General features: G+C 54.3%; 47 protein-coding genes and 1 rRNA gene. 18 read left to right on the top strand and 30 right to left on the bottom strand.

The genetic code is table 11. The annotated features are described in order from the left end of the window. Positions 1-50 precede the first annotated feature (50 nt). Positions 51-641, bottom strand: coding sequence for a hypothetical protein (locus P1X16_RS00240; RefSeq protein WP_277225227.1), 591 nt, complete (start codon positions 639-641; stop codon positions 51-53). A 656-nt stretch (positions 642-1,297) separates the two neighbouring features. Between P1X16_RS00240 and P1X16_RS00235 the strand changes: the two genes are divergently transcribed. After that, on the top strand, positions 1,298-2,581 hold the full coding sequence (locus P1X16_RS00235; protein WP_277225225.1) for a nucleoside permease: 1,284 nt from the start codon (positions 1,298-1,300) through the stop codon (positions 2,579-2,581). A 181-nt stretch (positions 2,582-2,762) separates the two neighbouring features. Then, positions 2,763-3,890, top strand: coding sequence for an AAA family ATPase (locus P1X16_RS00230; RefSeq protein WP_277225222.1), 1,128 nt, complete (start codon positions 2,763-2,765; stop codon positions 3,888-3,890). A gap of 176 nt (positions 3,891-4,066) precedes the next feature. On the opposite strand, the gene P1X16_RS00225 is transcribed toward P1X16_RS00230, so the two are convergent. Then, positions 4,067-4,486, bottom strand: a complete 420-nt coding sequence (locus tag P1X16_RS00225) for a nucleoside-diphosphate kinase (RefSeq protein WP_277225220.1) — start codon at positions 4,484-4,486, stop codon at positions 4,067-4,069. Positions 4,487-5,101: 615 nt separating this feature from the next. Here P1X16_RS00225 and P1X16_RS00220 point away from each other — a divergent pair. The 4 genes from P1X16_RS00220 to P1X16_RS00205 all read left to right on the top strand — a co-directional run bounded on the left by P1X16_RS00220 (position 5,102) and on the right by P1X16_RS00205 (position 8,919). Beyond that, positions 5,102-6,145: a DHH family phosphoesterase gene (locus tag P1X16_RS00220; protein ID WP_277225219.1), complete on the top strand. Its 1,044-nt coding sequence runs from the start codon at positions 5,102-5,104 to the stop codon at positions 6,143-6,145. Positions 6,146-6,183: 38 nt separating this feature from the next. After that, positions 6,184-7,143 (top strand): FKBP-type peptidyl-prolyl cis-trans isomerase, encoded by a 960-nt coding sequence (locus P1X16_RS00215; protein WP_277225217.1) that lies wholly within the window; start codon positions 6,184-6,186, stop codon positions 7,141-7,143. Positions 7,144-7,200: 57 nt separating this feature from the next. After that, entirely contained in the window at positions 7,201-7,803 is a 603-nt protein-coding gene (locus P1X16_RS00210) for an FKBP-type peptidyl-prolyl cis-trans isomerase (RefSeq protein WP_277225214.1), read from the top strand. 129 nt (positions 7,804-7,932) lie between these two features. Further along, positions 7,933-8,919 carry an FKBP-type peptidyl-prolyl cis-trans isomerase gene (locus tag P1X16_RS00205; RefSeq protein ID WP_277225211.1) on the top strand — a complete coding sequence of 329 codons (987 nt, stop codon included), beginning with the start codon at positions 7,933-7,935 and terminating at the stop codon, positions 8,917-8,919. Between the two features lie 84 nt (positions 8,920-9,003). Here the strand turns inward: P1X16_RS00205 and recO are convergent, their stop codons facing one another. The 4 genes from recO to P1X16_RS00185 form a co-directional block, all read right to left on the bottom strand. After that, positions 9,004-9,720, bottom strand: a complete 717-nt coding sequence (recO, locus tag P1X16_RS00200; protein WP_277225210.1) for a DNA repair protein RecO — start codon at positions 9,718-9,720, stop codon at positions 9,004-9,006. A 76-nt stretch (positions 9,721-9,796) separates the two neighbouring features. Next, positions 9,797-12,136 (bottom strand): two-component regulator propeller domain-containing protein, encoded by a 2,340-nt coding sequence (locus P1X16_RS00195; RefSeq protein ID WP_277225209.1) that lies wholly within the window; start codon positions 12,134-12,136, stop codon positions 9,797-9,799. Positions 12,137-12,207: 71 nt separating this feature from the next. Beyond that, positions 12,208-12,831, bottom strand: coding sequence for a thymidine kinase (locus P1X16_RS00190; RefSeq protein WP_277225207.1), 624 nt, complete (start codon positions 12,829-12,831; stop codon positions 12,208-12,210). Between the two features lie 174 nt (positions 12,832-13,005). Further along, positions 13,006-13,329 (bottom strand): 2Fe-2S iron-sulfur cluster-binding protein, encoded by a 324-nt coding sequence (locus tag P1X16_RS00185; protein ID WP_277225205.1) that lies wholly within the window; start codon positions 13,327-13,329, stop codon positions 13,006-13,008. A gap of 35 nt (positions 13,330-13,364) precedes the next feature. On the opposite strand from P1X16_RS00185, the gene P1X16_RS00180 reads away from it, so the two are divergent. Further along, positions 13,365-14,546, top strand: coding sequence for a hypothetical protein (locus tag P1X16_RS00180; RefSeq protein WP_277225200.1), 1,182 nt, complete (start codon positions 13,365-13,367; stop codon positions 14,544-14,546). Between the two features lie 137 nt (positions 14,547-14,683). Further along, positions 14,684-15,727 carry a hypothetical protein gene (locus P1X16_RS00175; protein WP_277225198.1) on the top strand — a complete coding sequence of 348 codons (1,044 nt, stop codon included), beginning with the start codon at positions 14,684-14,686 and terminating at the stop codon, positions 15,725-15,727. A gap of 7 nt (positions 15,728-15,734) precedes the next feature. On the opposite strand, the gene P1X16_RS00170 is transcribed toward P1X16_RS00175, so the two are convergent. The 7 genes from P1X16_RS00170 to purH form a co-directional block, all read right to left on the bottom strand. Then, entirely contained in the window at positions 15,735-17,324 is a 1,590-nt protein-coding gene (locus tag P1X16_RS00170) for a hypothetical protein (protein WP_277225196.1), read from the bottom strand. Positions 17,325-17,373: 49 nt separating this feature from the next. Continuing rightward, on the bottom strand, positions 17,374-18,669 hold the full coding sequence (gene rodA, locus P1X16_RS00165) for a rod shape-determining protein RodA (protein ID WP_277225194.1): 1,296 nt from the start codon (positions 18,667-18,669) through the stop codon (positions 17,374-17,376). Positions 18,670-18,766: 97 nt separating this feature from the next. Further along, positions 18,767-20,608 (bottom strand): penicillin-binding protein 2, encoded by a 1,842-nt coding sequence (mrdA, locus tag P1X16_RS00160; protein WP_277225192.1) that lies wholly within the window; start codon positions 20,606-20,608, stop codon positions 18,767-18,769. A 373-nt stretch (positions 20,609-20,981) separates the two neighbouring features. Then, the gene (locus P1X16_RS00155; RefSeq protein ID WP_277225190.1) at positions 20,982-21,512 is read right to left on the bottom strand and encodes a hypothetical protein; all 531 of its coding nucleotides are present in this window, start codon (positions 21,510-21,512) and stop codon (positions 20,982-20,984) included. Then, on the bottom strand, positions 21,509-22,438 hold the full coding sequence (gene mreC, locus P1X16_RS00150; RefSeq protein ID WP_277225189.1) for a rod shape-determining protein MreC: 930 nt from the start codon (positions 22,436-22,438) through the stop codon (positions 21,509-21,511). The genes P1X16_RS00155 and mreC overlap by 4 nt, the downstream gene beginning before the upstream one ends. Positions 22,439-22,527: 89 nt before the next feature. Further along, complete coding sequence (locus P1X16_RS00145) at positions 22,528-23,553, bottom strand: rod shape-determining protein (protein ID WP_277225187.1); 1,026 nt, start codon at positions 23,551-23,553, stop codon at positions 22,528-22,530. A gap of 396 nt (positions 23,554-23,949) precedes the next feature. Then, a complete protein-coding gene (gene purH / locus P1X16_RS00140; protein WP_277229419.1) occupies positions 23,950-25,479 on the bottom strand; it encodes a bifunctional phosphoribosylaminoimidazolecarboxamide formyltransferase/IMP cyclohydrolase in 1,530 nt (509 codons plus the stop codon). 203 nt (positions 25,480-25,682) lie between these two features. Here purH and P1X16_RS00135 point away from each other — a divergent pair, with 203 nt between their 5' ends. The 4 genes from P1X16_RS00135 (at position 25,683) to P1X16_RS00120 (ending at position 29,429) form a co-directional block, all read left to right on the top strand. Continuing rightward, positions 25,683-26,870, top strand: coding sequence for an acyl-CoA dehydrogenase (locus P1X16_RS00135; RefSeq protein ID WP_277225183.1), 1,188 nt, complete (start codon positions 25,683-25,685; stop codon positions 26,868-26,870). Further along, the gene (locus P1X16_RS00130; RefSeq protein ID WP_277225181.1) at positions 26,863-27,606 is read left to right on the top strand and encodes a PIG-L deacetylase family protein; all 744 of its coding nucleotides are present in this window, start codon (positions 26,863-26,865) and stop codon (positions 27,604-27,606) included. Before P1X16_RS00135 ends, P1X16_RS00130 begins: the two co-directional genes overlap by 8 nt. Before the next feature lie 44 nt (positions 27,607-27,650). Then, complete coding sequence (gene mgrA, locus P1X16_RS00125; protein ID WP_277225178.1) at positions 27,651-28,643, top strand: L-glyceraldehyde 3-phosphate reductase; 993 nt, start codon at positions 27,651-27,653, stop codon at positions 28,641-28,643. Positions 28,644-28,829: 186 nt separating this feature from the next. Next, positions 28,830-29,429, top strand: coding sequence for a class I SAM-dependent methyltransferase (locus P1X16_RS00120; protein WP_277225175.1), 600 nt, complete (start codon positions 28,830-28,832; stop codon positions 29,427-29,429). On the opposite strand, the gene P1X16_RS00115 is transcribed toward P1X16_RS00120, so the two are convergent. From P1X16_RS00115 to P1X16_RS00080, 8 genes are all read right to left on the bottom strand, one after another. Next, the gene (locus tag P1X16_RS00115; protein ID WP_277225172.1) at positions 29,367-30,668 is read right to left on the bottom strand and encodes a glycosyltransferase family 2 protein; all 1,302 of its coding nucleotides are present in this window, start codon (positions 30,666-30,668) and stop codon (positions 29,367-29,369) included. The two genes, P1X16_RS00120 and P1X16_RS00115, sit on opposite strands and share 63 nt — an antisense overlap. A gap of 389 nt (positions 30,669-31,057) precedes the next feature. After that, complete coding sequence (locus P1X16_RS00110) at positions 31,058-32,293, bottom strand: BamA/TamA family outer membrane protein (protein ID WP_277225170.1); 1,236 nt, start codon at positions 32,291-32,293, stop codon at positions 31,058-31,060. 131 nt (positions 32,294-32,424) lie between these two features. Then, positions 32,425-33,369, bottom strand: coding sequence for a geranylgeranylglycerol-phosphate geranylgeranyltransferase (locus P1X16_RS00105; RefSeq protein WP_277225168.1), 945 nt, complete (start codon positions 33,367-33,369; stop codon positions 32,425-32,427). A 176-nt stretch (positions 33,370-33,545) separates the two neighbouring features. After that, on the bottom strand, positions 33,546-33,740 hold the full coding sequence (locus P1X16_RS00100; RefSeq protein WP_022824432.1) for a cold shock domain-containing protein: 195 nt from the start codon (positions 33,738-33,740) through the stop codon (positions 33,546-33,548). 117 nt (positions 33,741-33,857) lie between these two features. After that, a complete protein-coding gene (locus P1X16_RS00095; protein ID WP_277225162.1) occupies positions 33,858-34,346 on the bottom strand; it encodes an HAD-IIIA family hydrolase in 489 nt (162 codons plus the stop codon). Positions 34,347-34,506: 160 nt separating this feature from the next. Further along, entirely contained in the window at positions 34,507-34,746 is a 240-nt protein-coding gene (gene iscX / locus P1X16_RS00090; RefSeq protein ID WP_277225159.1) for a Fe-S cluster assembly protein IscX, read from the bottom strand. Between the two features lie 98 nt (positions 34,747-34,844). Continuing rightward, the gene (locus tag P1X16_RS00085) at positions 34,845-35,177 is read right to left on the bottom strand and encodes a 2Fe-2S iron-sulfur cluster-binding protein (protein WP_206983257.1); all 333 of its coding nucleotides are present in this window, start codon (positions 35,175-35,177) and stop codon (positions 34,845-34,847) included. Between the two features lie 60 nt (positions 35,178-35,237). After that, positions 35,238-36,074: a Rossmann-like and DUF2520 domain-containing protein gene (locus P1X16_RS00080; RefSeq protein ID WP_277225157.1), complete on the bottom strand. Its 837-nt coding sequence runs from the start codon at positions 36,072-36,074 to the stop codon at positions 35,238-35,240. Between the two features lie 834 nt (positions 36,075-36,908). Here P1X16_RS00080 and P1X16_RS00075 point away from each other — a divergent pair. Continuing rightward, complete coding sequence (locus P1X16_RS00075; RefSeq protein ID WP_277225154.1) at positions 36,909-38,324, top strand: T9SS type A sorting domain-containing protein; 1,416 nt, start codon at positions 36,909-36,911, stop codon at positions 38,322-38,324. A 70-nt stretch (positions 38,325-38,394) separates the two neighbouring features. Here P1X16_RS00075 and ccsA (P1X16_RS00070) read toward each other — a convergent pair whose 3' ends face one another. The 8 genes from ccsA (P1X16_RS00070) to P1X16_RS00035 all read right to left on the bottom strand — a co-directional run bounded on the left by ccsA (P1X16_RS00070) (position 38,395) and on the right by P1X16_RS00035 (position 49,088). Next, on the bottom strand, positions 38,395-40,995 hold the full coding sequence (gene ccsA, locus P1X16_RS00070; protein WP_277225150.1) for a cytochrome c biogenesis protein CcsA: 2,601 nt from the start codon (positions 40,993-40,995) through the stop codon (positions 38,395-38,397). 64 nt (positions 40,996-41,059) lie between these two features. Beyond that, positions 41,060-42,058, bottom strand: a complete 999-nt coding sequence (locus tag P1X16_RS00065) for a hypothetical protein (protein WP_277225149.1) — start codon at positions 42,056-42,058, stop codon at positions 41,060-41,062. Positions 42,059-42,069: 11 nt separating this feature from the next. Continuing rightward, entirely contained in the window at positions 42,070-42,498 is a 429-nt protein-coding gene (locus tag P1X16_RS00060) for a cytochrome c maturation protein CcmE (RefSeq protein WP_277225146.1), read from the bottom strand. Between the two features lie 143 nt (positions 42,499-42,641). Continuing rightward, on the bottom strand, positions 42,642-42,908 hold the full coding sequence (locus P1X16_RS00055; protein WP_277225143.1) for a CcmD family protein: 267 nt from the start codon (positions 42,906-42,908) through the stop codon (positions 42,642-42,644). Then, on the bottom strand, positions 42,889-43,557 hold the full coding sequence (gene ccsA / locus P1X16_RS00050; RefSeq protein WP_277225140.1) for a cytochrome c biogenesis protein CcsA: 669 nt from the start codon (positions 43,555-43,557) through the stop codon (positions 42,889-42,891). The genes P1X16_RS00055 and ccsA (P1X16_RS00050) overlap by 20 nt, the downstream gene beginning before the upstream one ends. A 156-nt stretch (positions 43,558-43,713) precedes the next feature. Continuing rightward, complete coding sequence (locus P1X16_RS00045; protein WP_277229417.1) at positions 43,714-44,355, bottom strand: heme exporter protein CcmB; 642 nt, start codon at positions 44,353-44,355, stop codon at positions 43,714-43,716. A 253-nt stretch (positions 44,356-44,608) separates the two neighbouring features. Then, positions 44,609-47,932, bottom strand: coding sequence for a hypothetical protein (locus P1X16_RS00040; protein WP_277225137.1), 3,324 nt, complete (start codon positions 47,930-47,932; stop codon positions 44,609-44,611). 58 nt (positions 47,933-47,990) lie between these two features. Then, positions 47,991-49,088, bottom strand: coding sequence for an FAD-binding oxidoreductase (locus tag P1X16_RS00035; protein WP_277225133.1), 1,098 nt, complete (start codon positions 49,086-49,088; stop codon positions 47,991-47,993). A 252-nt stretch (positions 49,089-49,340) separates the two neighbouring features. On the opposite strand from P1X16_RS00035, the gene P1X16_RS00030 reads away from it, so the two are divergent. From P1X16_RS00030 to P1X16_RS00010, 5 genes are all read left to right on the top strand, one after another. Further along, complete coding sequence (locus P1X16_RS00030; RefSeq protein WP_277225130.1) at positions 49,341-49,976, top strand: MBL fold metallo-hydrolase; 636 nt, start codon at positions 49,341-49,343, stop codon at positions 49,974-49,976. A 110-nt stretch (positions 49,977-50,086) separates the two neighbouring features. Beyond that, positions 50,087-50,776: a CDP-alcohol phosphatidyltransferase family protein gene (locus tag P1X16_RS00025; RefSeq protein ID WP_277225127.1), complete on the top strand. Its 690-nt coding sequence runs from the start codon at positions 50,087-50,089 to the stop codon at positions 50,774-50,776. A gap of 95 nt (positions 50,777-50,871) precedes the next feature. Beyond that, entirely contained in the window at positions 50,872-54,837 is a 3,966-nt protein-coding gene (gene porU / locus P1X16_RS00020) for a type IX secretion system sortase PorU (protein ID WP_277225123.1), read from the top strand. A 44-nt stretch (positions 54,838-54,881) separates the two neighbouring features. Next, complete coding sequence (porV, locus tag P1X16_RS00015; protein ID WP_277225119.1) at positions 54,882-56,093, top strand: type IX secretion system outer membrane channel protein PorV; 1,212 nt, start codon at positions 54,882-54,884, stop codon at positions 56,091-56,093. Positions 56,094-56,102: 9 nt separating this feature from the next. Further along, positions 56,103-57,389 carry a pitrilysin family protein gene (locus P1X16_RS00010; protein WP_277225116.1) on the top strand — a complete coding sequence of 429 codons (1,287 nt, stop codon included), beginning with the start codon at positions 56,103-56,105 and terminating at the stop codon, positions 57,387-57,389. Between the two features lie 160 nt (positions 57,390-57,549). On the opposite strand, the gene rrf is transcribed toward P1X16_RS00010, so the two are convergent. Further along, positions 57,550-57,661 (bottom strand): 5S ribosomal RNA (gene rrf, locus P1X16_RS00005). Positions 57,662-57,671 lie beyond the last annotated feature (10 nt).

The raw sequence follows: 57,671 nt of genomic DNA, 5'->3' as shown, positions 1-57,671 counted from the left end.
CTTGGTGGTAGGACGTTCAAACCGGCAGCTACTGAGGCCAGCCGCAGAAGCTACGCGTGGCTGTGCTTGCTAAGCAGGTAGCCCGGCACAAGGTAACTCACCACCATAGCAGCCGCGATAAACAGCAACTGGATGTCGGCAGGCAAAGCGGCCGTCATGGCCCCAAGCACGCCGCATGCCACCCCACCCCATTGCAGCGGCCGGAAGCGCAATACCCGTCCGGCAAAGTAGGTGCTCACACCATAGGCCACTAGCAGCAGCGGATGCACTATCTCCCACCCCACAAAGCAAGCGCCAACCATAGCCACAAGCAGAAGAAGCAGGAAGCTCTTTTGCAGCAAGCGCATCGTGTTGTCGGTGGCTGTGGTGCCCGTTAGTCCCTGCTTCTTTTGCCGCCGTGCCCGAATGCTTTGCACCATGCTCATCATCGGCATCAGCACCATCCAGGGCAGCCAGGGAGCCGCAAACCCAACGTGCTCCAACGCATAGTTGCTTAAGGCCGCCGTCAAGACCACCGCCCCCCGCAAGAGGTAGGTGGAAGCATAGCCCTGTAAGCTAGCCGCCGTTGGGCCACCAGTGAAGACAGTATTACCCAAGTTGCTGGTGGTCGACTGGAGGGGGAGGCTGGCAACGTTTTTCATGGCGGTAGCGGTTATGTGCGTTGGTATAGAACAAACGTAAACCACTTTATGGTATAAACCAAATTATCACGCAAACTTATTTACAAGTTCAAATCACTGCTATTCCTGAAGCTAAATCACACTTCCCTAGAGTATAGCCGCTAGTAGCCACTACTTATCGGCTGCAGCAAGGCGTTGACACCATACCTCACGAAGCGCCTGCAAGCTCAACTCGAGTGCCGCCGCCATGGCCCCGTACTCTGAAATTCATACCCCGGCGCGCGGCTGGAATGTTTTCTTATTGTAGTTGGTTAACTGCCTGGCCTATATGTAGGTGCCTGGTGAAGCGAGAAGAGGTAGTATGGCACGATATAAATTCGATTTATGGTATATAGTGCGACTCTCTAGCTAATGACTAGCTATTTCCAACTGCCTACCATAGCGCTTATTCTGCCCTTTCCGATTTTAGTTATCTTTGAAGGCCCGGTCCGCGCTAAGTGGCCGGGTTGTTCTTTTTCAGCCCTCGTGTGTTGCTCGTCCGGCTCGCGCCGCCAGCCAACTTTGTGCCGCTAACGGGGTCGAATTGGGTGGTATTATCCTGAGGCGGGCGCGAGCTTCTACTTGGAAAGAGCAGTGTTTTCTCTAAAAAGAGTTTTCCATACTTCATTTCATTCTGCATGAATATCAAGCTGCGTCTCACCATCCTGAGCTTTCTGCAGTTCTTTATCTGGGGCTCATGGCTGATAACCATTGGGGCGTATTGGTTTCAGACCAAGCAGTGGTCGGGGGCTCAGTTCGGGGCTATTTTCTCCACCATGGGCATTGCGTCCATCTTCATGCCCTCGCTCATGGGCATCGTGGCCGATAAGTGGGTGAATGCCGAAAAGCTCTACGGCGCCCTGCACATCTTGGGCGGCATTGTTCTCTTCACTGTGCCCCTGGTCACCGATCCTGGCACCATGTTCTGGGTGATGCTGCTGAACATGATTTTCTACATGCCCACGCTGGCCTTGTCCATTGCCGTGTCGTACTCGGTGCTGAAGCGCGAAGGCCTCGACATAGTGAAGGATTACCCGCCCATTCGGGTGTGGGGCACCATTGGCTTCATTGTGGCTATGTGGACGGTTAGTTTGCTGGGCTTCGAGAAAACAGCCAGCCAGTTCTACGTAGCGTCCGGTGCGGCCATTCTGCTGGGTTTGTACTCGTTTACCCTACCCAAGTGCCCGCCTACGGCCAAAGACTTGCCGAGCCGCTCCCTGGTTGATGTGCTGGGCCTGAAGTCGTTTGCCCTGCTGCGCGACACGAAGATGCTCACCTTCTTCCTGTTCGCCATGCTCTTGGGAGCCGCACTACAGCTCACCAATGCCTACGGCGACACCTTTCTGCACGACTTCGATAAGGTGCCTGCCTACCAAGACACCCTGACGGTGAAGTACCCGGCCATTATCATGTCCATCTCACAGATTTCCGAGACGCTGTTCATTTTGGCTATTCCTTTCTTCTTGCGCCGTTTCGGCATCAAGCAGGTGATGTTCTTCAGCATGATTGCCTGGGTTCTGCGCTTCGGGCTGTTTGCTTACGGCGACCCTGGCAGTGGCCTCTGGATGATCATTCTCTCCTGCATCGTGTATGGCATGGCCTTCGACTTCTTCAACATTTCCGGCTCCCTGTTCGTGGAAACGCAGACGGCCCCCTCTATCCGCGCCAGCGCTCAGGGCCTGTTTATGATGATGACCAACGGCTTTGGTGCAGTACTGGGTAGCTCATTGAGCGGCATTATCATTCAAGAATATTTCACGAATGCCGACAATAGTAAGGACTGGCACAACATCTGGATTACGTTTGCTTTGTATGCGCTGGTTATAGCAGTTTTGTTTGTGGTGCTTTTCAAACACAAGCACCAGCCACAAGCCATAGAAAGCGTGCACCACGAGCCCGTTCTTTCAACCGAAGGCTCCTAAGGGGTAGCACCTGTTAAGGTTGAAGCCGGCTGTTTCCCGCCTATGTAGTGCAGTACACAGAGGACATTGAAACCAAGGCGTTTTGAATTGGAAAAGCCCGAACCGTACAGTTCGGGCTTTTTTCTGGTCCTCGGATAACGTACTTTCCCGCCTCAAGCTCCTTTGGTTTACTTGCTTCTTTATGCCCAAAGCCCCCACAGCTGCTCAACCCCTTATTGCTCCGCCTGCCACGCCTGATCTGTTGCCCATGTTTGAAAGGGCGCATTATTTTCAAGCTAGCATGTACTTCTACCAGTGCTACGGCAAGCTCCCGCAGCGTCTGAATTTTCAGCTATCCAGCAAGGAGGACCGGCAAAAGTTATTAGCCCAGCTAGCCGAGCACTACGACCTCGAAGCGGCCACCGTGGCCCAAATGAAAACCTACGAGAAATCAGACGCGCCCGCCGAGCTTGAAATGCAGGCGCTGCTGTTGGCGCCCGAGTTGCTGCTGGTTCTCGATGTCCGGGGCGGCTACGGCGACCGGGGCACTTTCATTTACCATTCAACAGCCGCCGATAAAGCTGCTTTGCAACAGCTCGTGACGCTGCTCGAAGCCCTCTTGGAAGTTGGGGAGCAAGAGCGCCAGCGCATTCATGTGCTGCGCCTAGCGTACAACGATTTAGAGTTTACGCCGCTCACCATCAAGATTCCGGAGCTAGACCTGAGCACGCACTACAACGACGACTTGCTTCCGGTGCACGACATCATCGTGGAGCGTCTGCGCCAACCGCAGGACAAAGGCATCGTGATTCTGCACGGCCCGCCCGGCACTGGCAAAACCAGCTACATCCGCCACTTGTGCGGCCTACTCGACAAGCCCAAGCTGTTTATACCGCCCAACCTCGCCGCGCGCATCGCCGACCCCGAGTTTATCAACCTGCTTCACGACAACACCAACTCTATCCTCATCATCGAGGATGCCGAAGAACTCCTGCTGAAGCGCGAGGGCGGCCGGGGCGGCAGTGCCGTCAGCAATCTGCTCAACCTCTCCGACGGCCTGCTCGCCGACTGCTTCCACATTCAGGTGGTGTGCACTTTCAACACCGAGCTAGCGCGCATTGATAGCGCCTTGCTTCGCAAAGGCCGCTTGATTGCTGCCTATCATTTCCAGCCGCTGGTGCAGGAAAAAGCGCAGGCGTTGGCCACGGCACTTGGCCAGGCAGAGCCTGTAGATGGCCCCTTGGCTCTGACCGATGTCTACAACCGTGATGCTCCTGCTTTCGATGCCGCACCCGTTGTCGGCCGCATCGGGTTTGGCCAAGTCCGATAGCTCCTCAGTATAAAAAAGGTCTATAAAAAGTCCGTTTCCAGTATAAATAAAATCCCGCTCTGCAAGCTGCAAAGCGGGATTTTATATGATAATCGGGTTGAAAGCTCGTTCTAAAGCTTACGCCAAGCTAACTAATGACAAGCGTTTTGCAAGGCACTTAAGAATCGATTTTTAAGTTAGAATTGCTCGTCGGGGCCGAAGAAGAAACTGCCTTCAATCTGCGCGTTTTCGTCGGAGTCGGAACCGTGTACAGCGTTGGCTTCGATGCTCTTGGCGTACTTTTTCCGGATGGTGCCTTCGGCAGCTTGCGCGGGGTTGGTAGCACCAATGAGGGTGCGGAAATCAGTAACGGCGTTGTCTTTCTCGAGAATAGCCGCCACAATCGGGCCCGACGACATGTACTTCACTAGGTCGCCGTAGAAGGGCCGCTCCTTGTGCACTTCATAGAACTGACCTGCGCGCTCGGGGGTCAGTTTCACTTTTTTGAGCGCTACAATACGGAAACCACCTTCTTCGATCATGCTCAGAATACCACCGATGTGGTTGTCCTGCGTCGCGTCGGGCTTAATCATGGTGAACGTGCGGTTCGTGGCCATCTTATCTATGGGTTGGGTTGAAAAGAAATTCCGCTTGGAAAGCGCAAAAAGGTTGAGGGCGCAAAAGTAGACGGTTTGGGCGGGAAGTTGCTAGCCACACCATAAGTTGACCGCAAAACGCTCCTGCTGTCAGTTAGAATTGTTGCTCTACCTGTTTAGGTCACAACACAAGCTGTCTGGCTGTGTGGGTCAGCAGGTTAGTGCTTCCTTTAGTGTCGGCGGCAAAAAATTGCCTTGCAACCCGCTTGTCATTCCGACTCAGGAGGAATCTGAGATATCCCATTCAACAAGTTAAGCCAGGTTCCTCCTGCGCCGGAATGACAACGCCTGGATGACTGATTCTAGGTGAGGCAACTACAGCAGCCTGTCTAGCAGAACTTCGTGCACTTTTTTAGGTGAAAACTGTGTTCCTTTATCAGCGAAATAGCTGTCAAACAAAATTCAAGCAAAGTACTTTCTTGAAATAGCGAGGGTAGTATAGTGGTTCAGTTCAGGCATTTAGCGCCACCATTGCACCAAACCCAAAGCTGTTTTGTTGGAACCCGGAATATTTCCGACTTTTGCCGCCTTGCTCCCGGCATAAATTCCCGAATTTCAGCCACCTATCAGTAGGCAATGTCCACAATCTCTGAGCTGCAGGAGCTGCTATCGCAACCCCGGCAGGTTTTTATCACCACTCACCACAAGCCCGATGCCGACGCCCTCGGCTCGTCGTTAGGGCTGGCGGGCTACCTTCGCAAGAAGGGCCACACCGTAACCGTCGTCACGCCTTCCGACTACCCTGATTTTCTGGCGTGGATGCCCGGCAACAGCGACGTAATCGTGTACGACTCCCGTCGCAACGACGCGCAAGTGCGGGAAATAATTGGAACGGCCGAGGTGCTGTTCTGCCTCGATTTCTCGTGTTTGGGCCGCATCAACGAGATGGGTGAGTACATCCGGCATGCTCCCGGCACCAAGGTGCTCATCGACCACCACCAGGAACCCGAGCAGTTTGCCGACCTCGACTTCTCGAACTCGAAAGCCGCCGCTACGGCCGAACTAGTGTTCGAGGTGATCCGCGACATGGGCGACCAAAGCCTGATCGATGCGGGCATTGGCGAGTGCCTCTACGCCGGTATCATGACCGATACGGGCTCGTTCCGGCACCCAAGCACTTCCCGCAACGTGCACCTCATCATTGCGGAACTGCTCAATGCCGACATCAACCTCTCCGATGTGCACCGCCGCATCTACGACTCGCACTCTGAAATGCGGCTGCGCTTCTTGGGCTTCGTGCTGAAGGACAAGTTGCGGGTGCTGCGCGAGTACAACACGGCCTACATTGCCATTACGCAGGAAGAGTTGAAAGAGTACGACTCGAAAACCGGCGACACCGAAGGCCTCGTAAATTTTGCGCTTAGCATCGAAGGTATTGTTTTCGCGGCCGTGCTCATCGACCGGGGGCAAGCCATCAAGATTTCTTTCCGCTCCGTTGGCGACTTCTCGGTGAGCAGTTTCTCGCGTGACCATTTCAACGGGGGCGGCCACCACAACGCGGCGGGCGGCATTAGTTACGACACGCTCGACAACACCGTGCAACGTTTTGTCGATTTATTGCCTCAGTACCAGAGCCAACTGGTGACGGCCCCCCTGGCAGTTGCGCCGCCTACGGCGTAACTTGCCTGAAATTTCCTTTTCACCACCTTTCCCGCTTCATGCATTTGCATCGCAACATTCTAAGCTTGGCCGTAGCGGCCGGCGTCCTGAGCCTAGCCTCCTGCAACAAAGGCGGCGACTTCGCAAAAACTAAGTCTGGCATCGAGTACAAAGTCTTCAAGAGCGAAGGCAAATCCTACTCTCCACGTGAGGTGAGTGCCGAAGGCGACGCTACGTACAAGAGCCGGGTCGGCAAGATTCTGGCGCTGGACGTGGAATATCGCACCGCTAAAGATTCTATCCTCTTCAACTCTCGCAAGCAGCAAATGGGCATTCCGATGCGCATCGAGCTGCAGGAAGTGAAGGTTAAAGGCGGCCTCGAAGAAGCTATTGCCCTGCTGCAACCCGGCGACTCGGCCGTGTTCCGCTTCAATGTGGATACCATCTTCGCCAAGTCGTTTAAGCAGCCGGTACCGCCGTTCATGAAGAAATCGGGCAACACCATGACCATGCTGGTGAAGGCCCAGAAAGTACAGAGCCGCGACGAGGCGATGGCCGACCAGCAACAGGCCATGGTGAAGCAGCAGCAAATGATGATGGCCCATGCTGCCGAGCAGAGCAAGAAAGACGATGCTATTCTGCAGGACTATGTGAAGAAAAACAACCTGAACGTGCAGAAAGACACGTCGGGGGTATACTACATGGTTACCTCGCCTGGCACCGGCCCGAAGCCTAAAGCCGGCCAGACGGTATCAGTGAAATATAAGGGCATGCTGCTCGACGGTAAGGTTTTTGACTCGTCTGACAAAGCCCCCCAGAACGGTAAGCCAATTGACTTTGCTATTGGCGTAGGCCAAGTTATTCCGGGTTGGGACCGGGCTATTCCGTTGCTCAGCAAGGGTAGCAAAGCCACCATATTGATTCCTTCACCGCTAGCTTACGGACAGCGCGGTGCCGGTACCGACATCCCCGCCGATGCACCCTTACGCTTCGATGTGGAGTTGGTGGATGTAAAGTAAAGCCAAAGCCGCACCGGATAGCCGGTGCGGCATTTTACCTTTTTGCCGCTTATTCTTATGAAAAACCGTTTCAAACGCTCCCTACTCTTCCGCGTGGCCGCGCTGCTGCTAGTATTATCTGCTCCCCTGTTTTCAGGCTGTAGCGATGATAACAACTCACAGGAGGATGCCGAAAAACGCCAAGCAGAGTACAAGGTCATAGATGACGGGCTGATTCGTGCATATCTGACTCGCCACGGCATCACAGAAGGTACGGGCATCGATCAATTTCAGCGTTTGAATGGTGCTACCAACGATGGAATCTACCTAGTAAAACTGTCGGAGGGCTCGGGCACGACCAACATCATAAGTGGCAACCGGGTAGAGGTTAAATACGTGGGCCGCTATTTGCGCGAAACCAACGAAAATACGGTGTTTGACAACTCGACAGAAAAAGGTATTCCTTGTGGCTGTTTTCCTGTAACGGTCGGTGCTGGAAGTGTTATTAAAGGCTGGGACGAGGGATTATTGCAGATGAAAAAAGGCGACCGTAAGCTGCTGCTGATACCTTCATACTTAGCCTACGGCCCTGCTGGAAAATACAATCAAACAACCAGAACGTACGACATCCCTGTTGACGAGCCGTTGCTCTTCAACATGGAGGTACTGGATGTACGGTAGAACTGCAACTAACTATAATGGTGTTATCGGCGGTGGAACAGGCCCAAATGGGTTTGGCCACCGCCGATTCGCTTTTCGGGATGTTGTTTAACGGTCTAATTGCTAATCAGACTTCTCTTTTAAAAAGCTATGCTTGAATTACATCGTTCTTTTTTGCTTGTACTAGTTCTGGTTGCTGCGCTCGGGTTTAGTGGGCAACCAGTGCAGGCACAAGCACGGGTACAGGCGCAGGTGCAGAGCTTTGGCCGCACCACGTCTGGCATCGAATACAAAATCTACCACAGAACCAACGGCCGCTACCAACTGCGTACCGACGTAAATCCGGCCGGTGACCCAACGTATTCAACGCGCGTCGGCAAAATCTTGGCTGCTCATCTTCAGTACCGGACCGCCAAAGATTCGCTGCTCTTCAGCACGCGGAAGGAGCTAATGGGTATGCCCGCCCAACTACCCTTAAGCGAGGTGAAAGTACGTGGGGGCATCGAAGACGCCGTTGCGCTGCTGCAACCCGGCGACTCGGCCGTGTTTCGGTTCAATGTCGATAGTGTGTTTGCCAAGTCGTTCCGCCAGCCAGCACCACCTTTCATGAAGAAGGCGGGCAATACCATGACCGTGCTGGCGAAAGCACAGAAGCTAATGACGCAAGAAGAAGCATCGGCCGACCAACAGAAGATGATGGAGTTAGCCAAAAAGAAAGCTGAAGCGGATGCAGCCCGCCTCTTGCAAAAAGACGACCTTCAGATTCAAGCGTACTTAAAGAAAAACAACCTGACAGGGCTAAAAACGACGGGCGGCACTTACTACGTCGTGACAAAAGCGGGCACCGGCCCTAAGCCGCAGACGGGCCAAACCGTATCGGTGCTGTATAAAGGCACCCTGTTGGACGGTAAGGTATTCGACTCCTCGGAGAAGCAGGGTGGTAAGCCTATTTCTTTTGCCTTAGGTGTAGGCCAAGTAATTCCTGGCTGGGACCAAGGCCTGGCAGCTCTTACTCAGGGCACAAAAGCCATCCTGCTGATTCCCTCTCCCCTAGCCTATGGCTCCCGCGGTGCCGGCCCCGACATCCCAGCCAACGCCATTCTCCGCTTTGACGTGGAACTGGTAGAAGTGAAGTAGACAGAAAGGAACAACGAAGAGGCCCTTCTACTAGTGCGATTTGCGTTAGTAGAAGGGCCTCTTCGTTGTTGATCTTGCTATGTTTTATTCTGCTAGCACTTCCGATAGAATTGCCAGTGAGCGAACTTCGCCCAGGCGCTCAACGTGGAGCTGGTAGTAGCGAATAATGACGGCTAACAGTTCGCGCCGAACCCGCCCGTTGGGAATGGTGGAATGGGCGGGATCTTGCAGCAGTTCATCTAAGTACTGTTCGAACTCTTGTAGCCGCAACACCATAGGGCCTCCGCCCTGCGACGTTGGCACCGTGGCGGCAAAGGCTACTTGCGTGATAATTTCTTCTCCTTTCTCGACGCCGAAACCCAGATAAGTGGCTAGGTTAAGCAAAAAGTAAAGCGCGAAATTTTCGTTGCCGCTGGATTGCTGATCGAAGGCCAGTAAACTGTCGTGGAGGAAATTGAATAACGGCTCATTTTCCTCTTCCTCTAGCACCGTATGGTTCAAGATTTCGGACAGTACCAGCGCCACGCTGCTTTTCTGCACGTCGTAGGGGATGCTACGGTACGACTCCGAGCACCGAAACTCGGATAGTCGTGTAAGGCCCCCGGTTCGGGAAGTATACGCTACCAATTCCAGCAGGGTAAGCGGCTGAAACAGCGCAATGCGCCCTGGTGGCTTGGCTTTGCGCACCCCGTTCACAACGTAGCTTTGCAGGCCCAAGCGCTCGGTGTACACCCGCGCAATGATACTGGTCTCGCGGTACTTGATGTAGCTCAGTACTATACCGCGGGTTTTGATTAACATGAGTAAAAACTGTTGCTGAATAACTAGTAGAACAGATTCGTCAACGCTTTTGTGCAATAACTACAAGCTGACTACTCTACTTTTCCACTACGGCAATTTTGCTGATGCAGCCGTTTTTGCCGTCGGCATCCGATGAAAGCACCAGATACACCCCCGACTGTACCTTGCGGCCATTATAGTCGGCTAAGTTCCAGATTACACCCCCACCCGTGGCCGTAGTTTGGTACACGAGTTTGCCCGTTACGTCGGTGATTTTGACGATACCGTTGTTGGCCAAGCCCGTTACGCCTACCTGCCCCGTGAAGTTGGTACGGACGGGGTTGGGTGATACTTTGGCGCAATCTTTCGGCACCCCTTCCGTCACGGTAGCCGAGCCACGATACGACACCACACCGGCATCGGTAGCCACAAATACTTCCCCGGTACGGTCGTTTACGGCTATATCCACGATGCTATTGGATGGCAGCGGGCTGTTGTCGGTGGTGAAATGCAGCAGGCCTTCGTCGCCGTTTTCGCTGAACAGCCACAGCCCCCGCTCGGTGCCAAACCATTTGCGGTTCGCGCCATCTACGGCCAGCGCCTTGACCACATCATTTTCGAGAGCATTAAAGCCAGTTCCTTCTCCGCGCCGCACAATGGGAGCTGAGAAAGCTGTGATACCCCCGGCTACAAATGCCGAGCTAGGATCATCTAAATAGGCAACTCCTTTGCCGGTAGCGACCCATATTGCGCCTTTGCGGTCCTTCGCTATAGCCCACACGTCGTCATCGGGCAATCCACCATTGCTTTTAGTGAAGTATACTGGTGCACCTTTTGAATTGTCATCATATGCATAAAGCCCTGCACCAGTACTTCGGAACTGTGAAACCCAAACGCCCCCAAAATCATCAAGTACAAGCCGATTAAGATTATTGAGCTCAGAAAATGGGATGGTACGCCACGTGTCAGTGCTCGGGGTAAGCACATGCAAACTTGGGCCTGGCCGCAAAGTATGACGTGTGGCCACCCATATGTCACCGTTGGCGGCGGTGGCGACGTCTGTTACACGAGTGAATAAAGGGTTATCTGCGTACTCGCTGACTAGTGGCACCCCTGGAGTGCCCTGCCTATATTGCTTGAAATCACCGGGTCCATTCCAGCGTAGGAGTCCCCCACCGTAGCTAGCAATATACAAGGTCCCGTCGGCGGCTTTAGTACCACGAACTAAGTCCTTGATGTCGGGGAACTGAGTGGCACTAGGTAAATTTTCTCTGGTGTAATTCGTCCATTTTCCATCCTTATACTCGTAGAACCCCTTCGTAAACTCTCGTTGTGAAGAATTTTCGGTGAAGCCTCCAGTAAAAATATTCACCGTGTTGGTGCGGGCGTCGGCTAGCAAGCCAAACGAGGTAGCTTCCTGCGGCGCGTTGTTGACGAAAGCCTCGAAGTTCTGCCGGTCGGTAGTTCTGACCAAGCCCCGTTGATAGTCAGCAATGTAGAAAGCACCATCCCGCGAGCGAAGGGCCGCTTGGGGAAAGGTGACCGACCCGGCACCTGCCAGAACACTCACCGTATTCGCTGAACTAAGGATGGATACTTTCTGATCAGCTGTGATCAGCAAACCAGCCCTGGAAGGAGTAAGATTCTGATACTGTCCGGCATAGTAGCTATAAACCGGCTCCCACCCTCTACCCACTACATACCGCAGAGGGTTACTAAAACTACGGCCTGCGTATGCTTGGCCATTGAAGGTAGCCAACGCCCGAATCGTATTATCCGGAGCCGGCAGATCTAGGCTCCAACTGCGAAAGTTGGCCTGATCGGCGGTGAGGCTGGCCCGTAAAATTCCTTTATCGGTAGCTACAAACAGAAAGCCGTTTGCTACGGTGGTGGCGTAAGCCTTTATAGCAGCCCCAAGCGGACCAATGTTGGTGAACGTGTCGCGCACTTCCAGCTTGGTCATGTCCACTACAACCAAACCAAAATCGCAGGATAAATAGGCATAACGGCCATTAAACGAAATATGGTTAATGGTTTTGGTGCCCGCTATCTGTTTGCGCTTAATGTCGTTGATGTTGCGAATGCGGGTACCGTCGGCACTCAGCAGGTCGAGGCCAGCATCCCGATAAGCTACCAGCACTTGCTGGCTCACTGAATCGTAGGCTACAGTAGTGACCCCTACACCGTTGAGCCCATCGCGGCGCGAGAGTAGGGTCGTGGTATTGGTTTCCTTATCGAAGTAGAATAAGACGTCATCGGTAGCCACATAAATACGCTGGCCAGCATCGGCCATTGCCCGTGCGCGGTTGTTGGGCAGGTGCAGCTGCCAATCGCCGAAGCCAGCTGTGCTCTGGGCCTGCAATGTAGCCGGGGCAACCAAAAGCAAACCAACCAATAAAAGCGTGATATGGCGCAACGTGCGTAGCAGAGGAATCATAAACGAAAGATAAAGACCTACTTGGTTATAGAACCGTCACGAAACGATAGTTCAACGCCTGAGCTTGGTGTTTAGTGTTTGCGCTGCGCCGCAGCTTCAATCCCCGATTTTTCCTGCATGCCGGCTAAAAAGCAGGGCCGACAACGAGCTTCGTACGCATCGGTTTCGCCGAGCAATATTTTGTCTTCGGAAGCCGCTACCCGAAACGAGTAAGAAGCTATTTCACCGCAGCACACGCAGATAGCGTGCACTTTGGTTACGAATTCAGCGACGGCCATCAGGGCGGGTATGGGGCCGAAGGGGCGGCCCTGGAAATCCATATCGAGGCCCGCCACGATGACGCGGGTGCCGCGGTTGGCCAGTTGCACGCATACTTCCACCAAACTCTCGTCGAAGAATTGGGCTTCATCAATGCCGACGACGTCGGAGCCGCTAGCCAATAGCAACATTTCCTGCGCCAGCGGTACCGGCGTCGAGCGGATGCTGTTGGCATTGTGCGACACTACGTCTTCGACGTGGTAGCGGGTATCGAGGGTGGGCTTGAAGATTTCCACCCGCTGCCGGGCTATTTTGGCGCGGTTGAGCCGACGAATTAGTTCTTCGGTTTTACCCGAGAACATCGAGCCGCACACCACTTCAATCCAGCCCCGGCGGGGTACGTCGCGGCCATGGCCGCCGCGGGGTTCAATAAACAACTTCGTTGGGCGTAACTAAGTGAAGGAGTAACTGAGTAAGGCGTTTAGTGGCTTTCGAGCCGCTACGCCTTCAGCTTGACAGCCCAAATTACAACTTTACTACCGGAAGACACTACCACTTTTCGGCGGTTTTCCGCCTCCGGAAAGCTAGTAGTCAGGTAGTCAGCCACTCCGTTACTCCACTAGATACTGCATGTGCGGCAGCTTGGTGGCTTCTGGGACGCGCCCGGTTACGGCACCCTCGGGAAGGCGGGTTTGGCAAGTTAGGCGCTCGTTTTCCTGCAAGCGGTTGGCGGACCGGTAGCGCAATTCTGCTGCGGTAGGAGGCGTTAGGGCCTCGGCACCGCTTACCAAAATGATGCGGCAAGTAGTGCAGCGCCCCTTCGCCCCGCAGGCGTGCATCCAGTCGTAGCCAGCGGCTTGTAGGGCCGCCAGCAGCGTACTGTTGGGGGGTACAGGCACGGTGGCAGGCAGGTTTTGCACGGTGAGCGTAGGCATTTTCCTTAACTTTCAGACCTGAATCTGGCTTTCCAATGAACGACAAATATAGTACGACCTCACGCGAAGAATACGGCCGCAAGCTGGCTGCCCACCTCTGCGACCAACATTTTGGCGCCCGCCCCACTGCCACTCTCGACGGACCAGCAGTGCTCCGTTTCACGCCTATCCGGCAAGTAAACCTGTTTGTGGTGCAGCAACTGCTCACGCAGTGGAAGCTAGAAGTAGCGCGTTTACGCAGCCCTTATTTCGATTTCGAGGCGGACGAGGTGCGCACGGCGCTTACCCAGTTCATGAACGTCCTCTCGCGCCGCATCAAGCTTAGCCGCCCTACTTTCGAACCGCTGCTCTCGCAGGCCGTTGCCGACACGCTGGCGGCCGCTCAAGACCCAGCTGAGACGCTCGACCATAAGCTACTCGACCGTCAGCCGACTACGACCACTGCCCAGTTGCGCGACGCCCTCCGCTACCTCGACTTCAACAAGCCGCTTTATCAAGACTTCATAGATGGCCTGCCCACAGAGGGCGCGCTAGAACGGCAAGACCTGCTGAAGCGGTTCCGCCTGTATCAGGAAGCCAACAAGCAACTTCAACAGCCAGTGGCTGCGCTGGTAGCAGAGTTTAATGCCTTGCTGCCGTTGCGCGAAGATGAGCTGCAAGGTGCTGCCGCGCCGGCTGCTACCACAGTTGCTGCTCCAGAACCGGTGGTAGCACCTCGGGCTGAAACTCCAGCACCCGAGCCTGTTCGTACGGCGGTGGCACCTGTGCCGGAGCCTGAAAAGCCAATACTGAAGCCTGCCGTACTGGCCGAAGTCAAACCTGCTGCGGCCGCCGTGGAAGGGGCACCGGTGCAGGGTGAAGCCCAGCCGACGGCAGTGCCGCTCTATGAAAAGTTGAAGGCTAATCAGCCGGCTGGGCAAACGCTGAGCGAAACGCTCCGCCCTGAGCGCCCCGCCGCTACCCTAGCAGAGCAGGCGCCAAAAGTGGAAACCTTGCGCGAAGCAATTTCCATCAACCAGCGCTTCAGCTTTATCAACGAGCTGTTTGGGGGCGAAAACATGGAGTACCATGCTGCTATTCAGCACCTCGACACCTTACCTGATGCCGACACAGCGAAGCGCTACGTGAGCCAACAGCTAGCCAGTAAGTACGACTGGACCCGCAAAGACGAGCACGTAAACAAGCTCCTCAAGCTAATAGACCGAAAGTTTGCTTAAACCAAAGCACAACACGTAAGCCAACGAAGAACGTCATGCGGCAACAAGCTCAGCATGACGTTCTTTGTTTGTGGGTATGTTCCTAGTGCATCTCTCATTAGGTGTGAAACACTGATTTCATTTTAAAGCTCATCCTAGTGTTAAAGACGATAAGGAAGGCGCGGTGGCGGGAACTGGTGCTGGTGTATCTGCTGGCGCTAGGGGTACTGGCAGGGCCAGCTTACACGATGTACGTGCACTATGATTTCTCGCATTCCTTGGATACCCGCAGCTACCTGCGGATAGCTAGGGGCGAGTTTGCCGACGTAAACGTGACGCGACGCTACCGGGTGCTGGTGCCTGCTGCCGCGGCCGCTATAGCCTGGCCCCTCGAGCAAGTGTATGCCCGCATTTGGCCCCAGCGCGCTGCTACCGAGTGGCCGCTACGGCTCGCCTTTTACTTACTCAACACGCTGCTCATGGCAGGCACAGGCCTAGTTTTGTACGAAACTTGTCGGCTGTACGGCGCCTCAGTAGCAGCGGCAGCGCTGGCAGTGGTAGCCGTGCTGTGCAGTCGGTGGGCCGTGTACACGAGCGGACTGCCGCTGGTTGACAGTCTGTATATCCTGGTGTTTGCGCTGGCGTTTTATGCAGCCCGCAGTAGCTCGGGGGCGGTATTGGTGTGGGTGCTATTGCTGGGGTTGCTGGCCAAGGAGTCGTTTGTGTTTCTGGTGCCGTGGTTGCTGGTATTTGGCCGCCGAGCGCTGCGGTGGCCTGTACAGCTAGCGTGGCTGCTTTTAGGCGCTGCAGTGGCCTTTGGAGTTCGGTACTGGATTGATACCCGCATTGGTGCTCCGCCCGCAGCCAGTGTGCACAACGCGCTTGATCATATTGAAAACTTAGGTTACTCGCTTCGCCGGTTGTTTTCGGTGAAAGGAATTGGCGAAATATTCAGTGTGTTCGGTTTCTTTTGGCTGGCGCTCCTACTCGGCTGGCGGCGCGGACAGGTTCCTGGCTGGGTTACGCAATTCGGTTGGTCAGGCGCAGCTTTTGTGGCGGTGGTGGTAGTGCACATGCTTCTTTCCAGCGACTTGGGCCGCATGGGTTTCTTAGCTGCACCCGTGTTTGCGGTGGCTTTTGCACTGGTGCTCACGCAGCAGTTAGATATCAAGCAACTAGATGCTCCTGCCTCGAAAAAGTAGCGGCCTACTACTCGATTTCTGTTAGATACACAGGTCCGAAAGACGTAGCGAAAGAATCGATGCGGGCGAGGCGGTAGCCCGTTAGTAACTGTCGTTGGACTTCGTCGCCACCTTGGGTGAGGCGGGCGCGGTCGAGGAGATTGGGGCCGCCGAGGGCATCGGTGTAAACGTGTTGCCCAGCTGCCCGGCGCGCTGCCAGCCATGCCCGGAAGCGCGCTGGCGACTGGCCCGGCCGCTGCACTAAGAGCGCGGGCGCGGGTAGCACATTGGCAGGGCCGGTAGCCTGCCCAGTATGATAATGAAGCTGATTCAGAATAAGGTTGGGATCGGCTAGCAGCCACCAAGCCCCTGGCTCCTGCTGGATGCGGGCTAGCAACGGAGCTGTATTGGTGAGGCGCAGCGCATAAGCGGGCAACAACCCAAACGTGAGGTTCCAGAGCAGCAAGGAAGTGCCAGCCCAGGGCAAAGCGGCGTCTATATCTGGCATGTTCACCAGCAAAAGCGCCAGCAACGCCGGTAACATTACCATAAATTCGGCGTTGCCTTCTGCCCAGACTGCACACCCCACTTGTAGAGCCAAGGCCAGCAAATGTGTACGCCAAAACAGTCGCTGGGGCACTACAGCCGAAGCAGGAAAAACCTGCGGGAAACTTCCTAAAAACCCAGAGGCACCTGCGCGTCGAGTTTTCCATAGTCTCCGAAAGGCCAGCAGCATCAGCACCGCACTCAGTAGCGCCAAACCTCCTGGAGCGGGCCAGCGCTTCAGCAAGGCCAGCGTGGAACCGTGCACCTGCCCAAACGTGCGAATCAGATTGATAGTCGTCAGTAGCAACGTACGGCCCGAAGGCCGGGCACCCGCGTGGCCAGTGTACAAGTCGTGGAATACAAAGTGCCAGAAAGCAAGCGGGGTAAATGGCAGCTTCCAGCTCGGCATTGCCGCCATGTAAGCCAACGGTACTACCAGTGCCGGCAACACATACAGTACCACTTTGCGCCAACGACCAACAGGCCCTGCGGTTAGCGTACCGAGCAGCAAAGCCAGCCACCAAAATGCATGAATCTGGTGAAGCAACGCAGCAGCGGCGGCCCACCCGCCAGCCGTAATCCACTGCCGACTTTTATTTTCCAGCGCAGCTCGCCACCAACTCCGGCTAGCCAACAAAGAAAGCAGCAGGGGCAGAATGTAGGTCTCGTTTTCAGTGGCGAAACGCAGCATGCCGAAGCTGCTGCCTACCACCAGTAGCCAACCCGCAACGGGAGCAGTAGCGCCGCCTACCCGGCGCAGTAAGTCGCGCAGCACCAGCAGGCAACCGCCAAACGCCAAAGCGTTGAGAACCTTGAGGGCCGCCAACACATCTACCTGCGCTGGCAGCATACGCAGCCACAGCCAACCCACCGCGTTGTAGAGCAAGTGGTGCGGCTGAAACAACTCGTGCCCGTGCCGGACGCAAGCAGCATAGTACCAGGCGTCGAGCGTGGAGTTGTGGGTTGGCAACAGCAAACACAGGCCCGTCAACAACCCGATAACCAACCATTCTGCCCGCTTAGAACCTACAAAGCCTAGCGGCGTGGCAACAACAGAAGAAGCAAGTGGCAAGGGCAGCAGCGCAAAGTAGAGAAAAACGCAGCTCGCGGGCTACGGGCATCTACCGCTCTAAATCCTGCTTACGGTAGGCATCGATGCCCAGCAAAATAAACAGAAGCGTGGTGAAAGACCACAACGACGAGCCCCCGTAGCTAAAGAAAGGCAGCGGAATACCAACTACCGGCGCCAGCCCAATGGTCATACCAACGTTTATGGCAAAGTGAAAAAAGAAGATACTGGCCACACAATACCCATAGGTGCGGCCAAACACCGATTTCTGCCGCTCCGCCACGTACAGAATGCGCCACAGCAGAACCATAAACAGGATGATGACGGCAGTAGAACCCAACCAGCCCCACTCCTCCCCTACGGTACAGAAAATAAAGTCGGTGCTCTGTTCGGGCACAAAGTCGAATTTGGTTTGCGTGCCTTGCAAGAAGCCTTTGCCTAGTAAGCCACCGGAGCCAATGGCAATCTTGGACTGAGTGACGTTCCAGCCTACGCCCAACGGGTCGGCGGAGGGGTTGATAAGCACCTCGATGCGCTTGCGCTGGTGCGCCTGAAGCACATTATTGAAAAAGAAGTCAACCCCAAACACCATCCCGATAACCACCGCCCACACGCTCAAGGAAAGCGGCAAATGGTGGCGCAGTGCTTTGCGGTTGAGCCCTAGTACCAACCCCAATATTAGGGTAAACACGCCCACCAGCCACAGCTTAGGCACCAGCAACGCTAGTATCAGAATTATGCCTGCCGCGGCCAGAATCAGCAGAATCAGCGGCGACATACCTTCCCGGAAATAGGCCAGCAGAAAAGCCCCAAACACCAGTGCCTGCCCAGTTTCATTGGAAGCCAGAATCAGCAGCGGGGGCAATAGCGTAAGTCCGGCCAGCACGAGCTGGTCGCGGAAGTTTTGCTGGCGCAGATTGATGCTGGCCATAAACCTCGACACCACCAAGGCCGTCGTGAACTTAGCAAATTCGGCGGGCTGCAGGCGCACGGGCCCCAGCTCCAGCCAGGAGCGCGACCCCGCAATGGGTCGGGCCACCACCATCGTGACCAGCAGCAGCACAATCATGCCCCCATACAGCACGAAAGCAAACGTATCGTAGGCCTTATAGTCGATAACCACCAGCACGACAATAAGCGCCAGCGCGGTACCAATCCACAGGATTTGCTTGAACCAGTTGAAAGCCATCAGCTCCGAGAAGCTGAGGTTGCGCAGGGGGTCGGCGGGCGCATCGGGCGAGTAGCTGGCCGCGTACACGCTGAGCCAGCCCAGGCCAACCATCAGCAGGTAGATGAGCACAGTCACCCAATCGAGGCTGCGCGAGTATCTAGCTGGAGAGGTGGGCATTTTGGATAGGTATTGAGGATGACCGGGCAGCAGACGCTGCAGTGAAGTTCATCTGTTAAATTATTTAGAGGTACTGACTAGCCAGCCGGATAAGCTGCTAGCGGTGACGCCTGATAAACCGGCTGGCGGGGCTTTGCAGCCAAACTTCCCAGCGGTGCCGCCACGGCGCTACTTTCCCGCGCAGATATTTCTCCATCATCAAAGATGCCATAGGAGCAGCGGAAGAACCCCCGAAACCAGCATTTTCAATGAAAACGGCAATGGCAATTTTGGGGTCTTCGGCCGGCGCGAAAGCTGCGAAGGTGGCGTGGTCTTCGCCGTGGTAGTTCTGTACGGTACCCGTTTTGCCAGCCACTGAAATACCTACATCCAGCAAGGAAGCATTTTCGCCAGTACCACCACGGCCATCCACTACGGCCTGCATACCCGGAATTATGGCTTCAAAATGCTGCGCATCAACTCCCACCGTGTGGCGCACAGTGTACTGCGGCAACGGACCACCAGTACCAACACCCCGCACGAAATGCGGCGTGTAGTACCATCCCCGATTGGCGACAATGGCCATAATATTGGCCATTTGCAAACCCGTAACGCTCAACTCGCCCTGCCCAATGCTGAGCGAATACACTGTTTTGTAGTTCCAGCGGCGGGTCTTAAGGCGTTTGTCATAGTACTCCGGAGAGGGCACCAGCCCCCCAATCTCGCTCCGGATATCAACGCCTAGCTTATCACCCAGCCCAAAGGCCATTACTTTGTTTCGCCAATCGGCTAGCCCCAAGCGGGAATCTTCGAAGCGGTTGGCAGAGCGGCCACGCAGTACGGCAGCCCGCATCACCTGGTAGAAATACGGGTTGCAGCTCTGCTTGATGGCAATGCCTACGTTGCTTGGGTACTCGTGGCGGTGAGTGCACCGCACCAGCTTCCAGTTGCAGTCGAAAGCCGTTTGCGGCGTTACTACACCCATTTGCAACGCTACCAGCTCGTTTACCACTTTGAATACCGAGCCAGGCGAGTACTTCGCCATCAAAGGGCGGTTGAAGAGAGGCTTGGTGGTATCGTTCTGCAATTCCATGTAGCGGTTGCCCATGCCCTTGCCCGTCAGAATAGAGGGTTCGTAGGCGGGCGCCGATACCATGGCCAGGATTTCACCGGTCTTCGGTTCGATGGCCACGATGTAGCCGCGTTTGTTTTTCATCAGCATCTCGCCGTATTTCTGCAGCTCGATGTCAATGCTGGTATGCAAGTCCTGCCCGGCCACCGACAGGGTGTCGAACTCACCGTTTCGAAAAGCGCCCTTCTCGATGCCGCGTACGTTCACCATTTTGTACTGCACCCCGCGGCGGCCCATCAACTGCTGCTCGTAAAACGATTCCAGGCCGTTAACACCCACAAAATCGCCGGGCAGGTATTTTGCAAACCGCTCACTTTGCAGCAGCCCAGGCGTGATAGAGCCTACGTAGCCTAGCGCGTGGGCCATGTTCTCGGTGCGGTATGAGCGCGCCATGCGGGCCTTTATGCTGAAGCCAGGAAAATCGATTAGGTTGTCTTGGATGGTTGCCAGTTCGCGCGTGCTCAGGTTCTGAACCAGTGGCGACGCTTTCACGCGGCTGTAGCTACGCGCCGCTTTCAACCCTTCGCGCACTTCCTCGAGCGGCAGTTGCAATAGCTCACAAAAGCGCAACGTGTCTAGCTGTTTCACCTCACGCGGCACCACCATCAGGTCGTAGACCGGGGTGTTCTGCACCAGCAACTGGTTGTTGCGGTCGTAGATCAGGCCACGGTACGGCACCTGCACGATGCGCTGAAGCGTGTTGCGGTCGGCGGCCAGCTTGTAGCTACCGTCGAGCACTTGAATGTAAAATAGACGGGCGCCAAAGGTGATAGCCACCACCAGGAAAATAGCCATCACCACATACCGCCGTCCTTCTAGGTATTGCAAAGCCGTATATTCTGATTAGAAAGCATTTGCGGCCACCCGGCCGGATTCACAAAGATACACCAGAGAGTGACTGCCTCCGTGAGTGAGGCAGAAAAGAACTCTTATGTCATGCGCAACGGAATCGAAGTATTTCGCGTGCTGACGTTGTGATACTACTGTCATGCTGAGCGCAGTGTAACGAAGCCGAAGCATCTCGCTCGAATCGTTGAACTGCTAAGAGGAGTTTACCACACTAGCGAGATGCTTCGGCTTCGTTACACTGCGCTCAGCATGACCGTTCCTTTGGCAACAGCCGCACACAGGAGGCGTTGGGGCCGTTCCGCATTGCGTACTTTTCCTTCCTTTGCTCTTCTACGCTGTTCGAAACTTGGTGCTATCGGCCGCGACGACGCGTGGGAAAGAAAATTAGCTGCACGATGAGCAGCGTGAGTCCCGTAAAAAGGGTGCTTACCACCACTTTCACGAGCGTAAGGCCAAAGGCCCGGAAACTACCGAGTTCTAGCAGGAAAAAGGCTAAGTGATGCAACCCCACTAGCAGCACCATATACACCACAAACCACTGCCCGCCCATCTGGTGCACATTCACTGAGTCGGAGGCCTCGTAGCCGTCGCGGGGCGTGAGCAGGCGCAATACCCAGGGGCGGAGGTAACACAGGAGCACGGCCGCAGCCGCGTGCACGCCGCCTGTGTCGTAGAAGATGTCCATCAGCAAACCCATGCCAAAGCCGAGCACCAGTTGCAAGACGATGGAAGTGCCGATGGGCAGAAACAGCAGAAACCCCAAATAGAAAAAGCACCAGCCCAGCTCGAAAAGCGTCGGTAGCCGACTCACTAGTAGCATGTGTACGCCCGCGAAGAAGACGAAGCGCAGCAGTTGCAACACGATGGATCCTACTCCCTTCATGGCCGCTCCTCCCCTACCTCTGGCTTGATGCCTGCGCGTGCTTCCAACGTATCCCGCTCGGCTTTCAGCCGGGGATTGACCACGTACACGTACTCCAGATTCGAAAAATTCACGGCCAGCCGTACCCGCACGGTCCAGAAATTTTTGTCGGGCTCTTTCAAAAACGAATCAACGACCCCAATCAGGACACCTTCAGGAAACACCGCGTTGTAGCCGGACGTCACGATGGTGTCGCCGCGAACCAGCTTATTTTGGCGCGGAATGTTGTCGAGCAAAGCGTGCGTAGGATCGTCGCCGAGCCACTTGATGCTGCCGAAGGTGTTGTCGCGCTTGATCTTGGCGGAGATAAACGTTTTGGAGTGCAGCAACGAGGTGACGGTGGCAAACTGTTCGCTCACCACCTTCACCCGGCCTACTACTCCAGCCGCCGACAGCACGCCCATGCCGCTGCGCACTCCGTCGCGGTTGCCCACATTCAAAGTCAGGTAGTTATCCACACGGCGCATGGTGTTATTCACAACCCGGGCCGGAATAAGTGGATAATCCGGGTCGCGGGTGGGCAGTGTGCGCAAACCAAGCAACAAGGAATCGGGGTGACTTAGGCGGGCCAACCGTACCCGCGAAACGCTGTCTTGGGGCACGGGCAAACTATCGGACTGGCGGTGGCTAAGGTCGCTGCTGTAGAGTTGCTGCCGTAGGGCCGCGTTTTCCTGTACCAGTCGTTGGTTGATGCTTTCTAGCTGAAAGTAGTCGTAGATGCGGTTGCGGGTTGCCAGGATTTGCCCCACGTAGGTGTTGGCCGAGTTGAAGAACGCCGCCCGCTGGTAGGTGCTGTTGCGAATCAACAAGTATAAGCTCGCAATTTCCAGCAGCGCAAACACGAGCAAGCCTCGGTAGCGAAACAGGAAAGCGAACAAATTCCTCATGTCAATGAAAAATGAAGAGCAAAAAGTGAGGAATGAAGAATTGGCAAACGTCCAACCTCTTCACCCCTCACTCTTCACTCTTCATCGGATTAGGTAAGCAGTACGCCTCTGAAGGCCTGAATGTCTTTGATGGCTTTGCCGGTGCCACGCACCACGGCCCGCAGTGGATCTTCGGCAATGTGGATGGGCAACTTGGTTTTAACGGCCAAGCGCTTGTCTAAGCCGCGCAGCAGCGCCCCGCCACCGGTCAGATGAATGCCGTTTTCGTAGATGTCGGCCGACAATTCGGGCGGGCTGATTTCCAGCGCCTTCAGTACAGCCTCTTCGATTTTGGCCACCGACTTGTCGAGAGCAATGGCAATTTCCGACGAGGTTACTTTGATAACCTTCGGGATGCCGGTCATCAGGTCACGGCCGCGCACTTCGAAGTCGGGCGGCGTGATTTCCAGCTCGGTGAGGGCCGCGCCAACTTCTATCTTAATGCGCTCGGCACTGCGCTCACCAATCAGCAGGTTGTGCTGGCGGCGCATGTAGTCGAGGATGTCTTGGTTGAAAACGTCGCCGGCCGTTTTGATGGATTGGTCGCAGACGATACCCGACAGCGCGATAACAGCAATTTCGGTGGTACCACCCCCGATGTCGATAATCATCGAGCCGATGGGCTGCTCTACATCGATGCCAATACCAATGGCAGCGGCCATCGGCTCCTGAATCATCCAAACCTCTTTGGCGCCAGCGTGCTCGGCGGAGTCCCGCACGGCGCGTTTCTCTACTTCCGTAATACCCGACGGAATGCAGATAACCATGCGGTGCGAAGGCTGAAACAACCGGTTCCGCGTGTCAATCATTTTGATCATCCCCTTGATCATTTCCTCGGCAGCGTGGAAATCGGCAATTACACCGTCTTTAAGAGGACGAATAGTTCTGATATTATCGTGGGTCTTTTCGTGCATTTGCTGCGCCTGACGACCTACGGCGATTACTTTATTGGTGGTACGGTCTTTCGCGATAATGCTCGGCTCATCCACTACAATTTTGTCGTTGTGGATGATGAGCGTATTGGCCGTACCCAGGTCGATGGCGATGTCGCTGGTTAGGAAGTTGAAGAAACCCATTAGTTGACGGCGAGAAAATGGGCACAAGCAAAGATTCACTTGTGCAAAAAGTGGGGCAAAAGTACGGAAGTTTCAGGGAAGCACGACCTACCCTGGCACCAGTACGACGAAGCAAGTTATCTTCTCGTTGATGCAAGCTCCTTAAACGACAAACCTTTAACACTCGTGCTTGCAAAAGCCACACAGAAAGTCTGGCTGGCTACGCAAGTAGCGGCACCGTAGTGCTACGTACCTGCTGAGCGCGACACTAAACGTCGTAACGGCGCAGCTAATTGTTCGACTATCTCAGACAGCAAAACTTTATACAATACGCCTGCAGGCCTACACAGCTGCCGAGCGGTAGAAACACGCGTAAGCGCATCTCTACTGCTGAGGACAGCGAAAGCCGCTAACGGCTTAGTGCTTGAAGTGCCGCACACCGGTCAGCACCATGGCCATGCCGAGGCGGTTGCAGGCATCAATCGAGTCTTGGTCTTTGATGGAACCACCAGGCTGCACCACGGCGCGGATACCTGCTTCACCGGCAATTTCCACGCAGTCGGGGAAGGGGAAGAAGGCGTCGGAAGCCATAACGGAGCCCTGCAAATCGAACCCGAACGACTTGGCTTTCTCGATGGCTTGGCGCAGCGCATCCACCCGTGAGGTTTGCCCCACGCCCGAAGCCAGCAACTGCCCGGCCCGTGCCAACACAATCGTGTTGCTCTTGGTGTGCTTGCAAACTTTGAGCGCAAACTCCAGCGCCGCTACCTCTTCAGCAGTAGGCTCGGATTCGGTAACCGTCCGGAAATCGGCGGCACCTTCCGTGGCGCGGTCGAAATCCTGCTCGATTACGCCGTTTAGTAGGGTCTTGATTTGCTTGGCGGGAAGCTCTACTGGTTTTTGACGCAGCAGGATGCGGTTTTTCTTGCTTTGCAGCACTGGCAAAGCGTCGGCCTCAAACTCGGGAGCAATAAGCACCTCGAAGAAAAGCTTGTTCAACTCTTCCGCAGTGGCTGCATCCACGGGCTTGTTCACGATGATAACGCCACCGAAAGCTGAAACCGGGTCGCAGGCCAGGGCGTTGAGGTAGGCTTCCTTGAGGGTATCGGCCTGAGCCACGCCGCAGGCATTGGTGTGCTTGAGAATGGCGCAGGCGGCGGGGCCGTCGGCTTGAAACTCCTGCATCAGCAACACGGCCGCATCAACATCCACCAAGTTGTTGTAGCTAAGCTGCTTGCCGTGCAATTGATCGAAGAGGGCGGCAAGGTCGCCGTGGAAAGTGCCCGACTGGTGCGGATTCTCGCCGTAGCGCAGCGGCGTAGCGGGCTGCTCGTTGGCTGTTGGAGCCGCAGAAGTAGCAGCGCCCGCCATGTACTGATGAATAGCGGTGTCGTAGTGCGAGGTAGCGGCAAAGGCGGCGGCAGCGTACTGCCGACGATCTTCGAGGTCGGTGGCGCAGTTCTTCTGGCCCAGCAGCTCCGTTACGGCTTGGTATTGGTCGCGGCTGCTGACAACGAGTACGTCGCGAAAGTTTTTGGCCGCGGCGCGCAATAGTGAGATGCCACCAATGTCGATTTTCTCGATGATGTCGGCTTCGGGGGCGCCGGAAGCCACCGTTTCTTCGAACGGATAGAGGTCAACAATTACCAGGTCGATGGGCGGAATCTGGTGCCGCTCGGCTTCGGCCAAGTCGGCGGGCTCGTGGCGGCGGTGCAGAATACCACCGAACACTTTTGGGTGCAGCGTTTTGACGCGGCCACCAAACACGGCCGGGAAGCCCGTCAGGCTTTCGACGGCCGTTACTTGGGCGCCCTGCTCTTCCAGGAACTGCTGCGTGCCCCCCGTGGAGTACAGCGTTACGCCATGCTCCTTGAGCAGTGCCACCAACGGCTCTAAACGGTCTTTGTAGTAGACGGAAACAAGAGCGGAGCGAATGGGCTGCAACATAGCGGAAGCTTTAGATGAAAACGAACGACGCCACGAAGGTACTTCCATCAGGTCGGCCGTGCCAAGTACCCGTCTGTAATTGTTGAAGACAAGCAGCAAATAGCTCCAAAGCTGAACAAGCGCCAACCTCGACTGTTGCAACTCAGTACCTCAACATAAGGCACTGGTGGCACCACCAGTTGGTGCTATCTATTGTTCTGCTTATGGTTTCTGTATCTACTTCGTCTAGCCAAGCTACTGACAGGGCTAGCAACCTGCTCGTATCTCCGCCCCTTCTGGCTCCCGAAGTGGCGGCGGCAGCATTAGCGCCGCGCCTGCTAGCCCAAGCTATCCACTCTGATTTTGAAGGCGGGTTTCCAGAAAAGGAATTTAACTGGCTGCACGAAGTTGGGCTGCTTACGGCGGCGCTGCCAGTTGCTTTGGGCGGCGCTGATTTGGCCGAACCCGAACAGACATTGCCGCTACTCAACACCCTCAAGCATATTGGGCGGGGCAATCTGGTGATGGGAAGGCTGTATGAGGGCCACATAAACGCGCTGCAACTCCTGCAACGCCTCGGCACCACGGCGCAGGTGGCGCGTTGGGCCGCCGATGCACAAGCCGGTTGTTGGTTTGGCGTTTGGAACACGGAAGCCGCGGACGGCGTGAAGCTGGAGCCGTTGGCTAACGGGCAGTACCGCTTGCACGGCAGCAAAACCTTTGCCTCCGGGGCGGGCTATGTGAGCCGCCCGCTACTGACAGCGGCCTTGCCCGACGGTGGTTGGCAACTGTTGGTGTTGCCGGCTACCGAGAAAGAGCCGAAATATGACGCCAGTTTCTGGCGGCCCCTTGGCATGCGCGGCACTGCCAGCAGCCGCGCTGACTTCACGGGCCTCGAAATCAGTGCCGACGACCTGCTCGGCAAGCCCGGCGACTATTACCAGCAACCGTGGTTCAGTGGCGGCGCCATCCGGTTTGCGGCGGTGCAGCTCGGTGGCGCCGAAGCCGTTTTCGATGAAACGCGCCGCTTCCTGCAAGCCCTCGGCCGCACCGACGACCCCTACCAACGCCAGCGCCTCGGCGAAATGGCCTTGCTGATTGAGAGCGGCAACCTCTGGCTGCGCGGCGCCGCCGACCATGCCAGCCGCCCCACCGCCGAAACCGATGCCGAAGCCACCGTGGCCTATGCCAACATGATGCGCACAGCCCTAGAAGACATTTGCCTGCGCGTGCTGCAACTTGCCGAGCGTTGCGTAGGTGCCCGCGGCCTACTCAAACCCGAGCCGTTCGAGCGCCTGCACCGCGACCTGACGCACTACTTGCGCCAACCTGCCCCCGATGCTGCTCAGGCTGATGCCGGACGCTTCGCCCTCGACCGCAACGCCCCTGCTTTCCAGCTTTGGCATGCGTAAGGCTCTGGTTTTCGATTTTCACTCGCTCCCGCTACGCCCATCAAGCTATGCGGCTACGCTTGGATCAACAGTGGTTATAGCGCCCCACCCCGACGATGAATCGTTGGGCTGTGGGGGCCTTATTGCTTTACTGCGGCAGGCGGCTGTGCCGGTGCAAGTGGTATTGATCAGCGACGGCACCATGTCGCACCCAAACTCGCGGAAGTTTCCGCCTGCTGCCCGGCAGGCGCTGCGCGAAGCCGAACTAAGGCAGGCCTTGCTTGAATTGGGTGTCGAGACAAGTCCTGTTTGCTTAGGGCTACCCGACAGCAAGGTGCCGCGCGAAGGACAGGCACGCTTTACAGAAGCCGCAACACAACTACAGGAACTGTTTGCAACAGTTAAACCAGCCACCATACTCTGCCCCTGGCGCCGCGACCCACATCCCGACCATCGAGCCACCAGTGAGCTGGTGCGAGCAGCCCTAACGGGTTTGCCGGTGCCGCCGCGCCTCCTCGAATACGTGGTGTGGGCTTGGGAGCGGGCGGCCCCCACCGACTTGCCCCAGCCGGGCGAGGTTAGCGGATGGCGGTTGGATGTGGGGTCGGTGCTGGAGCAGAAGCAACGCGCTATTGCCGCGCACCGTTCACAGCTAGCTCCCGGCGTCATCGACGATGATCCTACGGGCTTTCTGTTGTCCCCGGAAATGCTGGCGCATTTTGCGCGGCCATTCGAGGCTTATTTGGAGGTGATGTAGGAAAGCCTTGCTATGTTGCCGGCCGTTGTTTAACCCCAGCCCTTATGCATTACCTACCAAATCCTGCTCGTTACCAAGAAATACCGTACCGGCGCAGTGGCCGCAGTGGCCTCAAGCTACCAGCCGTTTCGCTAGGACTCTGGCACAACTTCGGCGACGTGGACCTGCTAGCCAACCAGCGCGCCATTCTGCGGCGGGCTTTTGACAGCGGCGTCACGCACTTCGACTTGGCCAACAACTACGGGCCGCCTCCTGGCTCTGCCGAAATCAACTTCGGGCGCATTTTGCGCGAAGACTTCAGCAACTACCGCGACGAGCTAATTATTTCCAGTAAAGCCGGTTACCACATGTGGGAGGGCCCCTACGGCGAATGGGGCTCGAAGAAGTATTTAGTATCCAGCCTCGACCAGAGCTTGAAGCGCATGGGCCTGGAGTACGTAGACATCTTCTACCACCACCGCCCCGACCCCGACACACCCTTAGAGGAAACGATGGGCGCCCTGGACCTGATAGTGCGCCAAGGCAAAGCTTTGTACGTGGGTCTTTCCAATTACCAGCCCGCCGAAGCAGCTCAGGCTATCGAGATACTGCGGCAACTCGGCACGCCCTGTCTGATTCACCAGCCCAAGTATTCGATGTTTGAGCGATGGGTGGAAGGCGGACTGCTTGACTTGCTAGAGAAGGAAGGCGTCGGCTGCATTCCGTTTTCGCCGCTGGCGCAGGGTCTGCTTACCAATAAATACCTAGGCGGCATACCGGCCGATTCGCGGGTGGCCAAGGGTGTGGGCTTCCTAACAGAAAATCAACTGACGCCCGAACGCCTCAATCAAATCAAGCAACTCAACGAGCTAGCTCAAGCACGCCAGCAAAGCTTGGCCCAAATGGCGCTGGCCTGGATTCTGAAAGATGAGCGGGTAACATCGGTGCTTATCGGCGCCAGCAAGCCCGAACAACTCACCGACTCGCTGCACTGCCTGAACAACCTGCAATTCAGCGCCGAGGAGCTTGCTTCCATAGAAAAAATACTGGCCGCCTAGCACGCAAAGAGTTGGTGAGGCGCAAGCCAGTAGAAGCAGATCTACTTATCACTCAGGGTCTAATATCTAGACGGCTGTCATTCCGACGCAGGAGGAATCTGGGTTAGCTAATTGAACAGCTTAATCCAGATTCCTCCTGCGTCGGAATGACAACCGTCTGAGGAAAAGGCACTTCCAACGCATTTCATGAACCCCAATCAGCCGCATACCCTGCCTCCCGAGTATTTCGACGAGGTGTACCGCGCCAACACCGATCCGTGGGGCTTTGAAACCAGCCCCTACGAGCAGGCCAAGTACGCCGATACTGTGGCAGCGCTGCCCAAGGCCTCCTATGAAAGTGCGTTTGAAGTAGGCTGTTCACTTGGCGTTTTAACTCAGCTACTGGCAACACGCTGCCAGCACCTGTTAGCAGTTGATGTAGCCGAAGCTCCTCTCATACGCGCCCGAAATCGATGCGCGGACTTGCCTCAAGTAGAGTTTCAACAGATGACACTGCCTGCTGAATTTCCAACGGGCCTCACCTTCGACCTGGTTGTATTGTCGGAGGTGGGCTACTATTGGGATGCGCCGGATCTGGAGCAAGTGGCCAACCAGTTGCTAGCGGCCCTGCGGCCTGGTGCTCATCTGCTACTGGTTCACTGGACACCTCCCGTGCACGACTATCCCCTCACCGGCGACGAAGTACACCAGTATTTTCTAGACAAAACAACTGCGGATGGGCCCTTAGCGCATCTGCATGGCCACCGAGCCGCGCAATACCGGCTGGATCTGCTGGCTCGGCGCTAGCGGCCAACGAGTTAGGGGTGAGGTGGGCAGAACTTCTGCGTGCAAGCTAGCTTCTTTCTCTTGCGCTATAAGGCATCGTAGCTCTGCTAGCGCCAAGGGCAACGTGGTCAGGTGGCCGCGGCGCCAAACGGCCCGGTGAGTTTGCACCCATTCCCAGAGCATACCAAAGGTTGACGAACAAGCTAGTTGCTTGGTTAGCGGACCGGCAGGTACACTTAGCAAGGCCGCCAACCGGATGCAGGAAGGCACTGCTTGCTGGCGAGGCTGCTGCCGAATTTGCTTCCAAAGCTGGCGCAGCTTGCGGCGCACCGTCCATTCGGCAACTAGGGCGGCACCACTTTCCACAAGCGGCTCCCGCTGCTGACGTGTCATGCGGGCCCATTCGCGCAGCTGCCACGACAACCCTACTGCTACCCGCCCCTGGTAGCGGGCCGACGTGATGACCCGCACAGCCGGACTGTGGCGCAGGCGCAGGTCGTAGCGGCGCAATGCTTGGCACAGCGCCTCATCCTCTAGAAAAGGCACTACAGGCAGCCCACCTACTTGGCGGTACGCAGCCACCGTGATGGCCAAGCTAGCCCCATAGTGCTGGTGATGCCGGGGCCACAGGTCGGCGGGGTCAGGATCAACGAGGGCTTCGAGTTGGGCACGGAGCAGCCGATAGGTGGCATCGCGCAAATGAGTACGCCGTACCACACAGCTTTTGCGAATGGAGCGCTCAGGAAAAATCCGGCCGCCTACTGCATCAGCACCGGTTCTTACTTCCATTTCAGTGGCAGCCAGCCAAGTGGGGGCTACTCGGGTATCAGCGTCGGTGCTGGCAATGATGCCCGTAATGCCAACGGTACTTTCCAAACGGCGGCAGGCTTCGTCCATGAGGAGACGGCGCGCATAGCCAACGTGGGCTTCAGCGGGCAGCAACTGAACTTCAGCTACGTGTACTGCTAGCGCCGGATGCTGCTTAGCAAATGCCCTAATGACGTTGGCAGTTTGGTCGCGGCAGTTATTAGCTAGCACTAGTATCTCGTAGCTAGCAAAGTCCAGCGGGTGCCCCTGCAAGTCGGTTTGTGCTGCTAAAGCCGCCAGGGTGGCGGGCAAGTTATCCGCTTCATCTTTGGCCGGGATAATAACACTAACGCGTAAGCGGGGATTAGGTGGGGTTGTGGGCCAAAGCACTTTTTGCTGGTCAACTGAGGAGCGTTGGCCAGAAGTAGCACGAGGCTGTACAAGGAAAGCCATTAAGCGTATTCTACTCGAATTGTGAAGCGGAGACAGAGAAAAGCTCGACTACAAGTAGTGTCGAGCTTTCTGTATACAAGCATCTCATCCACAATTTGTTTGCAGTTGCTACTGTTTAGGTACAAAAACCACAACGGCTCAGCTTCATTGCTGCACTGGTTGCAGTGCTAGCAGAACACTAGCGTTCCGGCCGTCCATGCAGCTATAGGCTTTCAACTACCCGGTGAAGTTTGGCTGTGGCACCTCTTAGACTAGAGGCTCCCTATCTAAATTGAGAAGATTCATCTGCTCACATTGAGTTGTTCGTCACCTTGTTCGAAAGCAAAACAGCCCTCCCGCTTCGAGCGGGAGGGCTGTTTTACACTTTGGTTTTGTTTGCTGTTCTCCGCCTAAAAGGCTTCGCCAACAGCGAAGTAGATGCTAGGTGGTGTATCGGTGCCGCCGGCATAGTCAAGACGGATGTTGAGCCGGTCGCGGCGGTTGAAACGGAAGCGGAAGCCACCGCCGCCTGCTAGTCGGGTTTGGTCGAAGGTGTAGTCATTCACTTTGTAGCCTACCTGGCCCACTGCACCGAACACAACTCCATCAATTCGCCAGAAGAGTTTCTGCCGGATTTCGGCTTGGAAAGTCATCATCTGCCGGTCGCGGAAACGAGTTTCGTAGAGGCCCCGCATCAGGCCGGCGTTATTGTAGAGTGCGCCACCCAAGTTGGCACCCAGGCCGCCTAACTCCCGGAACGGCACATTACCGGTGTGCAGCTGCGTCAGATATTGCAACGCCAGAATGGTGTTGTTGGAGGAGGAAAGAGGCTGAAAATACCGGGCATCCAACTGATAGCGCGTAAACTTATAGTCAGACCCAAGGCCGCCCCCATTGAACAAGACGTGCGCATCAACGAAGGCACCGCGGTAAGTAGCTAGCACGTTGTCGCGGCCATCGTAGAGCAGCGCCGGCCCTAAACCCGATACCCGTGTGTCGTTTCGTTCGCGCGCATCAAGGCGCGGGTCAATCAAAAACGAATTGACACCGCCGTTATCGGCATTGCCTTCAGGCTCTATGTCGGTGGTGTTGGTGAAGCGGTAGCGTAAGCCCGCAAACAGGTTGGGCGCTACTCGCTTTAACACTCTTTCGTCGAAAATGAAAAGCTTGTACTTCAATTCAGATTCTGCATTCCGAGAGTTATCGTTGCCGATGCCGTAGTAAAACAGCTTCTGGTCGTAGCGGCTCAACTCGCCGGATATGAAGAACCCTTCTCCAGGTGTGAAAATGGTGTGCGTCAGTTGGATGGTGCTCTGCTTTTCCTGCGAAAACCAAGCAATAAGCCGCGCGTTGGATTTGCGCACCGTAGTATCGGTACCAAACCGCCACACAGGCAAGATGGCCGCTCCTGCTGCGAAACCGGTTTCCTGCTGATAGAAGGCTATCGGCACAGGAATAAAGCTAGGCTTATCGCTGGGCGCGAAGATGGATTTCTTTTTAGGACCGTCGTTGGTGAGGCCGGGGGCTGGTGGGGCTACTGCCGAAGCTGGCGCAGAACCATCGGTAGTAGTGGGAGCTACTTGAGCAGCACCAAGCCGAGCCAGGGTACACAGCGCCACGGCCAGCGGCAGGTAGAGAAAGCGCATAGAGGCTTTAGGAAGAAAGAATGGAGATTGAGCTTCGCCATCTAGTTGGCTACTACAGAAGGTTTTCTGTGAGTAGCCCAACATCTAGTAAGCTCGTTCTTTGTTCTAACGCAACAGTACCTGCTACGGTTTTACCCAACTACGGCCACCAACAGCATAGACAGGACGCCAGCCAGCATAATACCCTTGCACCAGGTGCTGAGTTTGGCGAAATGACGCCGCCGGTCGGCTCGCCACAGCAAGCGTGCCAGCGCCAGCAACGGCCCTAGCACCAAGAATGTCAGCCATAGCCCTAGCAAGAGTGGTCCGTTGTGCAACGCCTCAAACCCGGCTCCGGACACCAACAGCATCAGGCAACCTAGAAAGAAGCCTGCCACCCATTTGGTACGGGCCACTCCCCATACAATGGGCAGCGTGCGGCAATCGTGCTGCGCGTCGCCGCGCATGTCTTCTACGTCTTTCACTATCTCGCGCACTACCGTGAGCAGGAAGGCTGCCAGCGCGTACACCCACACCTTGCTGTTGTCGGTACGCAGTTGCAATTCGGGCAGCAAAACCAGTGCGGCCGTCAGCATGGCAATACTGAGGTTGCCGACCAGCGCCACCCGCTTGAACCGAACCGAATAGCCCCATAGTAGCGCCGCCGACCCCAGCGTCACTAATCCAAGCAACGGCGAAAGCAAGCCCGCAATACCCACACCCAGCCCCGACAACAGCAAATGAGCCAGCATAGCGCGGCGCCGGTTTACCACGCGCCCCACCACCAGGCGCCCCGGCCGGTTGATGGCATCTATCTTGACGTCGTAATAGTCATTGATGATGTAGCCGGCCGCTCCTACGCAGAGCGTGGAGAGCACCAAGAGGCCGAAATGCCAATCGAGCAGGGTAGCCAGCGGCGTGGCAGGGTGCAGAAGTCCTGAGCGCACTAGCACCAAGCACAACAGCATAATAAGCAGGTTGGGAAGCCGAATCAGCCGGGCAATGGGCCGCAACGACGAACTAGGCTTACCCGTGTCGCCGTCTGCCTTGGTTGGCTTAGCCTCTGCCGCAGCGAAAAAGGAGAAAACAGACGGCATAGCCATAACGCAATAAGCGAGGATAGGGGCTTGGAGAAACCGGAGGTAATAAGAAGATAACGACTAACTAGCTTACAATGTGCCCGTGCGGCCCCACAAATAGCAAATAGTAGAAAGAAAGCCTCCCCAGTGTTGGAGAGGCTTTCCAGAATGCAAAATAAGTAAAGAGCCGAAGCTTATACGCGCTTCACATTGACGGCATTTACGCCCTTGCGACCTTCCTGCGTATCAAATTCCACTCGGTCGTTTTGTTGGATCTGGCCCCCGTTAAGGCCCGTCACGTGAACGAAGAAGTCTTCCTTCGTCTCGTCATCTGTAATGAAGCCGTAGCCCTTCGACTCATTATAGAATTTTACGGTTCCTGTTTTCATGTAATAAAAGAAAATGGTGAATAAGATGATTGGGTAAAGATAGAGGTAATTAGGAAAAGCGCAACCCGGCTCGAAATAGGCCTATCAGCCGCAAGGAGCACGCTGTACCGCAGCTGCCTACCAGGTTTTCTGGGCCTTCATCACGGCCTCCAGCAGCTCGCGCACGGCGCCGTAGCCGCCGGGCTTTTCGGCTACATAGTTGCTGATGGCTACTACGTCGGTGGCGGCATCGGCGGGGCAGGCTGCCAGCGCACACCGGCGCATCACTTCCACATCAGGCATATCGTCGCCCATGTAAGCAATACAGCTCGGGTCGAGGCGGTAGGTGTTGATATAGGTGTTGAAGATCTTCATCTTGTCGTCCACCCCCAGGAAGATGTCGCGCACATCCAGCGACTCCAGCCGTTTGCGCACGCCCTCTTCTTCGCGGCCCGAGATAATAGCAATACGGTAGCCTTGCTTTAGCGCGTGCCGAATGGCGTAGCCGTCGCGGATGTGGAAGGTGCGCGCTTGCTCGCCCGAGTTGAGTGCCAGCAGTCTACCATCGGTTAGCACGCCGTCTACATCGAAAATAAAAGCCTTTATAACAGATAAATCGGGCGCCATAAGCGGAAGTAGAGAGGAAAGTAAGGCGGTAGTAGGTAAGCAAGAAGGACCTTTCAGCCGAGGAAAGCCCTACAATCTCGAATCGAAATTAGGAGGCTATCGGCTGGAAGGTCCTTTATAGCTGCTCAAATGGCAGTCTAGTTGATTTCAAGAGGAGCGGTTATTTCTGGTTGTCGCGCCACTCATACACCCACTTGGCCTGGATTTGCTCTAAGTGGCCTTCGTTGGCTTCCTCTTTGGTACCAGCAAAGTTAGGCAAGCTCAGTACCCAGTCCAGCAGTTCGGTGAAGCGAATGCGGTAGATTTTCGCCTCCGTAAAATCGTCACCGAATTTTTCGTAGAGAGCGATGGCCACATCTTCGTGGTCACTCCAATGAATGGGGGGCTCAAAATGGGCCATTTCTTGAATTGTTGAATGGTTAAACAGCTGAATCGGTGCTTGAGCTGGCTGCTCACTGAACGAGCAACCATTCCGCAATCAGCCATTGAATTTTGTAATTAATGCCCTAGGAACTCCTGCGGGGGAATGAGAATGACCAAATCCTGGGTGCTAGCCTGCACGACGCACTGGCAGCCCAACCGCGAATTGATACGCGGGTTCACGGCACGGTCGATAAAGTCTTCTTCTTTGTCGCTGATTTCGGGGAGCTCATCTTCTCCCTGCAGTACATACACATGGCAGGTGCTGCAGCCGCATACGCCACCGCAGTTGTGCTGAAGTTGAATGCCGTTGTTGAGGGCGACGTCGAGAACCGATTCGCCTTCGGCAGCAACGTGGGTTTGGGCTGGCTGGCCGTCTTGAAATTGGAAGGTAATGTTGACAGCTTTCACGAAGGGATCTTCAAACGAGGCAAAAATGAGGGGACGAAGGTACGCACGCCTGCCCCCGATTCAAAGCTCTTCCCCCCCTTGGTTGTTTAGCGAACCTTCCACCTGCTGCTTTTTTATGCTGTCACTCAGCATATTATACAGTGTCAGCCAGTCGGGATATGCTGTTAGTGCCTCCCGGTGACGGGCCAGCGTAGGCTCGTCCTGGCGGGCAGCGGGGCCCGTTTGCACCGTGAACGGCGGGTTTGCAAGCGCCTTCTCCACCGTTTCATGAATGAGCGGCCCTAGCAAGGCCAGCGGCAGTTGTTGCTGCTGCAACAGCGCGTGACTGATGCCCAAAAGGTGGTTGGGAAAGTTGCAGGCAAAAACGGCCGCTAAATGCATCACTTGGCGTTGTGCGGTATCAATGCGTTGCACGCTGGTGCTTAGGGTGTGCGCTAGCGCCAGCAGCACAGCTTCGGCGGTAGGCGTAGCCGCCTCAATACATAAGGGCAGTAGTTGCCAATCCAAGGCGCGGCCCACACTGAAGGTCTGGAGCGGATAAAACACGCCGCCCTGCACGTTCGGGTAAGTATCGAAGACGGTAAGCGGCACGGCCCCCGACGTGTGCGCTACAATAGCGCCCTTTGGAAACTGGGCCTGTGCTAACACAGCCGGCACGGCCGCATCGGATACAGCTAGTAAGTAAACATCAGCGCGGGGCACAGCCGTCAGATTCAGGTCGGGCAGCACCTGGGTACCAGGCAACGTAGCCGCCAGTGCTGCCGCTGAAGTGCTGGTACGGCTCCAAACATACGGCACTTGGTGGCCCGCCTGGTGCAAAGCCGGCCCAAGCTGGCTAGCTACGCGGCCGGCCCCAAGCAGAACAATGCGCAAAGAGGAAGCCGAAGTTGAGGTCATTCTTTGAGAAACAGCGAAAGCAGAGGAAAATGGGAAAACAAAGAACGCCCGTAGAAAAGTAGATTGTTGCCACAGACTAGCAAATTCTGAAGATAAAACAGCAACTTGAGGAGCTAACAATGCTACGCTACATTGCTTTGTTCGTATAGCCTTTGTCTAACTAAAAACTCATTTTCAATTCCAAATCTCTACCTAATGGCAAATTTGCACACCGGGCTTTGGCGCAAGCTCGCCCTGACGGCGCTGTTGGCAGCCAGCGCTGCAGTAGGCCAAGCGCAGACCCGCTTGTCACGAGCACATAATCGCTTAATACTAGCGCAGGATCACTCCCCAATCAACCGCAAACAGGTAGTAAATTCTCGGCCGAACACTGCTGCTCGGGTGGCTTCCAATCCTTATCTATCTAGCCAAGGACAGAATGTAGCGGGCACCTATACCGATCTGGGTACCACTGGCACGGCTATCAGCACGGCCAATACGGATGATGCTAACTCGGCCGCTCAGAATATTGGTTTCTCCTTCTCTTACAATGGTACTTCTTTTACGCAGTTCGTTCTTAACACAAATGGTTTTATTAAGCTAGGCGCGGTGGCTCCTACCGCTGCCAATGACACAGAAGTACTGCTAAACTCTACGGACGCTAACATCATTGCGCCAGCCTCGGGAGTTGACTTGCAAGGTGCAGCCGATCAGATAGCGAATCCTACCGAGTTCCGAGTGACAACGACCGGAGCACCCGGCAACCAGGTGTGTACCATTCAGTTTAAGAATCTGCGCGACAAGGCTACGCTCAACCCCGACGGCACAGTGGCCATAAATCCTCAGTTTGCTACTATGCAGTTTCAAATCAAACTGTATGAAGGAACCAACACTATTGAGTTTGTATATGGTACATGGACTGCCACAGCTAGCACAGCGCTTGGTCAGCCATTTCTTGTTGGCTTGAAAGGTAATCAACTCAGCAGCGGCACTATGATTACAGAAGCTGATCTAAGAGAACTTAGCTTGCTTTATAAAGCTAGCGCACAGGCTTGGAGCACTACTATTTTCACTAATGTAATAGTACAAGGCACACAAGCCGGCTTAGCTGGTCATTTCATCCGCAACACCTTCTTGCCAGACGCCGGCAGAACCTACCGGTTCCGGGTAGCACCTGCTGATGATGCAGCTGTAGAGCTTATTTATTCACTAAGCAAAACTCCCACCAATAATTCGCAAGTAATACAAGCGGTTATCAGTAATACTGGTACAGCAGCTATATCTAACCGCGTCGTTACACTCAACGTAACAGGTGCCAATACCTTCACTAACGCCACAATTATACCCAATCTAGCACCGGGAGATTTTACTACAGTTTCTTTTGGCGCTTTCACGCCTATGGTGGTTGGCAATAACACGATTACTGTTGCAGTGCCAGCAGATGGTTTGGCTTCGAACAACACGCAAACATTTACGCAAGCTGTAACAACTAATACGTATTCAGCAGCTTACCCAGGTGCACCCGCAATTGATGGCCTTGGATTTAGAGATAATGGCAATGCTAGCACTGGTATTCTAGCCACAAAATATACTGCTAGCATAGCTCGCACAGTTACGGCAGTGAATATAGATCTCGAAGGTGCTAATGCTACTGCCAATACATCGGTTGGTCGAACCGTCTATGCTGTAGTTCTTAGCAGTACCGGCGCAATTTTGGGTCGCACACCTGATTATGTGATTCAAGCTGGTGATATAGGAACTTACAAAACATTTACGCTCCCTGCGCCCGTTGCTGTTCCTGTTGGCGACTTTTATGTTGGCCTTGCACAACCTTCTAGCAGCAATACGGCCCCTTTTTATCCATTAGGCTTCCAGTTAGAAGAGCCTACTCGCACCGGCAGCTTCTATGTTGTAGATATTAATGGTGGTACTCCAGAAGACGTGACAGAAGATGGGGATCTAGGCCGCTTTATGATCGAGGCTGTTGTCACTGGCAGCCCACAGGGCACATCGGCAGCGCTCAACCGCGCTGTGGAAATGTATCCGAACCCCGCGACTGGCCTTGTGAGGCTGGCCGTACAGGGTGCCAACGCCAAAGGGCAGCTCAACGCAACGGTAATCAACCAGCTTGGCCAGGTGGTGCATACCGCCCGCCTCAAAGACAACTTTACCAACGAGCTCGACCTTTCCAGTCTCTCTAACGGCCTGTACCTGTTGAAGGTGCAGACTGGCAACGACTTCACTACGCGTCAGCTTGTGCTTACTAAATAGCATACACTGCAAAGCAGACAACAAAAAAGGGCAGCCAATTGGCTGCCCTTTTTCATGTATGTACTGTCAGCTATGCCACTCGCTGTGCGGGACGTGGCTTTTTAGCTGAACGAGTTGCAGGCTGGGGTGCTGGTACGGCGGCAGGCTCGCGCTTGGTTTTCTTTTTGCGCAGCGACAACCCGAAGCCAACTGCCATCAGCAGTGTACCACTCCATAAGAGGTTAATGAATGGCTTCTCTATAGCCTTCAGGATAATATAGTCTTTCTGGGTAGTGCTCACGCCAAGAGTGAATTTGCCAGCCGTCGGGTCTACCTCGTTCAAGCTCAAGCGCAAGCCTAAGTCCTCGATTTCATCGGGCACACGGCCGATAAGACGGTTACGCACGATAAAGATGGGGTGAGCATGGTATTGCCGCTGCTTCTCGCCATACACAACCATGTCGGCCTGAATAGCCAAGTCATCTTTGCTGAGGCCAAGGCCAGCAGTTTGCTGAGCGGGCTCAATGGCACGGAACACGGCAAAGTAGTCGTTGAGGAAAATGGTGTCGCCAACGGACAGTTTGTACTCCTTTAATTCGCTCCACTCCTTTTCCTTCATGGGCGCCACTGCACTTACGTGCGAGTAGATGTCATGGGAGGCGAAGCGCTTGATGTCAGGAGAAGCAAGCAGACCGCCCATTTCCTCGTTGTCCTGAGCACGGGGATAGAGCGTGAATACTTCACCACTCTTCCGGTTCTTATATTCAACGCGGTAGTAGGTGTTTTCCGGCAGAATATCCACCGTGTCACCGGTCTTGTAATATTGCTTGCCGCCGAATTTGATGTCGCCGCGGGCTAGGGCTTTGTACTCGTCTTCGAGACGGAAGAGCAGATCTTTGTTCACGTACTCGGGCACGCCGGGCACATCGAAATATTGGCCGGTATAGCTTACGTCGTACTCACCCATGGGGGTGGTATCGTTGCGCCACAGCAACACGTTGTCGCGGTTCATTTCCTCGCCAAACTCCTTGGAGTACACCATGCCCGACATGTTCTGGGAAATGATGTTGGAGTAACCAGCCGAACCGAGGATGCCCAATAGCATAAGGGCAATGCCCAAGTGCGCCACGCCACCGCCCGAAAGCTGTACACCACGCAACAGCATTTTCAGCACCACGCCTAGGTTAGCCAGCACGCCAAACAGCGCCGCCGTCAAGAGCACGATGTAAGTAGGCGAAATGCTCATCTTGTTGTAGCGCAGCAGCAGGATAACCAGCGCCGAACCCAGGAGCGCCAGCGCGCCAGGGTTGGTGAGCGAGTTGACAATAGTGGTCTTGTCGTTGCGCTGCCACCACATCACCTGCGCCAAGCCCGAAAGCAGTGCTACCCCTACGCCCATCCAGAGCTGGATTTTGGTGTAGTGAGCAATCTGATCGGCGGGCAAAGCCAGGTTGGACTTGATACCGATGAAACCTAGGAAGGAATTATAAACTGGAATGCTCGTAGTAACTAATACCTGGAAAGCACCCAAGCAAAGCACGGTGGCGCCTACAAACACCCATAGCTCCGGGTTGTAGGTAGTCAGTTCTTTCTCGGAAACCGGAATCTGCTTCCAGCGCTTAGCCAGCAACGCAATAGCCAACACTACGAAAGCACCCAGGTATATCATGAGCTGACCCGACAAACCCAAGTCGGTGAAGGAGTGCACGGAGGCATTACCTAGCACACCACTACGCGTGAGGAAGGTAGCGTACAGAATCAGTAGGAAAGTGGCCACTACCAGCACGAAGGAAGTGCGTAGCGCCGTGCGCCGCTGATTCCAGAGCACAAGTCCGTGAATAGCCGACACAAGTACCAGCCACGGAATGTACACGGCGTTTTCAACCGGGTCCCAGTTCCAGTAGCCACCGAAGTTCAGCGTTTCATAGGCCCAATAAGCGCCCATCATCACGCCCACGCCCAGCACCAAGCCACCTACCAACGACCAGCGCAGCGCAGGCTTCACCCACTTCGTAAACTCACCTTTCCAGAGAGCCGCTACCGCAAAAGCAAACGGCACCAACGTAAGCGCAAAGCCCAGAAACAGCGTGGGCGGGTGAATTACCATCCAGTAGTTCTGGAGCAGCGCGTTCAGGCCCGTACCATCTTTCGGCACAAAGTCGGGGTTCAATTTGAACACCGGCAGGTCAGTCAGGAAGTCGCGGAGCAGAATGAAAGGCGAAGAACCGATTTTGAGGCTGCCAACCACAACGCCCAGAATCATGGACGTTAGGAACAGCTGCACCCCTGCAAACACGGCCATGACCGGAGCTTCCCACAACTTGTTGAAGCGCATGATGATGACACCCAGCACCACGTGCCAGAATATCCAGAGCAGGAAGCTACCCTCCTGCCCTTCCCAGAAGCAGGATATCATGTAGTACACCGGCAAGTGGTTGCTGGAGTGGCTCCAGGCGTAGTAGTACTCGTAGCGGTGCCCGTGAATGATACCGAACAAGCACGCAATAATGGCAACTACCGCCACACCGTGCACCAAGAAGGCGGCCCGACCAATCCGGAGCCAGCTGGCATCAGACTGCCCAAGCGGCTGGTTGCGCGCCGCCATGTAGTAGGAATACGCTGCCACCGTGGCCGCCACGAAAGCCACGATAACACTTAAGTGTCCGGCGTCGCCAATGAAGGTGTTAAGCATATTGGATGCGTTATAAGAGAGGAAGCTGACCTGCCAGGGTATAACCGGTCAACCAGAACTTGTTTTACGATTTAGGTTGCCGCCGCTTTAACCCGGCTAGCCGTTTCATCCGGGCCCGGTGACTACGTCGCTCCCAGTTTTGTTGAGCCTTGGCAGCACGCTGAGCAGCTTGTGCCGCCGCCCCCGAGAAGTACCCAGGATCTGGCATAAGTTGGCTGAATGCGTACCACTGCTGCTGCACCAGTACTGGCGCTGCATTATCGGAGGTTTCGGCTACTACCTGGTAAAGGTAGCGGCCAGGGGTTGAGAGAGTATCCGTCCAGCTATAATCGGTGCCAGCACCGCCGAGAGTGGTACGACTCACTTCTACTGTGGCCTGTGCGGAAGCCCGGAACGCGCCCGCCTCCCGCCGCAGCACCCGAAACTGTTGAACTGCGCCCAAGCTGTCAGACAGATTCCAGTGTAGAGTAAAGAGCTTGTTGTTGGAAGGTGTCACCGTCGAAAGCAGTGGTGCTGCCACGGCTGGTAACCCCTGCGGCTTGCTACTTACTGCCAAGCTGAACTCGCAGAAGTCCTTGAGGTAGCCATCCACATCAAGCAAGTAAGGTTGTCCGGCACGTAGCCCATCCAAGGTTACAAACACATCATCCTGGCTGCCGAGCGACGTGCAAGAAAGTATGTTATAGGTTTCCGGCTGGCCGGGTGTGCCCGTCAATACCACGAGCTGTACCCCGCGGGTGTCGCGGCACTGCTGCCCCCCAATGTTCACGTAGTATCGGCCCGACACCCGCGGCGTAAACTCAAACCACTGGTCGTTGTGGTACTCGATGCATTTGCCAGTCAGCTTCTCGTCTACGGCACTCCACTGCACAGTGCAGTTGGTGGTGTTGGATTTGATGGACTGATCTAAGCGTACTACCTTCCGGTGCTCGATGTTGTCGTTGGCAACTTGCGCGGTGGCAAGCAGTGAAGTGTGAATTACAAGCAACTGAACAACAAATACGCGCAGCCAAAAACGCAAATGCGCTTCAGCAGGCCCGTATGTCAGTTGCTTGTGCTTCATATCTTCTAAACTTAGTTGACGGCCGCCGTAGCGCCTTTGATATCCTTCTCCACGTACTTAGAAGGGCACTTTAGCAGAATCTTGTCGGCCACGAAAATGTCGTTGCGCATGGCTCCCGTAATCACCACCTGCTCTGACTTGTCGAAGTCTTGAGGCTTGGGATTGAAATAGATGCAACGCTGCGCAACCCGGTTGGTGTCAACTAGCGTAAAAGCAAAGTAGTTAGGGTCGAGAACTGGGTTGTATTCTAGCCCCACGATGTTCTTCTGGTTGTCGCGCGGCAAGCGGCCCACTACGTGCACCTTGGTGAGGTTGCCTTCGGTAGCCCGCTCACGAGCCTCCTTGAAGGACACATAGACGCTGGCGTCGCCGGCGGCGCTCATGATGATGCCAATGGCTACAGCAATGATGGCAATGGCCAGAATGTGTGCTTTTTTCATGTTTTGTGAAGAACCAAACAGCTCAGCCCGAGCCGGGTATGTTGTAACAAATAAAACAGCAGAAAAGTCCCTATGAATATACTTTAGGGTCAGAAGAATAAAACGGAAATGTTCAAAATCCTCCTTATTCCTCTGGTCCTCAGTTACTCCTTTAATTCTCGCTCTAGCCGGCTCACTTTTCTATCAAGCGAGACCAGCAACGCCAGCAACCCAGCCAGCACCACCGTCACGACGGCCACTACCACGTAGATTTTACCGCTGCCGCGCATAGCATCAGCCATTTCGGGCGTGTCGGTGGCGGTTTGGGCAGCAGCTTGTAGTACCGGCAGCAGCCAGGTCAGGAGCAGCAACGCCAACTGCCGGGGGCTGCTTATAATTCCAAGCGCTCCGCTAAGCAAGCTGTTTTTCATATACTTTAAGTTTAAGTGCAGCAATACGACTGGCTACTTGCGCCAGCCAAAAAGCTAGCAGCGTCCAACCAATAACAGCCGGGTAGAATACCAGCCGCATGTTGTCATCGAGGTCGTATTTGGCGAAAGCAGGGTTACCGCCCGCACCCGGGTGCAATGAGTCCGTCAGGCGGGGCAGAATGTAGAACAACGGCATAGCCGTGGCAAAAGCAAATATGTTGTAGATGGCCGAAATCCGGGCCCGCTGCTGCTCGTCAGTGAACGACGAACGGAGCACCAGGTACGCACCATAGATGAGCATGGCAATAGCCGCACCGTTAAGCTTGGGGTCGTTGGTCCACCAGGTACCCCAGGTGTATTTGGCCCAAATGCTGCCCGTAGCTAGTCCCACACAGCCCATCAAAATACCCGTCTTGGCGGCCTCGTGCGACAGAATATCTAGCTGCGGCGTAGGCGTGCGCAAATAGCGAATCGAGTAATATACCGATGCTATTAGGATGAAGGTCATACCGAACCACATCGGAACGTGGAAGTACAAGTTGCGAATGGTCTCGTTGAGGATGGCCAGCCGTGGTACCGGCATCAGAAACCCTGCTGCCGCTGTGTAGAGTAGCAGCACCACCGCCAGACCTTTCCACCAGTTTTTCATATCCAAAGATTAGAGCTTAGAAGTAAGAAGTGAGCTAGATAAACAAGCGTCTAACTCGTGTTCTAATGGGGCGAAAGGAGAACAATGTATCTCGCAGGTTTGTGCTGATTTTCTGAAATTATGCGGCTCATTTATCAACTTATTTAGGTTCCTGCATCAGCTCCGCCACAAAAAAGGAAACAGCAAATACGACACCGCTCCTACAATGAGGTTCAGCGCTACCAGGGTCAGCAAGGAGCTTTGGCTGGCTTCAAACTCAAGGCCATCCAACGCATTTTTAGAAACCTTGATAAGGAGCAGCAGCATCGGAATCATGAGCGGGAAGCCGAGTACCACCATCAGGGTGTTGCTATTGGCCGCCTTAGCCGCAATGCCCGATACCAGCGTGAGCGTAGAAGCAAAACCCAGGGCGCCTAGTGCGACATTGCCCACAAAAAGCGCGGTATTCTGCACCGGGTTACCGAGCACCAGCACGTACAATGCAAGACCAACTAGCGCCAAGCCAAGCAACAGCAGAGCGTTGTAGGCTATTTTGGCCAAAATCACGGCCTGTGGCGGTACCAGCGTGTAATAGTAAAGCATACGGCCCCGGCTTTCTTGCAGAAAACCCTTGGCTACGGCATTCACGGCCGAGAAAAGCAGAATTATCCAGAACAGTGCATTCCAGGCCGGGGCAGGCGGCAAGCCGCCCTTGAGCGAGAAGCTCAGAAAACACACAAACACAGTGCTGCCTACATAAAGCAGCATGCCGTTCAGTGCCGCACGCTGCCGCCATTCCAAGCGGAAGTCTTTGAGCATCAAGTACCAAATCTCACGAACGAGTAACACGGCAAGACGGCTGGTGAACAGGACCGCAAAGATACAACCCAACTCCCGGATTAGCAGGGGTTGGCGCTATTAAGCTGGTGTACCGCTCTTATTGGTAAAGGTAGAATGGCTTTGGGCTTGTGTATTGGCACTCTGCTTTGGAATAGAGAGGATAAACCACACAAAAAAACCACTCAGGCTCTCTGAGTGGTTTTTGATAATGTCCTTTAGCTACGACCCTATGTTAGAAGTCATACCCAAGCGTGAAGTACAGTTTTGGGTCTTTCTGCTCGTAGTCTTCCTGTCCCCAAGCAATATCTGCTTTGCCATAGAACCCCAACAGCGTAGACCGAATACCAAAACCGTATCCAATTAGGAAGGGGTTCCGGAAGTTAGTGACCGTAGCCGAGAAGGGGTTACCCGGGGGCACAACCGGTACAGTATTGTACGAGTTGTTTTCGTTGAACGGGTTGCTACCCGAGTAAGCTGTGCCCGCATCGGTAAAGGCCGTGAGTTGCAGATTACGGAAGAAGCCCGAGTAGATTGGGTTCCGTGAGAGATACTGGATAATAGGCACCCGTAACTCAGTGTTAAACAGCAAATAACGTGGGCCGGTCCGTTTGCTGTAATTGAAGCCCCGCAGATTGGTAGCAAACTGTTGGTAGAATATCTCAGCTGGGTCTGGGCTATTGGTCAGCGTTTGATTGCCTTCAAAGTCATTGTTGAGCCAGTTGTCCATGCCACCGAGGCGGAAAGTCTGCGGTGAGTGGCCAAGGTACTGACCATAGCTAACGCGGTTGGCCCAGATGATCTGACGGTGCACCTTTTGGTAGTGGCGCAGGTCGACGTAGATTTTGCCGAAGTCCTTCACCGAGTTAAGTGCGTTCAGTTGGAGGAAGCCCATTTTCATGCGGGTGCCCTCCAGCATGTTTACGCCCGTCGTAACAGAGTTGTCAAATACCAGTTCTCCGTTGTAGCCAAGGTAGTTGCGGTTCACGTCCTGCTCTTCAGTCAAGACGTCATACACGTTTCTCGACACGTTCACGAAGCGCGGCCCGACCCGTACACTCAAGCTATTGGTGAGTGGGTACGCAATAGTTGGCGAAATTTCGTGGCGGCCGTAGCGCACCCGGCCGGGGTAGGCGGCAATATTATCGAAGAAGAAAGCCTGCTTGTCGTAGCGGATGCTCCAATCGAAGCGGTGCTCGAGATTGGTGTATTCAGCGAAGATTTTGCTGGTGCGCAAATCTGTCAAGGCAAAAATGCCCGCCCGAATCCGGTGGTTCTCAAACAAGTCCGACATAGTAGCCTGCCCTACCAGCCCGAAGCCTAGCAGCGGGTCAACCGCCAGCGAAGAAACCACATTGTCGATGCTGAAACGGGTATCGTAGCGGTAAGGACCCTGCGGAGCCAAGGCGCTAGCGTCGGGAGTGGCGGCAAGTTGGGCAGCGGCCGCAGCGGCGGCTGAAGTTGTTGTACGGGCCGTCCGCCGCGAACTAGCTCGGTCAGCTGGCAGGTCTTCGTCAAACTGGTAGTCGCTGGTATTGATGGGCTTGTTAGCCGTGCTGGCCGGGTTGGCGGCGGGCTGTTGTGCCGACTGAACAGAATCCTGAACAGGTGCCCCCGTAGTGGGTGCTGGTACTGCCGGCTCGGGAGCTGGCACCGCAACCGGTGCCGCCGAAGCTGCCGGCTTCGAGCGGTCTTCTAGCGTTTCCTGACGAGCCGTTTTTGAGAGCGTTAGATTCTCTGGCAGCGGATAGTTCGGATACAAATACACAAAGTCACGGGCACGGCTGGCCGAAATAAATCCGAGAGTACCCGAGGTGGCGTTGTAATCGAAGTCTTTCAGGTTGGACCGAAAGCTACTCACGGCCGTGCGCTGACGCGTGGTCAGCGAATAGCGGTAGAGGCTCCGCACGCCGCTTTCCTCACCCAAATACACGATTTCGGTGTTGGAAACAGCCCGCGGCCGACTTTCATTGGAGATAGTGCTGACAAGTTGCTCGACAGGCTGCGTACGCCCATCGAGGTGGTACATGAACAGGTCGTAGTTGTTTACTACGGCACCAAAGCTACCCTTGGCAGTACCAGCCGAGTCGAGCCAGCGGTTGGAGCTAAACACAATGCCTCTACCGTCGGGCAAGAACACCGGCTGCACATCGTCGAATACATCGTTGGTTAGCTTCTCGGGGCGGCGGCTCCCGGCGCGCAGTACGTACAGGTCGGCCTGTCCATTTTGCACACCGCTAAACACCAGCGCTTTGCCATCAGGAGAGTAATTCAAGTCCATCACCTGCTGATAGGAGCTGAAGATGGCTGAACCCTTGTCCCCAATAAAGGGCAGGGCCTCCCCTATCCTCGACAGCAGGCCCGACGCACCACCATCAGCCGGACGCAAACGCAAGCTCATTTCCCCTTTCGCCATTTCGGCTACGGCTACTTGGCTGTTGCCGCGCCAAGCAAGCACGGGCAATCGAGTTTCTACTTGCTGACCCGGGGTTTTGTAGCCACTCCGGTGAATGGTGCGCCGACCCGAACCGTTGCGGTTCACAACCAGCACCCGATAACGGCCTCGGTCGTTGCTCACGTACGCCAGTTGCTGCCCATTCGGGCTCAGCACCGGCTGCGAGTACAGAACGTTTCTGCGGTTATTGTTGGTAATAGCGAGTTTCTCGTCTGCTTCGGTGTAAGGCGTCTGCGGCTGCGCATTCAACTGCCGATAATACGCCAACCAGTCTTTCTGGAACACCTTGTAGGGCACGTTCAGCGAAGAGCTAATACCTACTTCTACGTCGCGGGTGATACGCGTCAGGTTCAGGATGTTCTGAATGGTGGTGTAGCCGTAGCGCTCGGCAATGTAGTTCCAGAGGCTTTGACCAGCCAGTTGCGGGTTGCGCAAGAAGAAGGGCGCTGCACGGTTGCCCTCGTATTCTTGAGTCATGTCGCGCATGTAGTCGTCCATTTCTACGCTCCAGCCTTCGGCTGCGTAGGCTGCCGCACCGCTCACAAACCAATCGGGCAGCTGCAACAGGTACGTGCTTTGAATCACTTCTTTCAGTGACCCACCGTACATCATGTCGTTGAGCAAAACCCGCGTAATCTGGAAGCTCAAGTCGCGCTTAAACTGGGTTTGCTGGCCCGAAAAGGCAATCTGCACCTTGCTCATGCGCAGCAGGTCAGTTTCGCCGCCCGTCTGGTACTTATCCGCATCCAAGCCAATGTTGCTCTGCCGCAGGTCGCCCACGGAATTGTAGAGCATAATGGTGGTTTTGGAATAAGGATAGTAGCCTACCAACGCCGTGATGCGCTGCAACTCTTTCTCGGCGTACTCGGCGGCCCGGCGGGCACTCACGTCTCCGCCGCCGTAGTAGTACACGTTGAAGTTCTGGGTGCTAAGTTGCTGCCATTCGAAGTTCTTGTATTGAATCCGAACGCGCCCAAACTCCTCCTGCGCCGATTGGCCCCAGACCGGACCGTTGGCTAGCAGCGTAAGTAGTACAAGCGTGGCACCTACCACGGGTTGGCGGCCCGACCCTCGGAACCACCTAGAAAGGAATAAATGCTTCATAGCCAATGACTGCGGTAAACAAAGGGCGACTCCAGGGAGGATGAAGAGCCGTTGTGCTTCAGGAAGAAATTTGAACGGCCCGAAAAGCCGCCTTGTACAACGTTTGGTAACGCTTAATATTGACTTCAGGCCACAATTCAATGGCCGGATTTTCAAGATGGTCGGCTAGTAAGGCAGCCAGCCGCGGAGCCAGCATTACACCCTTCGAGCCGAAGCCATTAAATATACTCAACTCTGGCACTTCCGGATGCCGGCCTAGCAGCGGTTTTCGGTCGCGCACAGCAGGCCTAACACCCGCCCTTTGCGCCCGCACCGCGAACGGCAAATCAGTGGTGGCTGCTAACCGCCCACTGAGTTCCGCTAGAGCTTCTAGCGTAGTGCCTTCGGCAAACGGAGGCCAGCGGTAAGTGGCTCCCACCCGGAACTGCCCGTTGCCGAGCGGCACCACGTAAGCTCCCTTGTTGAGCACCTGGTCCTGCGAAAGGCCCTGGCATTCTACATCGAGCACCTCGCCCTGGTTAGGAGTGAGGGGCAGCCACTGAAAGTACGGATTTTCAACAGCCGCGGCACCTTCACAACAAACGAAATGTCGTGCGCGCACGCGACCCGCATACGTAATACCGGTTGGCCCGGTAACGAGTTGCTCCCAATCGAAAGTTTCATATTCGAGCCCGCCGTTTGCCAGCTGTTCGCGGGTAAGAGCGGCCAACAAGTCATTTAGTTGCACGTACCCTCCGCGCCGAATACGAAGACCACCAAATTCATCACGCACTCCAGCTGTTGGAGGCAGAGGGGTACCGGCCTCTTCCACGAAATCCTGCCAGGGCAGGTCGGCGCTACGGGCTACCATCGTGTTCTGCTCCGCCACCGACGAAAACAACTTCCAGATAGGTAGCTCATAGAAAAATGGCTGCTTGAAGTGCTGCTCTAGCTCTCGATAAAACGCACTGGCAGCTGGCAGTAACTCGTCGGCTCGCCAAGCCAAGGCAAAGCGTTTGCCGGCTACTGGGTTTATCAGTCCTGCGGCCACTTTCGAAGCTGTATCGGGTTGGTTGCCATCCAGCACCAGTACCGTACGGCCCCGCCGCCGCAGTTCCCAAGCTAGCGTGGCTCCCGCAATACCATGGCCGAGAATCAGGTAATCGTATTCCTTCATTGAGGTTATAAGTACAAGCGTAAAACGGAAGTTCAAGCTACTTTCAGGAGGCAAGTATAGGGCTCTACTGTACCGCTTGGGTGGCCCCCGAACAAGTATAGCAAACCACTATATTGTTTCACTGTATAGCTACGTTCATAAGTAGTTCCGGCTGGTAGTAGCGCAACTGATCTACTCATGGTAATCCGTTCTACTGATAAGACTCGTAACTTACCACCCGGTTCCAATTTGGCTTGCTTTTTTCTTTTCTTCATGACTGTTTCCGGGTTCACCTTCAATGCCTTCTCCGAAAACACCTACCTGCTTCACGATGCTACCGGCCAGTGCGTTATTGTAGATCCTGGCTGTTATGACCGGGCCGAGCAGCAAGCCCTCCGCAATTTTGTGGAAGCACAAAACCTTAACGTTGTGTTGCTGCTGAATACCCACTGCCACATCGACCATGTGCTCGGCAACCAGTTCGTCCTCGACACTTACAAAGTTCCTTTCCTGATCCACGAAGCAGACTTAGCTACACTACGTGCTGTGTCGAGCTACGCGTCCAGTTATGGGTTTCCCGCTTATGCATCAGCCGAGCCTACTGGCTTCCTGACGCCTGAGGTCCCGGTTCAATTTGGTGACACTACGCTCGAAGTGCGCTTTGCTCCGGGCCATGCGCCTGGCCATGTGGTGTTCTATCACGCTCCTACTTCAACCGTCATTGGGGGCGACGTGCTATTCAAAAGCAGCATCGGCCGCACCGACCTGCCCGGCGGCGACTATGCCACGCTCATCCGCAGCATCGAAACGCAGCTTCTCACCCTCCCCGACGAAGTAACGGTGTACCCTGGTCACGGCCCGGCTACCAGCATTGGTGTGGAGCGCCGGACCAATCCTTTTTTAAACTAGCGTATCTCTCGGAAAATCGTGGTGGGCGGAATGTTACGCTTTTTCATTCCTTCCAAACTACAGATCCTACCTAGCTCATCAGTACTCCAAGGCTCAATTCTTCAAGCCCCTTGAAAAACCACCTTCCGAACGCCATTACCTGTCTCAACTTGTTTGCAGGCTGCTTGGCGCTGACACAGATCTTTGCTGGCAACCTCCAAACGGCTGCCTACTTCGTGGGCTTGGCCGCCGCCTTCGACTTTGCCGATGGTTTGCTAGCACGCGCCTTACACGCTTCCTCACCCATCGGCAAAGACTTGGATTCGTTGGCGGATATGGTTTCGTTTGGTGTAGTACCAGGTGCCTTTCTCTTTGATTTGCTGATGGACCCAAAGGTAGCCTCCCCATCCTGGCTGCCTTACGCAGGCTTTATTGTCACGATATTTTCAGCTCTGCGGCTTGCTAAGTTCAACAACGACACGCGGCAAACCACTTCCTTTATTGGGCTCCCTACCCCGGCCTGTACCCTAGTGGTAGCCTCCCTCCCGCTCATCTTGGCTCATGACTCCTTCCACATCAGCAGCTTTATTCTGAACCCTTGGGTGCTGGTTGGCCTAACGGTGCTGCTGTCCGGGTTGCTGGTGGCCGAAATTCCGTTGTTTGCCCTCAAATTCAAGAACTTGAGTTGGCAGGATAATGGGGTACAGTTCGTGTTTTTGCTCTTGACCGTCGCCCTACTGTTGGGCATGCAAGCCACAGCTATTCCGCTGGTAGTGCTGCTCTATGTGGTTCTGTCTATGTTGCGCCCCTCGGTAGGCTGATATTTGTGAGGTTCATTACAATATTTAAATAGCTAACAAGTTAAACTAAACAACTACCGGTGAACCCTCATAAGGTCGAGCTTGTTTAGTGCCCATTGTTAGCCACCACATTACAACTGCTTATCGAACACACCCTTATGCGCTGCTTTACTCTTTTAGTAATTAGTTGCTGCCTGCTGTTCGGGCTTGCAGCACAAGCCCAGAATGGTCGCCAGTCGGTAGCTATTCGACTGCGCTGGCAAGGGTACAACGAAGTACCAGGATCAGACTATAGGTTGCGCAAAGTACCTTCGTTTGCAGGTGCTCAATACCGCACAGGGTCGTTGTTTAGCCATTACGTCCTGAACGTACCGGGTCCGGCAACCGAAGGAGAACTGCGCAATGCAGTGTATGAGCCTTTCTCTGCCGCCGACGCCGCAGTATTTAAAGCTGCTTCACTGCCTCTAGCTACCACGCTAGCAGTATCCGAAGGCACCCAGCAAGGGCAGTTGATTAGCATCGTAACAATTCCAGCCGTGCGCCGCAGCACACAGAGCGGCCAGTACGAGAAGTTGGTTTCAGCCGAGTACAGCTATGTTCTGGGCTCTCCCCCGGCCCGTCGTGTCCAGCAAATCACACATGCCAACACCTCCGTGCTTGCCACTGGCAACTGGTATAAAATAGGTGTAGCTAAAAGCGGCATCTTCAAACTGGACTACGATTTCCTGCGCACCCTGTTCGGCAACGACATAGCCAGCGTCGATCCTAGCCGCCTTCAGGTTTATGGAAATGCTACCGGCCTCCTGCCGCAGCCCATCAGTACCCCACGCCCCGACGACCTAGCAGAAAACGCCATATACTTCTCTGGCAATACGAATGCTACGCTGGAGAACAATGAGTATTTTTTGTTTTACGCCCGTGGTCCTCACACTTGGGAGCGAGTGCCTAATACACAACGCTTTCAGCATATCCAAAACATCTATTCTGATACAGCTTACTACTTCGTGACAGTAGCGGCTCCTCCGCGCACCGGCCGCCGGGTGCAGGCTGCTCCTGCCGTAGGCCCTGCCAATGCTCCCGCTATTTCGCAGTTCGCGGAACGTGAGTTTTACGAGAAGGAGAAAGTAAACCTAGCTAAGTCAGGCCGGCAGTGGCTAGGTGAAGGCCTGCTCAATGGCACTTCTCAAACTTTTTCTTTTAGCCAGATCACCAATCTGATAGCTGGTACCCAAGTACAAGTGACAGCCTCCCTAGCTGGCACTTCCCTAAATGCACAATCGTTCCGGCTGTCCGTCAACGAAACCCAACTAGGCAGTCAACTTATTGCTGGCGTTCCCAACAATGAAGAAATTCGCAAGAATCCGGAGTTTGCAAATGCTAGTGTCGAAACTTACTCCATTAGCGTTACTTCTTCTGTAGCCCCACTTCGTATTGGACTCACCTATTCAGGCTCTGATGCGTCTGATACTGGTTATCTCGATTATATAGAAGTGAACGCAATAAAATCACTTCAGCTTAGCGGTTCTGCCTTAGAATTTCGCTCCTTCAACAATTTGCAGCCAGGTCGTATCAGCCAATTCGACATAACAGGTGGCACAGGCGCCTTTGTATGGGATGTCACAAATCCACGCCGGGCCAAATCGTATCTAGTAAGCACAACAGGTTCATTTGTAGCGCCGACTGACTCTTTGCGTGAGTTCATTGCCTTCAATCCCACTAGTAATTTCGATAAGCCTAGCAATTTTGGTCGAGTAGCCAATCAAAATTTGCATTCAGCCCTCAATTCTACTATTGATTTAGTTATTGTCACACATCCACTCTTCAAATCAGAAGCCGATCGATTAGCAGCACACCGCCGTACTCACGACAAACTAAAAGTGGAAGTAGTAACTACAACGCAAGTCTATAATGAATTCGGTTCAGGTGGACAAGATGTTACTGCTATTCGCGATATGATGAAGATGGTATACGATCGAAGGGCCTCTCCTAGCAAGCAGCAATATTTATTACTCTTCGGCGATGCCTCCTATAATTACAAAGCGCCGGGTATTAGTGCCCAGAACTTTGTACCCACTTATGAATCACGGGAGTCATTTTCGCAGATCTGGGGGCGTGACAGGCAGATTGGGCAGCAAACTTTTTGCTCTGATGATTACTACGCTTTATTAGACGATAACGAAGGCGAATGGGCTGAAAATGGCGGACAAGTCGAATTGATGGACATTAGCGTAGGTCGTTTGCCCGTGCGTATTCCAAGTGGCCAATCAATTACTACGCAAGCAAGCCGAGTAGTTCAGAAGCTCATTGACTATGATTTTAAAACGACTGCCATGAGCAACTGGCGTAACCGAATTACTTTTGTCGCTGACGATGAAGACAATGGCCAACACATAAGGTTGGCAGAGGGGTTATTAGCCGACGTTATTAGACAGCAGCCAGCTTTTAATATCCGCAAAGTTTACCTAGATATGTATCAGCAAATCAATGGGGCCTCTGGTCAAAGGTCGCCTGATGCTGAGCTCGCCTTTGATGAGTCCTTTGAGCAAGGATCTCTTATTATTGATTACAACGGCCATGGTGGTCCCGATGGTTTGACCCAAGAACAGATTTTAAATCATAATACTGTTCTACGCTTACTCAACAAGAATAAGCTCACCTTTCTAGTGACTGGTACTTGTGACTTTAGCTATTATGATAATCCTTTAAAAGATTCAGCTGGAGAGCAAGCTCTTACTGATACCGAAGGTGGTGCTGTTGGATTATATACTACCACTCGAGTTGTATTTTCGGATGCACAGGCGGGGGTATTTCTTGATTCTGTTCTCACTATTTCAAGCGCTTCTGTTAGGCGTATTGGTGAAGCTATTCGCTATGCTAAAGCTAGCGTTGCTAACAACGTGTTGGGCCGTAACTACGTGCTTTTAGGTGACCCATGTATGCAGTTGGCACGGCCAAAGCTGGCAATGACTCTAGATGCCATCAATGGAAAGCCATTCAGCACTACATCTACTGATACGCTTAAAGCTTTATCAACAATACAGCTTTCAGGTTCGGTGCGTAACGGCAGTTCTATCACAGCAGCCGTTGATACAGACTTCTCTGGTACTGCTCAGGTTGTTGTTTATGAAAAGCCCACTACCACCACAGTTGAGGACTACAAAATCCTCAATATGCCAAACGAATTAGCGCCTATTCAAATACAAGAGAACATTATTTACTCTGGCCAGGCAACGGTAAAAGCAGGTCGTTTTTCACTGCAATTCGTAGTTCCCCGCGACATTAACTACAACATTGGGTTAGGCAAGATCAGCCTTTACGCAAAAGACACCGTCCGCTTAACAGATGCCCACGGATACCGTGCTGTGCCTATAGGGGGAGCATCTTCGTCCGCCAATCAAGACACAATTCCGCCACGAATCACACTGCACATGGATAACATGGCCTTTGTATACGGTGGAATTACGGCCACTACTACTACCCTCCTGGCTCGCTTCTTCGACGAAAGCGGCATCAATACGGCAGGTTCCGGTATCGGTCATGAAATCACCGCTACTCTCGACAACAATCCGGCCCAGCTCACAGTCCTCAACGACTTCTATACCGCCAGTGTCGATAGTTTCCAGGCTGGCAATATCCAATATCAGTTCAAGGACTTGAGTACAGGTCCCCACGTGCTCCACGTCAAGGCGTGGGACACGTTCAATAATTCGTCTATCCGTGATATAGAGTTCATAGCTGCCCAAACCGATAAGCTAGCTCTTAGCCACGTGCTAAACTATCCCAATCCATTTGCAGGCCGTACCACGTTCCATTTCGACCACAATCGCCAAGGCGAAGACCTTGAGGTGCAAGTGCAGATTTTCACTGTTGCGGGGCGTTTAGTTCGTACGCTTCAAGCTACCATTCCGAGCAGCGGCTCCCACGTACCGCAAAGCCTAAACGATAATACCCTTTCTTGGAATGGCCGCGATGACTATAACGATCAATTAGCCCGTGGTGTGTACGTTTACCGGGTGAGCGTACGTTCCAATAAAGATCAGTCCACAACTTCTAAGTTTGAAAAGCTGGTAATTTTAAACTAGTTCGATAAGCATCTTCGCCTACAACATCATCTTTCTTTGTCTTTATGACTTTTTCGAAGCTGTCCGTGCGTTCTACGCTCTTCACCGGATTATTAGGTTTTCCATTGTTAGGAGTTGCTCAATCCTCCCCTAATACCATCACTACAGCTGTTCCTATTCTCTCCATAAGCCCCGACTCACGCTCAGCGGCACTTGGCGAAGCGGGTGTAGCCATTTCGCCTGATGCCAACTCAGCTTTTTATAATGCTGGCAAGCTTGGTTTTGCTCCTAATAAGTACAGTGTTTCCACTTCCTATACCCCGTGGCTAAAAACTGTCACCGACGACATGGGCTTGGCCTTCTTATCAGGCTATGCCAAAGTCAATGAGCGTTCTGCTATCTCGGCTTCGCTCATGTATTTCGACTTGGGCGAGATTGAGTTTCGTGACGCTGGTAATAATCCAACAGGCTTTGGCAACCCTAAAGAATATGCATTTACAGTTGCCTACGGACAAAGACTCTCTGAAAATTTAGGTGTAGGGGTAGCGGCACGCTACATCCGCTCCAATCTCACTCAGGTTGGTTCAGATTCCAAGCCTGGCAACGCTGCCGCTGTTGACCTAGGGCTTTACTACAACAAAGACCTTTCTATTGGTCCCTCAGACTATAATCTCGGGCTGGGCGCTGCAATAACTAATTTTGGCAACAAGATTACCTACAGCAATCCTCAACAAGCAGACTTCCTGCCTACTACCCTTAAGTTAGGCGCTGCTATTACGCGCGAGCTGGATGCCTACAACAAGATTACACTCACTGCTGACTTTGCTAAACTCTTAGTTCCTTCTCCTTATTACGAGGAACCTTTGCCCACTGATCCAGTTCAGTTACAGGCTGCAAAAGAACGCATCGACGCTGAAAACGAAAAACGCCGCGCTAAGAGTCCGACTGCTGGCGTGTTTGGCTCCTTCAGTGATGCTCCCGGCGGATTCCGCGAAGAGCTACGTGAAATAAATATTTCAACCGGTGTGGAGTACGTCTACAACGATCTGCTTATGGCACGCGTAGGGTACTTCTATGAGAACCCAGTGAAAGGCGACCGTAACTACCTCAGCTTTGGTTTAGGAGTTCGGTATCAGGTATTCGGAGTTGATGGAGCTTATCTAGTACCCAACTCCAGACAAAATCCATTAGCACAAACCATTCGGGTTTCACTCCACTTCAATTTCAACAATTCAGATCAGGCATTCGGCACCGGTACCGAGACGCCTACAAATTAATACCTTCTGATGCTCGACCGCCAAGTCGCTCCTCCCGTTCAGCCGCTGGCCAGCGTAACGCTGCCCGCGGCTGACGTGTTTTCGCTCCCTAATGGAGCCCGCTTGCATGTGCTGCGCAATGATGCGCAACCTGTAGTACGCTTACAAGTAGTCTTCAAGGCTGGCAAATGGTACGAACCAGTCTCTGGTTTGTCGTTGCTCACTGCTCGAATGTTGCTTGAAGGCACTCGTACTCGCACGGCCCGCCAAATAGCCGATGAAGTCGCTTTCTACGGTGCATCCCTCGACTGCGAGCAAGGTTTCGACCGTGCCACTTTAACTCTCTATTGCCTTACACGTCACCTTGAACGTCTTCTACCTCTCGTCCAAGACGTTTTAACGGTAGCCACCTTCCCACCACAGGAATTAGAGCTACTTAAGACTAGGACCATCCAAAACATCAGAGTTGAACGGCAGAAAAACAGCTATCTGGCATCTGAGCTTTTCTCCCGCAACTTGTATGGACCTGCTTATCCATACGGAAAGACCTTCGACGAGTCCGTTTTCGCTACTATTTCTCAAGCTGCGGTTCAAGATTATTACCGAACGGCCTATAATTTTTCAGAGGCTGAGATTTTCTTGTGCGGTGATGTAAGCCAAGCCGATGAGCAAAGCATCAAGAGCTATTTAGGCCAAGCAAGCAACTTCCCTTCTTCAGATGCATATTCCCCTAATGTTACGTTATCGGAGGCCGCTTCATATGAAGAGAAGGTTATTGCTGATAGCCTCCAAGCTTCTTTGCGTATAGGCCGGCTTTGGCCATCTCTTACTCACCCCGATACTCATAAGCTTCAAGTGCTTATCAAAGTTCTAGGAGGATATTTTGGCTCTCGCCTAATGAAGAATATCCGTGAGGACAAAGGATTTACCTACGGTATCTATTCCACCGTAAATCCTCGTGAACACGCTTGTTCACTTACTATCGGCACCGACGTAAATGGCGAAAGCGCTTATGATGCTGTAAGTGAAATTCACTACGAGCTTCGCCGGCTACAAAATGAACTGATTCCTGACGATGAGCTACAAACAGTCAAGAACTATGTAACCGGCAAGTTCGCTAATGAACTAAGTACTGTATTTGAACAATGCGACAAATACAAAGCAATTATATTTCTAAACCTGCCGTCCAATTACTACTCGACTTTTATACAAGAAGTCAACGAGGTTGGCTCGTCCCAGCTACAAACCCTGGCCCAAGCGTATCTGCGCCCCGAGGACCTGGTCGAAGTCATCGTCGGGCCTACCGCCTCGGCCTAGTCCTACTCCTAGTACACACACGCGTGAGGTTTATATCATAAAAGGCGGTGGCTCTCTGGACCCACCGCCTTTTTTATGTGTATCTACTTAGCTGCTACTGCCTTAAAACAGGTTCGCCCCTCAACAGCACAGAACCGGAGGGGCGAACAGGTTATAGTAAGGTTGGCGGCGACCGACTCTCCCACCGATGAAGGCAGTACCATAGGCGCTCCGGGGCTTAACGACTCTGTTCGGAATGGGAAGAGGTGAACACCCGGGCTAAAGCCACCATTGCTGGTGTAC

Origin of the sequence: Hymenobacter sp. YC55, from assembly GCF_029433095.1 — a bacterium.
Taxonomy (GTDB): domain Bacteria; phylum Bacteroidota; class Bacteroidia; order Cytophagales; family Hymenobacteraceae; genus Hymenobacter.
Note: the sequence above shows the minus strand (reverse complement) of the source record. Positions and strands in the feature narration are given on the sequence as shown.

What these genes read in the sequence shown, in the direction of transcription:
- P1X16_RS00240 (WP_277225227.1), bottom strand. Translation starts at nt 641, where the DNA reads ATGAAAAACGTTGCCAGCCTCCCCCTCCAGTCGACCACCAGCAACTTG.
- P1X16_RS00235 (WP_277225225.1), top strand. Translation starts at nt 1,298, where the DNA reads ATGAATATCAAGCTGCGTCTCACCATCCTGAGCTTTCTGCAGTTCTTT.
- P1X16_RS00230 (WP_277225222.1), top strand. Translation starts at nt 2,763, where the DNA reads ATGCCCAAAGCCCCCACAGCTGCTCAACCCCTTATTGCTCCGCCTGCC.
- P1X16_RS00225 (WP_277225220.1), bottom strand. Translation starts at nt 4,486, where the DNA reads ATGGCCACGAACCGCACGTTCACCATGATTAAGCCCGACGCGACGCAG.
- P1X16_RS00220 (WP_277225219.1), top strand. Translation starts at nt 5,102, where the DNA reads ATGTCCACAATCTCTGAGCTGCAGGAGCTGCTATCGCAACCCCGGCAG.
- P1X16_RS00215 (WP_277225217.1), top strand. Translation starts at nt 6,184, where the DNA reads ATGCATTTGCATCGCAACATTCTAAGCTTGGCCGTAGCGGCCGGCGTC.
- P1X16_RS00210 (WP_277225214.1), top strand. Translation starts at nt 7,201, where the DNA reads ATGAAAAACCGTTTCAAACGCTCCCTACTCTTCCGCGTGGCCGCGCTG.
- P1X16_RS00205 (WP_277225211.1), top strand. Translation starts at nt 7,933, where the DNA reads ATGCTTGAATTACATCGTTCTTTTTTGCTTGTACTAGTTCTGGTTGCT.
- recO (WP_277225210.1), bottom strand. Translation starts at nt 9,720, where the DNA reads ATGTTAATCAAAACCCGCGGTATAGTACTGAGCTACATCAAGTACCGC.
- P1X16_RS00195 (WP_277225209.1), bottom strand. Translation starts at nt 12,136, where the DNA reads ATGATTCCTCTGCTACGCACGTTGCGCCATATCACGCTTTTATTGGTT.
- P1X16_RS00185 (WP_277225205.1), bottom strand. Translation starts at nt 13,329, where the DNA reads ATGCCTACGCTCACCGTGCAAAACCTGCCTGCCACCGTGCCTGTACCC.
- P1X16_RS00180 (WP_277225200.1), top strand. Translation starts at nt 13,365, where the DNA reads ATGAACGACAAATATAGTACGACCTCACGCGAAGAATACGGCCGCAAG.
- rodA (WP_277225194.1), bottom strand. Translation starts at nt 18,669, where the DNA reads ATGCCCACCTCTCCAGCTAGATACTCGCGCAGCCTCGATTGGGTGACT.
- P1X16_RS00155 (WP_277225190.1), bottom strand. Translation starts at nt 21,512, where the DNA reads ATGAAGGGAGTAGGATCCATCGTGTTGCAACTGCTGCGCTTCGTCTTC.
- mreC (WP_277225189.1), bottom strand. Translation starts at nt 22,438, where the DNA reads ATGAGGAATTTGTTCGCTTTCCTGTTTCGCTACCGAGGCTTGCTCGTG.
- P1X16_RS00145 (WP_277225187.1), bottom strand. Translation starts at nt 23,553, where the DNA reads ATGGGTTTCTTCAACTTCCTAACCAGCGACATCGCCATCGACCTGGGT.
- purH (WP_277229419.1), bottom strand. Translation starts at nt 25,479, where the DNA reads ATGTTGCAGCCCATTCGCTCCGCTCTTGTTTCCGTCTACTACAAAGAC.
- P1X16_RS00135 (WP_277225183.1), top strand. Translation starts at nt 25,683, where the DNA reads ATGGTTTCTGTATCTACTTCGTCTAGCCAAGCTACTGACAGGGCTAGC.
- P1X16_RS00130 (WP_277225181.1), top strand. Translation starts at nt 26,863, where the DNA reads ATGCGTAAGGCTCTGGTTTTCGATTTTCACTCGCTCCCGCTACGCCCA.
- mgrA (WP_277225178.1), top strand. Translation starts at nt 27,651, where the DNA reads ATGCATTACCTACCAAATCCTGCTCGTTACCAAGAAATACCGTACCGG.
- P1X16_RS00120 (WP_277225175.1), top strand. Translation starts at nt 28,830, where the DNA reads ATGAACCCCAATCAGCCGCATACCCTGCCTCCCGAGTATTTCGACGAG.
- P1X16_RS00115 (WP_277225172.1), bottom strand. Translation starts at nt 30,668, where the DNA reads ATGGCTTTCCTTGTACAGCCTCGTGCTACTTCTGGCCAACGCTCCTCA.
- P1X16_RS00110 (WP_277225170.1), bottom strand. Translation starts at nt 32,293, where the DNA reads ATGCGCTTTCTCTACCTGCCGCTGGCCGTGGCGCTGTGTACCCTGGCT.
- P1X16_RS00105 (WP_277225168.1), bottom strand. Translation starts at nt 33,369, where the DNA reads ATGCCGTCTGTTTTCTCCTTTTTCGCTGCGGCAGAGGCTAAGCCAACC.
- P1X16_RS00100 (WP_022824432.1), bottom strand. Translation starts at nt 33,740, where the DNA reads ATGAAAACAGGAACCGTAAAATTCTATAATGAGTCGAAGGGCTACGGC.
- P1X16_RS00095 (WP_277225162.1), bottom strand. Translation starts at nt 34,346, where the DNA reads ATGGCGCCCGATTTATCTGTTATAAAGGCTTTTATTTTCGATGTAGAC.
- iscX (WP_277225159.1), bottom strand. Translation starts at nt 34,746, where the DNA reads ATGGCCCATTTTGAGCCCCCCATTCATTGGAGTGACCACGAAGATGTG.
- P1X16_RS00080 (WP_277225157.1), bottom strand. Translation starts at nt 36,074, where the DNA reads ATGACCTCAACTTCGGCTTCCTCTTTGCGCATTGTTCTGCTTGGGGCC.
- P1X16_RS00075 (WP_277225154.1), top strand. Translation starts at nt 36,909, where the DNA reads ATGCAGTTTCAAATCAAACTGTATGAAGGAACCAACACTATTGAGTTT.
- ccsA (WP_277225150.1), bottom strand. Translation starts at nt 40,995, where the DNA reads ATGCTTAACACCTTCATTGGCGACGCCGGACACTTAAGTGTTATCGTG.
- P1X16_RS00065 (WP_277225149.1), bottom strand. Translation starts at nt 42,058, where the DNA reads ATGAAGCACAAGCAACTGACATACGGGCCTGCTGAAGCGCATTTGCGT.
- P1X16_RS00060 (WP_277225146.1), bottom strand. Translation starts at nt 42,498, where the DNA reads ATGAAAAAAGCACACATTCTGGCCATTGCCATCATTGCTGTAGCCATT.
- P1X16_RS00055 (WP_277225143.1), bottom strand. Translation starts at nt 42,908, where the DNA reads ATGAAAAACAGCTTGCTTAGCGGAGCGCTTGGAATTATAAGCAGCCCC.
- ccsA (WP_277225140.1), bottom strand. Translation starts at nt 43,557, where the DNA reads ATGAAAAACTGGTGGAAAGGTCTGGCGGTGGTGCTGCTACTCTACACA.
- P1X16_RS00045 (WP_277229417.1), bottom strand. Translation starts at nt 44,355, where the DNA reads ATGCTCAAAGACTTCCGCTTGGAATGGCGGCAGCGTGCGGCACTGAAC.
- P1X16_RS00040 (WP_277225137.1), bottom strand. Translation starts at nt 47,932, where the DNA reads ATGAAGCATTTATTCCTTTCTAGGTGGTTCCGAGGGTCGGGCCGCCAA.
- P1X16_RS00035 (WP_277225133.1), bottom strand. Translation starts at nt 49,088, where the DNA reads ATGAAGGAATACGATTACCTGATTCTCGGCCATGGTATTGCGGGAGCC.
- P1X16_RS00030 (WP_277225130.1), top strand. Translation starts at nt 49,341, where the DNA reads ATGACTGTTTCCGGGTTCACCTTCAATGCCTTCTCCGAAAACACCTAC.
- porV (WP_277225119.1), top strand. Translation starts at nt 54,882, where the DNA reads ATGACTTTTTCGAAGCTGTCCGTGCGTTCTACGCTCTTCACCGGATTA.
- P1X16_RS00010 (WP_277225116.1), top strand. Translation starts at nt 56,103, where the DNA reads ATGCTCGACCGCCAAGTCGCTCCTCCCGTTCAGCCGCTGGCCAGCGTA.